Source organism: Azospirillum himalayense (assembly GCF_042657465.1).
In the GTDB taxonomy this organism is placed as follows: Bacteria; Pseudomonadota; Alphaproteobacteria; order Azospirillales; family Azospirillaceae; genus Azospirillum; species Azospirillum himalayense.
This window is the reverse complement of record NZ_JBHSLC010000086.1, coordinates 1-44,762: the sequence shown is the minus strand read 5'-3', so window position 1 is coordinate 44,762 and position 44,762 is coordinate 1. Positions and strand designations below refer to the sequence as shown.

Annotated in this window: 46 protein-coding genes; 6 read left to right on the top strand and 40 right to left on the bottom strand. The window is 67.7% G+C overall.

Annotated features, from left to right (window positions below; all coding sequences use genetic code 11):
- Positions 1–340: 340 nt before the first annotated feature.
- The 22 genes from ACFPMG_RS25085 to ACFPMG_RS24980 all read right to left on the bottom strand — a co-directional run bounded on the left by ACFPMG_RS25085 (position 341) and on the right by ACFPMG_RS24980 (position 23,153).
- Positions 341–664, bottom strand: coding sequence for a hypothetical protein (locus tag ACFPMG_RS25085; RefSeq protein ID WP_376997986.1), 324 nt, complete (start codon positions 662–664; stop codon positions 341–343).
- A gap of 86 nt (positions 665–750) precedes the next feature.
- A complete protein-coding gene (locus tag ACFPMG_RS25080; RefSeq protein WP_376997985.1) occupies positions 751–1,245 on the bottom strand; it encodes a hypothetical protein in 495 nt (164 codons plus the stop codon).
- A 2-nt stretch (positions 1,246–1,247) separates the two neighbouring features.
- On the bottom strand, positions 1,248–1,922 hold the full coding sequence (locus tag ACFPMG_RS25075) for a C1q-like domain-containing protein (RefSeq protein WP_376997984.1): 675 nt from the start codon (positions 1,920–1,922) through the stop codon (positions 1,248–1,250).
- A 164-nt stretch (positions 1,923–2,086) separates the two neighbouring features.
- Positions 2,087–4,096 carry a phage head spike fiber domain-containing protein gene (locus ACFPMG_RS25070; protein ID WP_376997983.1) on the bottom strand — a complete coding sequence of 670 codons (2,010 nt, stop codon included), beginning with the start codon at positions 4,094–4,096 and terminating at the stop codon, positions 2,087–2,089.
- On the bottom strand, positions 4,096–5,835 hold the full coding sequence (locus ACFPMG_RS25065) for a hypothetical protein (protein ID WP_376997982.1): 1,740 nt from the start codon (positions 5,833–5,835) through the stop codon (positions 4,096–4,098). The genes ACFPMG_RS25070 and ACFPMG_RS25065 overlap by 1 nt, the downstream gene beginning before the upstream one ends.
- Before the next feature lie 5 nt (positions 5,836–5,840).
- Positions 5,841–11,450 (bottom strand): phage tail length tape measure family protein, encoded by a 5,610-nt coding sequence (locus tag ACFPMG_RS25060; RefSeq protein WP_376997981.1) that lies wholly within the window; start codon positions 11,448–11,450, stop codon positions 5,841–5,843.
- 40 nt (positions 11,451–11,490) lie between these two features.
- The gene (locus ACFPMG_RS25055) at positions 11,491–11,673 is read right to left on the bottom strand and encodes a hypothetical protein (protein WP_376997980.1); all 183 of its coding nucleotides are present in this window, start codon (positions 11,671–11,673) and stop codon (positions 11,491–11,493) included.
- A 17-nt stretch (positions 11,674–11,690) separates the two neighbouring features.
- Positions 11,691–12,482, bottom strand: coding sequence for a hypothetical protein (locus tag ACFPMG_RS25050; RefSeq protein WP_376997979.1), 792 nt, complete (start codon positions 12,480–12,482; stop codon positions 11,691–11,693).
- 120 nt (positions 12,483–12,602) lie between these two features.
- Positions 12,603–13,754, bottom strand: a complete 1,152-nt coding sequence (locus tag ACFPMG_RS25045) for a hypothetical protein (protein WP_376997978.1) — start codon at positions 13,752–13,754, stop codon at positions 12,603–12,605.
- 3 nt (positions 13,755–13,757) lie between these two features.
- Positions 13,758–14,048, bottom strand: a complete 291-nt coding sequence (locus ACFPMG_RS25040) for a hypothetical protein (protein WP_376997977.1) — start codon at positions 14,046–14,048, stop codon at positions 13,758–13,760.
- Positions 14,049–14,073: 25 nt separating this feature from the next.
- A complete protein-coding gene (locus ACFPMG_RS25035) occupies positions 14,074–14,535 on the bottom strand; it encodes a hypothetical protein (protein WP_376997976.1) in 462 nt (153 codons plus the stop codon).
- Positions 14,535–14,819 (bottom strand): head-tail joining protein, encoded by a 285-nt coding sequence (locus ACFPMG_RS25030; protein WP_376997975.1) that lies wholly within the window; start codon positions 14,817–14,819, stop codon positions 14,535–14,537. Before ACFPMG_RS25030 ends, ACFPMG_RS25035 begins: the two co-directional genes overlap by 1 nt.
- 67 nt (positions 14,820–14,886) lie before the next feature.
- Positions 14,887–15,084, bottom strand: coding sequence for a hypothetical protein (locus ACFPMG_RS25025; RefSeq protein ID WP_376997974.1), 198 nt, complete (start codon positions 15,082–15,084; stop codon positions 14,887–14,889).
- A 12-nt stretch (positions 15,085–15,096) separates the two neighbouring features.
- Complete coding sequence (locus ACFPMG_RS25020) at positions 15,097–16,119, bottom strand: major capsid protein (RefSeq protein ID WP_376997973.1); 1,023 nt, start codon at positions 16,117–16,119, stop codon at positions 15,097–15,099.
- A gap of 58 nt (positions 16,120–16,177) precedes the next feature.
- Entirely contained in the window at positions 16,178–16,540 is a 363-nt protein-coding gene (locus ACFPMG_RS25015) for a head decoration protein (RefSeq protein ID WP_376997972.1), read from the bottom strand.
- Positions 16,541–16,574: 34 nt separating this feature from the next.
- The gene (locus ACFPMG_RS25010; RefSeq protein ID WP_376997971.1) at positions 16,575–17,072 is read right to left on the bottom strand and encodes a hypothetical protein; all 498 of its coding nucleotides are present in this window, start codon (positions 17,070–17,072) and stop codon (positions 16,575–16,577) included.
- A gap of 11 nt (positions 17,073–17,083) precedes the next feature.
- Positions 17,084–17,917, bottom strand: a complete 834-nt coding sequence (locus ACFPMG_RS25005) for a S49 family peptidase (protein WP_376997970.1) — start codon at positions 17,915–17,917, stop codon at positions 17,084–17,086.
- 8 nt (positions 17,918–17,925) lie between these two features.
- A complete protein-coding gene (locus ACFPMG_RS25000) occupies positions 17,926–19,485 on the bottom strand; it encodes a phage portal protein (RefSeq protein ID WP_376997968.1) in 1,560 nt (519 codons plus the stop codon).
- On the bottom strand, positions 19,485–19,700 hold the full coding sequence (gene gpW / locus ACFPMG_RS24995; RefSeq protein ID WP_109068369.1) for a gpW family head-tail joining protein: 216 nt from the start codon (positions 19,698–19,700) through the stop codon (positions 19,485–19,487). The genes ACFPMG_RS25000 and gpW overlap by 1 nt, the downstream gene beginning before the upstream one ends.
- Positions 19,701–19,707: 7 nt before the next feature.
- Entirely contained in the window at positions 19,708–21,657 is a 1,950-nt protein-coding gene (locus tag ACFPMG_RS24990; protein ID WP_376997967.1) for a phage terminase large subunit family protein, read from the bottom strand.
- Complete coding sequence (locus ACFPMG_RS24985; protein ID WP_376997966.1) at positions 21,635–22,126, bottom strand: hypothetical protein; 492 nt, start codon at positions 22,124–22,126, stop codon at positions 21,635–21,637. Before ACFPMG_RS24985 ends, ACFPMG_RS24990 begins: the two co-directional genes overlap by 23 nt.
- Positions 22,127–22,487: 361 nt before the next feature.
- The gene (locus ACFPMG_RS24980) at positions 22,488–23,153 is read right to left on the bottom strand and encodes a DUF6441 family protein (protein ID WP_376997965.1); all 666 of its coding nucleotides are present in this window, start codon (positions 23,151–23,153) and stop codon (positions 22,488–22,490) included.
- Between the two features lie 140 nt (positions 23,154–23,293).
- Here ACFPMG_RS24980 and ACFPMG_RS24975 point away from each other — a divergent pair, with 140 nt between their 5' ends.
- Positions 23,294–23,449: a hypothetical protein gene (locus ACFPMG_RS24975; protein ID WP_376997963.1), complete on the top strand. Its 156-nt coding sequence runs from the start codon at positions 23,294–23,296 to the stop codon at positions 23,447–23,449.
- A gap of 92 nt (positions 23,450–23,541) precedes the next feature.
- Here ACFPMG_RS24975 and ACFPMG_RS24970 read toward each other — a convergent pair whose 3' ends face one another.
- From ACFPMG_RS24970 to ACFPMG_RS24945, 6 genes are read right to left on the bottom strand one after another with little or no spacing between them, the layout of a single operon-like run.
- Complete coding sequence (locus tag ACFPMG_RS24970) at positions 23,542–23,892, bottom strand: hypothetical protein (protein ID WP_376997962.1); 351 nt, start codon at positions 23,890–23,892, stop codon at positions 23,542–23,544.
- 24 nt (positions 23,893–23,916) lie between these two features.
- Positions 23,917–25,077: a hypothetical protein gene (locus tag ACFPMG_RS24965; RefSeq protein ID WP_376997961.1), complete on the bottom strand. Its 1,161-nt coding sequence runs from the start codon at positions 25,075–25,077 to the stop codon at positions 23,917–23,919.
- Complete coding sequence (locus ACFPMG_RS24960; RefSeq protein WP_376997960.1) at positions 25,074–26,093, bottom strand: hypothetical protein; 1,020 nt, start codon at positions 26,091–26,093, stop codon at positions 25,074–25,076. The genes ACFPMG_RS24965 and ACFPMG_RS24960 overlap by 4 nt, the downstream gene beginning before the upstream one ends.
- 12 nt (positions 26,094–26,105) lie before the next feature.
- On the bottom strand, positions 26,106–27,551 hold the full coding sequence (locus ACFPMG_RS24955) for a DnaB-like helicase C-terminal domain-containing protein (protein ID WP_376997959.1): 1,446 nt from the start codon (positions 27,549–27,551) through the stop codon (positions 26,106–26,108).
- Positions 27,544–27,777: a hypothetical protein gene (locus ACFPMG_RS24950; protein WP_376997958.1), complete on the bottom strand. Its 234-nt coding sequence runs from the start codon at positions 27,775–27,777 to the stop codon at positions 27,544–27,546. The genes ACFPMG_RS24955 and ACFPMG_RS24950 overlap by 8 nt, the downstream gene beginning before the upstream one ends.
- Positions 27,778–27,790: 13 nt before the next feature.
- Positions 27,791–27,982, bottom strand: a complete 192-nt coding sequence (locus tag ACFPMG_RS24945) for a helix-turn-helix domain-containing protein (protein ID WP_376997956.1) — start codon at positions 27,980–27,982, stop codon at positions 27,791–27,793.
- A gap of 260 nt (positions 27,983–28,242) precedes the next feature.
- Here ACFPMG_RS24945 and ACFPMG_RS24940 point away from each other — a divergent pair, with 260 nt between their 5' ends.
- Complete coding sequence (locus ACFPMG_RS24940) at positions 28,243–28,407, top strand: hypothetical protein (protein WP_376997955.1); 165 nt, start codon at positions 28,243–28,245, stop codon at positions 28,405–28,407.
- Between the two features lie 633 nt (positions 28,408–29,040).
- Here ACFPMG_RS24940 and ACFPMG_RS24935 read toward each other — a convergent pair.
- From ACFPMG_RS24935 to ACFPMG_RS24900, 8 genes are all read right to left on the bottom strand, one after another.
- Positions 29,041–30,357, bottom strand: a complete 1,317-nt coding sequence (locus ACFPMG_RS24935) for an amidohydrolase family protein (protein WP_376997953.1) — start codon at positions 30,355–30,357, stop codon at positions 29,041–29,043.
- Positions 30,357–31,280, bottom strand: a complete 924-nt coding sequence (locus ACFPMG_RS24930; RefSeq protein WP_376997952.1) for an ABC transporter permease — start codon at positions 31,278–31,280, stop codon at positions 30,357–30,359. The genes ACFPMG_RS24935 and ACFPMG_RS24930 overlap by 1 nt, the downstream gene beginning before the upstream one ends.
- A 5-nt stretch (positions 31,281–31,285) precedes the next feature.
- On the bottom strand, positions 31,286–32,335 hold the full coding sequence (locus tag ACFPMG_RS24925; protein ID WP_376997950.1) for an ABC transporter permease: 1,050 nt from the start codon (positions 32,333–32,335) through the stop codon (positions 31,286–31,288).
- Positions 32,325–33,866, bottom strand: coding sequence for an ABC transporter ATP-binding protein (locus ACFPMG_RS24920; protein ID WP_376997949.1), 1,542 nt, complete (start codon positions 33,864–33,866; stop codon positions 32,325–32,327). Before ACFPMG_RS24920 ends, ACFPMG_RS24925 begins: the two co-directional genes overlap by 11 nt.
- 194 nt (positions 33,867–34,060) lie before the next feature.
- On the bottom strand, positions 34,061–35,080 hold the full coding sequence (locus tag ACFPMG_RS24915; protein WP_376997947.1) for a BMP family protein: 1,020 nt from the start codon (positions 35,078–35,080) through the stop codon (positions 34,061–34,063).
- A gap of 148 nt (positions 35,081–35,228) precedes the next feature.
- The gene (upp, locus tag ACFPMG_RS24910) at positions 35,229–35,864 is read right to left on the bottom strand and encodes a uracil phosphoribosyltransferase (RefSeq protein WP_145629569.1); all 636 of its coding nucleotides are present in this window, start codon (positions 35,862–35,864) and stop codon (positions 35,229–35,231) included.
- A gap of 29 nt (positions 35,865–35,893) precedes the next feature.
- A complete protein-coding gene (locus ACFPMG_RS24905) occupies positions 35,894–37,078 on the bottom strand; it encodes a URC4/urg3 family protein (protein ID WP_376997946.1) in 1,185 nt (394 codons plus the stop codon).
- A 23-nt stretch (positions 37,079–37,101) separates the two neighbouring features.
- Entirely contained in the window at positions 37,102–38,364 is a 1,263-nt protein-coding gene (locus ACFPMG_RS24900) for a GTP cyclohydrolase II (protein WP_237908133.1), read from the bottom strand.
- Between the two features lie 251 nt (positions 38,365–38,615).
- On the opposite strand from ACFPMG_RS24900, the gene ACFPMG_RS24895 reads away from it, so the two are divergent.
- A complete protein-coding gene (locus tag ACFPMG_RS24895) occupies positions 38,616–38,954 on the top strand; it encodes a hypothetical protein (RefSeq protein ID WP_376997945.1) in 339 nt (112 codons plus the stop codon).
- Between the two features lie 70 nt (positions 38,955–39,024).
- Here the strand turns inward: ACFPMG_RS24895 and ACFPMG_RS24890 are convergent, their stop codons facing one another.
- Positions 39,025–39,318 (bottom strand): hypothetical protein, encoded by a 294-nt coding sequence (locus ACFPMG_RS24890; protein ID WP_376997944.1) that lies wholly within the window; start codon positions 39,316–39,318, stop codon positions 39,025–39,027.
- 508 nt (positions 39,319–39,826) lie between these two features.
- Between ACFPMG_RS24890 and ACFPMG_RS24885 the strand changes: the two genes are divergently transcribed.
- On the top strand, positions 39,827–41,920 hold the full coding sequence (locus ACFPMG_RS24885) for a cellulase family glycosylhydrolase (RefSeq protein WP_376997943.1): 2,094 nt from the start codon (positions 39,827–39,829) through the stop codon (positions 41,918–41,920).
- 81 nt (positions 41,921–42,001) lie between these two features.
- Here the strand turns inward: ACFPMG_RS24885 and ACFPMG_RS24880 are convergent, their stop codons facing one another.
- Entirely contained in the window at positions 42,002–42,346 is a 345-nt protein-coding gene (locus ACFPMG_RS24880) for a hypothetical protein (protein ID WP_247875145.1), read from the bottom strand.
- 138 nt (positions 42,347–42,484) lie between these two features.
- Complete coding sequence (locus tag ACFPMG_RS24875) at positions 42,485–42,925, bottom strand: hypothetical protein (RefSeq protein WP_376997941.1); 441 nt, start codon at positions 42,923–42,925, stop codon at positions 42,485–42,487.
- Positions 42,926–43,187: 262 nt separating this feature from the next.
- Here ACFPMG_RS24875 and ACFPMG_RS24870 point away from each other — a divergent pair, with 262 nt between their 5' ends.
- Positions 43,188–43,565 (top strand): hypothetical protein, encoded by a 378-nt coding sequence (locus ACFPMG_RS24870; RefSeq protein WP_376997939.1) that lies wholly within the window; start codon positions 43,188–43,190, stop codon positions 43,563–43,565.
- A gap of 56 nt (positions 43,566–43,621) precedes the next feature.
- On the opposite strand, the gene ACFPMG_RS24865 is transcribed toward ACFPMG_RS24870, so the two are convergent.
- On the bottom strand, positions 43,622–44,536 hold the full coding sequence (locus ACFPMG_RS24865; RefSeq protein WP_376997938.1) for a transglycosylase SLT domain-containing protein: 915 nt from the start codon (positions 44,534–44,536) through the stop codon (positions 43,622–43,624).
- A 39-nt stretch (positions 44,537–44,575) separates the two neighbouring features.
- Between ACFPMG_RS24865 and ACFPMG_RS24860 the strand changes: the two genes are divergently transcribed.
- The coding region (locus ACFPMG_RS24860; protein ID WP_376997936.1) for a hypothetical protein at positions 44,576–44,762 on the top strand (187 nt) is incomplete at its 3' end.

Genomic DNA, 44,762 nt, shown 5'->3' with positions numbered 1-44,762 from the left:
AAGGACTTCCAGCTTGGCGTGGACCACATTGACCTGCGTGAGATGGGCGCGCAACCAGGACAGATATCCGTCACAGCAGCATTGGGCGGCACGCTCCTGATTTACGGCACCAATCAAATGTTCCTCCAAGGAATCAGCCAAAGCGCGATCGGCAACACCAATCTTTGGGTGTGACGATCAAGAGGGCCGCTCCAAAGAAGGCGACAGGTAGCTGGTCCCGGCGATCTGGTCCACCACAGCGACGGCGCCAGCAGGAGGCGGGCGGCCTCGTCGTCGCCGCAATCGGCCAGGGCCTTGTCGGCGACCTGCTGGGCGTCGGGTTTGGCGGGCAGCTCCGGCATCACGCCACCCGACGGTCGTGCTGGTCGATGTGGGCGTCCATGCGCTGCTGCATCCCGTCCAGCCGCTCCGACAGGCTGTTCAGGAGCGCGAACACCTCGTCAATCGAATGGCTGGCCGGCTGCGGGCGGTTCAGCCACATCCGCCAGCCCAGCAGGCCAGCGGCGGACAGGATGGCGGCGGCCTGGACGGAGGGATGGGCGCCGGTCAGGGCCGCGATGGTGGAGCCGATCAGACCGTTGACGGTGGGATCATCGGCCAGGGCGACCGCGGCGGGAAGGCCGGTGCCGATGGCGGCCAAGGCGACGACGTGGGGCAGCTTCATTGATGGTCTCCTGGGGCGCCGTGGCGCGGGCATAGAAAAGGCGCCTTGTCGGCGGGTGGTCGGTCAGGCTGGAGTGTTGTCGCGGGTCAGAGCGCGGCGGTGCGGCGGAAGAAGTCATCCACCTCGCCATCGGTCAACCCGCGGGCCCCGCCGATTGCGATGGTCATGGGGTGGTCGCGTCGGAACTCGGTCGCGCCAGACAGCAGCATCTCGGCCCCGAACCGCTCGTCTTCGTCCATATGGGCGATCAGGTCGGCCAGCACCGCCGGAAGCTCACCGGTCCGCACCGCGGCCAGGGCTTCGGCGGGAGTGATGTAGCCGTCCATGGCCAGGGCCTGAAAGAACTGGCGATCCGAGATGACGGCCGGCACCGGCCCGGCCGGCGCCCGCTCCGGGTCGTAAGCGGCCACCGCGGCGTCAAGCGCCTCCTGGGTCACGCCGGGCACGTGGAGCCGGGCGCCGTCGTACCACACGCGATCATCACCACCGGCCGCATCGGCGATGACGCGCAGGCTCCATTCAGGCGGCAACTCGGCGGAGGCGACCGCCTCAGGCAGCGCCGTTTCGATCAGGTCATCCATGGTCAGGCCACCTTGAAGCCGTGGAAGAAGGTGTAGGCGCCGGCACTGGCACCCTGCACGGCGAGGCTCCCCAACGTGGCCTCACCGTGCCAGACGCGCAGGTCGACGTAATCGGTGGTGCCGTTGAGGGTCAGGATCGCGCTGCCGGCAACGGCAAGGCTTGCCGCCTGCTGGGCATTGCGCCGGTCCAGCCGGTAGGCCATCAGGCCGTTGAGATAGAGGTCAATGGCGGCCAGCGTGCCCGTTGAGCAGTTCGTGAACGTCGCGGCACCGATGAAGGCGTATTGGCCCGGCGACTTGGCGGTGAAACGGCCAATGTTGCCGGTGGTGTCGAAGGCTCCAGCGGTGTCAGCCGCCTCCAGATCAAACTGGATGATGGTGGATATCGACGGGCTGATGACTTGGTTGGCGCTTCGGTATGCGCTGAACGCCGCGTGCTTGCCGTCCACATAGCTCTTCGGCGTCGCGTCGGCTGCGGCGGTCGGTGTGCCGGTGTTGGCGATCCGCGAATTCCCGGCGTCGATATAGGTGCCGTCCGGACCCTTGAAGACGGCCCGCTCCGGAGGGATGTCATTGAAGACTGTCACCGCACCGGTAAAGTTCAGGCGCACCGTCGTCCCGGCACTGTTTCCCAGGACAACAGCGCGGTCCAGCGATGTGCTCCCCCCAACGGTCACCGTTGAGTATCCGTACTCCCACGACACCCCATCAGTAATGATGTAGTATGCCGGGGAGCCGTTGCCGAAACTATTCCACGACTGCTTTCCTGTCGGAGTGGAGTTGATAATCACAGGCCCGGTGCCTGGATTGTTTCCATTTCCGACGACTCTCGCTCTCAGCATCACAACCTCTCGGTCTGGGTGGCCGTCCAGCCGCGCAGGCTGGAGCCTTGGTAGGGATAGGAGATGTCAGCCTCGGTCTTGAGCGGCCCGAAGATGGTCTCGTGCTGCCGGTAAGCCCCCTCGGGGTCCGGCACACACAGGATGTTGGCCCCGGTCTCCGCCGCCCGCATCAGCGGGGCCAGCCGGGTCCAGACCTCATCCGTCGTGATCGCCCGCAGCTCCAGCGATTGGCGCCGGGCCACGCTGTCCAGGCGCGGGTAGGTCTGTCCGCCGCGCGTCACCACGTCGGCACGCCGCGCCTCCCGGCCCTGCGTCGAGCCGTAGCCGAAGTTGTACTGCGGCTGCCAAACCGGGCCGGTGTAGGCGAGCGGCACGTTGATCATGCGGTCGGGGTTGGTGGGATCGTCGACGTCGATTCGCAGGCACTGGCCGGTGGCGTCACTCGGCAGGACGTGCAGGGCCTGCCCGACGCCGGGCACCACGCCGGGGGTGACGGTACCGCTGTCGTAGGTCGGCGCGGTCAGGGTTGAGCCCGCCGCACCGGTCAGGCCTTGGATCTGCGCGTTGGCCAGCCGGCGCGGGAAGTAGGACAGGCGGCGGATGCGTACCGGGGCGTACTGGCCGGCTGATGAGCCGATGTGCAGGACGGTCAGGCCGGTCGGCACGGAGCCGATGGTGTCGGTGTAGACGGCGCCGCCGCTGAGGCAAAAAGCGAAATCGTCCTGCCGCCACGTCATGGCGGCCCGAAACGGCACACCGACCGTAGGATTTCCCGTTCCGGGCGGCGGGAAGTCAGCCTGCGACGCACCACCAGCCGCCACCGTCATGTATGGGTTGAACTGAGAGATGCCGCCGTTGAGCAGTATGGCGATGCGGTTGCTCGTTGTGCCATCAGAGAAGGCCGCCAAAGCCGGGAAGTTGGTGGCCTTGGCGTACAGCTCCGCCTCGACAACGATTGTGCCGGCGGTTGAGGAAAACCATTCCTGCAGCGCCGCGGTCAGAAGATCGGCGGCGCGCGTCACGGGCAGGGTCGTTGTCGGGATATAGGACGTCATGTAGGCGCCGACCTCCATCTGCACGCCCCAAATCCAGAAGGGGACGCCTATGGACGGGCCACCCTCGATGTCGAACATGTCGAGACTGCCTGCCGGCGCCGCCGAGGTGGTGAAGGTTACGGGGATGCGCTGCCAAAACGGCGACGGAGAAATTGAGCCGGTGCTCCACGTCCAGCCATCGTTGTTGAAGTTCAGCGCAAACGCTGATCCAGATGGGTAGTAGATGTATGCCGAAATTGTGTAGGTCGTGCTGGGCTGCACAGTGTACCCACTGGGAAAGAACTGGCGGAGAAGTAGTTTGTTCGTGTCGAGCGGCGTCACTTTGCAGGACGTGAACGAACCGTCTGGCGCCGCCACTTCGGTACTGGCCGGAGTGTAGCTGGCCCAGTCCGCGCTATGCCCGTAGGCGGTGTTATATTTTAACCAGCCACCAGCGCTGTTGAGGCCCGTGAAATCCTGGCTTTTCTTCAGCAGATTGGTGCGCGCCGGCTCGTTCAGGAGCCCGCGGAGCGCCCGCGTCACCGGGTCGTAATCCCAGCGCGGCGTGTTGGCTGGGACGGCCTCGATCAGGCCCGTGCTGTTGACGCGCGTCGCCGTGCCGCTCCGGGTGCACACCACCTTTCCAACATCCAGCGACGCCGGGTCGGCGAGGTCGAAGGACGGCACCTCCTCCACCACGCTCGAGCGCGACCCGACCCGGACCCGGATCTGCGCAGCCGACGTCAGGTTGGTGCGGGCCAGCAGAGCCGCCCGCCACGTCACGTCGGCGCCGGCATCGACAACCAGCCACGCGCCCGCTGCCGACGTGACGACACCCTGCGCCGTCTGCCACGCCGACGCGGTATCGCCCTGGTCATTCTGGAGGTTGGACGCAGGGAGCCCCTGCACCTCCGAACCGGCCTGGACGGTGCCGGTCAGGAGGTGGCTTTGATAGCCCCACAGATGCTTTGCCATTATTGAGGCTCCACGAGCACACGTAGTTTTGCGGTCGGCTCACCGAGCCGGATGGAGTCGCCGGTAACCCGGACGAGAGGGCCGCGGGCGAGCGCGCCTTGCGGGTACTGGACGGCCAGCACGTCGCCGATCTCGTGCCGCAGCACGAACTCGGTCGGCATCTCCAGATCGAAGGCCGACAAGCCGTCGCCGAACATCGCCACCAGATCGGCGACAATCGCAGCGGCCTGTGTCCCGTCCAGCAGGTCGGTCTGCACCGGATCAGGATCGGATGGGCGCGCGTAGGCTTGGGCGACAGCGGTGTTGGGCGCAGTCGCCACCTGCCACTCCTGCGCGAGCGCCTGTTTTCGGGCATCGGAGAGGCCGGCAGCATAGTCCGTGGTCTGGACGGTATGGTTCCGCCCCCACGCCACTCTCCACCGGCTGGCCGGCGGGGTGAGCGGGGTGCCGAAATCAACGGGGGTGGCGCTGACGATATGCGCGGTGGTGTAGATCGCAGCCGGCCGGACGCCGACCGACAGACGCCGCATCGACACCGCCGCCAGCCTGCCGGAGCGTGTCGGGACGAGGCGGCAGCCGATGGACCCGAGCAGGCCGGCGGCGGTGTCCAAGCCCTGCTGCGCCTCTGCCGCGTAATAGCCGGCGGTGTAGGGCCAAGCCGCAGCGCAGCCGACAAAGCTGCCGACGTCAATAAGGCCTGGGTCCAGAGCCATGTCCTCGGTCAGCGTGCGCAGGGCCAGCAACCCGGCCGAGCTGACGTAGCCGGCCATCGGGAAGGCCGCCACCACGTCGGCGGTGATCTCGCCCTCGGCGGTGGCGCCGAGCTTGACCAGGGACAAGGCGTCACAGGTCGCATAGGCCCCCGACGCGACCGTTGCCGCGGCCAGAGCGGCGTACGACGGGTAGTCCGACCCCGGCGTAAAGACCGCACCACCCCGCTCGTAGAGCGTGACGACGGCGCCCAAGCCGTCGCTGTACTGGTAGATGCGGTTGGCAGGGTCGATCAGGACCAGCGAGACGCCGCGGATCGGCGCCGACGCCGTACCGCCGCGCGCCTTTGGCCTGGGCAGGCCGGCCAGCTCCGCCGTGCCCTCGTACCCACCGGTCCCGGCATAGAGCGAGGATTGCAGCGGCCTCTCAGCCCAATAGGTCGCGTCCCTCAGCGGGATGATGAGGTGCGTGTCATCGACGCGCCAGGGCAGCGCAAATCCCCTCCAGGCATCGGCCAGGGAAGCGTCGGGAGGGTCCATGTCGTAGCCGCGCGACACGTCCCTCACCTTTCGACCGACGCGGAGACGGGCCGGGCGGCCGTCAACATTGCGCGTACCGATCAGGACGTCATACCGCCGGTCCGTGTTGGCCAGCCGGATTTCGCCCCAGCTGGCGCCAGCGGCAGACGAGCCTGGAGCGAGATTGACCGCCCGGTCGATGCTACCGGCCTCCGCCAGCCGTGCCGGGTAGGCGACAACGCCGAGCGGATCGGTGGCGCGGGTCCGGTAGCCTCGATCCGACGCCCGCAGGGTCTCCACCGACTCCAGCTGATAGCTGGCGGTGCTGGTGTCCAGCCATGGGGCGCCCATCCATTCCGGGTCCTCCGGGACGGATGCTGTGCCGGGCAGCAGCATCTCCACCTCAGCGGTGATCAGCAGCGGCCCGGTCGGCGTGGTCAGGGCGTAGGCAGGCGGGAGCCCGGACGGCGCGTCGAGGTCAAGCCACGCGCCGTCAGCCCATGCGGTCATCAGCATTACGCAACCCTCGCTGGTTTCTGGCCGTTTGCCGCAAGCAGCTGCTCGACGCGCTTCATGACGGCGATCAGATCACCCAGACTGGCGTTGATGGTCGCCGTCTGCGTCCGGGTTTCCATTGCCATCGCTGACGCCGTGAGCCGGTCGGGATCGACCGTGGCGACGCGGGACAGCACGTCGGTCACCCTGGCAAAAGCGTCGGCGTACCCCTGCCCGCTGCCGAACTGCTGACGAGCGGTCCGCAGATAGGCATCAGAGTAGCTTTGCAGCTGCGACAGGCTGTTGTAGTCGCCGGCCACGGCCGCCCCAGACACCGCGTTGAACTGCGATGTCGCAAGGCTGTACTGCTGCTCCGGCGCCAAGGCGGACAGGTCGGAAAAGGCCAGACCGGACGCATAGCTGGTCAGGCTTTGGATCGTGCCTGCCACCTTCTGCGCTGCCTGCACCTGGGCCTGCTGGGCAGCCGTTGCCGCTGCCGTTGCCGCCGCGGTGTCCCTCAGCGAGCGCACCAGCCCTCCCAGCCCGAAAACCGCATCGCCGAAGGTCGCCGCCACGTCGTCCATCTGCGCGGCTGACAGCTGCGACATGGACGACTGCAGGCTGTTCCAGAACACGGCATAGGCTTTGGCGTCATCCTGCCCGCCCGTGGACAGGGTTTCCCGGTCGGCGGACAAGCTGTCCAAGAGACCTTGCACGTCGTTGAGATACCCACGGCCAGTCGCCGAGAAATAGCGGCTGTCCAGCCCCTTGTTGGCCGCCAGCAGGGCCGCGGCCTGCTCCGACGCCGTGGTCTGCGCCTCGGTCGCCCGCACGACCTCCAGCTGGGACTTCGCCAGACCTGACATAACCGGGTCCAGTTCGGCAAAGTACCCGACCACCGTTTCAAGCTGCGCCGCCGCCAGCCCGGCGAAGATCTGCTTGGCCTGCGCCTCGTACAGCTTCGTCGGGTCGCGCCCGGCGGACAGGTCGTCTGCCCAGGACGCGTTCCATCGATCCCTGACCGCCGTCAGCTGATTGAGATAGCCGCGGTCGGTGGCCTCGTTCATCGACGCATCCCAGCTTTTGCGATATTCGCCGTAGATGCGCTCCAGCCCGGCCCGCTGGATCGTGTCGACGGTCGCCGCAAGCTCCGGGTTGACCTGCTCAAGCACCGATTTCCAGGCCGCAAGCTGCCCGGTGAGGGTCGCCACCGCGGTCTGGGTCTCGGTCCACTTCTGCGGGTTGGCGATGTCGTCCAGCAGGTTGGCGACCTGACCGGACACCAACGCCTTGTACTCCGCCGACGCGCCGATCTCGCCGGCCGCCCTCAGTTCCGCGAGCATGGGCTGCAAGCCGTCCGCCGCCGCCTTGAAGGCCGCCTTCTGGACGCCGGCCAACGACTTGTCCAGGTCGGACAAGGCCGTCGTCGCCGTCTCGATGGACCGCGCCAGGGACAGGTAGCGGTCGATCTGCTCCAGATCGGCGGAGCCCTTGATGACGTCAGAGCCGAGCGCCCGACCGACCAAACCATCCGCCGAGAGGGAGCCGACCAGCTGCCGGATCAGCTCTTCGGGCGTACGGACACCGTTGCCCTTCACCTTCGGCCCGCCCTCGAACAGGCCATAGATGCCGTCCGGCGCCCGCAGACCGTAGGCGTCCGCCATGGCATTGAAGGCCGCCGCGATCTGCGCCGTAGCCTGCCGGACCCCGGTGGCGTCGCCGCCGTTGTCCGCGGCGCTGGGCCCCTCCGCAAAGCGACCGCCGGAGACGACGACGTTGCCTTGGGAGTTGGGACCGACCGTGGCCTTTTGGGTGCCGATCAGCCCGCCCAGCCCGCCGGCGCCGCCGCCGATCAGTGCGCCGACCAGCGTCCCGACGCCGGGAAACAGGAACGTCCCGGCCAAGGCGCCGGCACCAGCGCCGGCAGCCGCGCCGGTAAGGCCTCCCACGGCCTTGGAATTGGCCTGACTGCCCGCCCAGCCTCCGAGCAAGCTGCCAGCCGCAGCTCCGATGCCGGCCGCACCGAGGTAGGCCGAGAGCCCGGCTGTGGCCCCCGCTGCCCCCGGCACGGCCTCGGCCATACCGACCGCTCCCGCGCCCGGCTCCAGGATCATGCCGCCCTGCACGACGGTCCCGGCCGTGGCGCCGGGGACCGCATAGGCCCCGGCGCCACCCAACCCGAAAGCCGAGTAGCCGAAGCTGTCGATGGCTCCGGTGATGCCACCGCTGCCGGTGATCCCCAGCTTATCGCCCGCCCAGGACAGCGCCTTTCCGCCGGCCCAGTTGGTTGCCATGGACGACGCCTGACCGGTCAGACCGGCAGCGTTCTGGTTGGCTGGGGTGTTGATCCCGAACAGGCCCGGCGCGCTCCCCACGATGGCCGTGGTGATCGGCAGGACGATGTTCGTCTCTAGAAGGGCCAAGGCGATCCGCTTCCCGAGTGCCCGGAAGGCGTCGATGATGCTGGCGTTCTTGTCCTTCAGGATGATCGCGTCGTACATCGTTTCCGTCCAGTCACGGGCGATGTCCTTGGCGACGTTCTGCACCTCCAACTGATAGCTCTTGATGGCCTGGGCGTCGGCGATCTGCTCCTGGAGCGCGATCCAATCGTCACGCTGCTGACGAAGCGCATCCGTGGAGGTGTCCTTGAACAGCTCCATGGCCTGCTGTTGGATCTGGAGCGACTTCAGTGCGCGTTCCCGGACAGGCTCCATCTGCCCCATCAGGGACAGTTCGGCCTTGGCATAGTCGAGGCTGGACTTGGACGAGCGGACAGCCTCAGCCCCAATCGACATCTGCCGGGCCTGCGCCGCCGCCTTCGACGTCCGGTCATACTCGCCGGCCAGATCCCGCAGCCGCTTCGCCAGATCCGCGCTGCCCTGCGCTTCAGCGGCCTGGGCGTAGGCAAGGAGCTGGCTCGTCGCCTTGGCGACATCGGCCTTCCGCTGCATCTCGTCGCGGGCGCCGATGCCGTCCTTCGTCGCTTCGGCGACCTTCAGCGTCCATTCGGTCTCCAGCTTAAGGCCCGCGGCAGCCTGCGCCGTCTGGGCGGCCTGTTGGGATGCGGCGTTGAGCAGGTTTTGCCGGGTCAGTTCGGCGACATTGACGGCGGCATTGGTGGCCGCCGCCGCGACGGCGTCGTTCGCCGCCTTCTGCTGGAGGGCCGCCACCTCGCCCGTGCCGTAGGCGTCCGCCAAAGCGAGGTATCCCTGCGCCGCCAGGGAGAGGCTGGCGAGCTGGTCCATGATGGCAGAGGTCTGGCCGCGCGTCGCCTCCTGCACCCGCAGTTTGATCAGGCGTGTACGCTCATCGCCTTCGATGCCGTTGGCCGTGGCCTCCTTTTCGGCCTGCTTGCGGGCTTCAACCGCCGTGCGGGTGGCAGCGTTCGCCGTAGCAACCTCGGTCTGCACCTTGACCGTCGCAGCGACCGCGTCGACGTACTTGCGTTGCGCCTCCACCGACTTACCGACGGCTTCCGTCGCCTGCCCGGTTCCCGTGGTGGCGGTCGTGGTGGCGGTCTTCACCGCCTCCTCGGCCTGCTGCCACTGCTGGGTCAGCGCCGCGATGGTCTGCCGGTACTGTTCGGCCCGCTGGTTGACTGATCCCGAACCGGTGAACCCCGATACGACGACATCGGGGTTGTCCTTGTCGCGGTACCCGGCGGTTTCGGCCTGGAAGCGGGCATATTCGGCCTGCGCCTGGCCGAGCGCCGCCTTGATGCTGTCGCGGCCACGTTCGGCCATCTGCTGGGCGGTCGGCCCCCTGAAGTAGTCGGCGATGGCCTGGAGCTTGTTGGCAATCTCCGTGATGACGGCCACCACCGGGCCGCTGTTCACGATGCCGTCGGCGAAGGAGCGCCACGCGGCGCCCATGGCGGTCAAGGCGCGCTGACCCGGCGTCAACGCCTGCTCAGCCAGACCCTTGTACCGGCCGGTCAGCGCCTCCACGAAGACGGCGAGCGCTTTGGCCTGGTTGCCCTGGTCGGCGAAGGCATGGATCGACTCCAGTTGCGTGGCGGTCAGGGCGCCGGTGGCGGCGTCGAACTTCTTGATGGCGTCGTAGCCGCCGGAGAAGGCCTCGCCGAGCGCCTTGGCCGTTTCCGCCACGCCCTGGTTGGTCCCGGCGGCAACATCCGGCACCAACGCCGTGATCGTGCCGATGCTACCGCTGGACAGGTTGGGATTGCGCACGAGGCCGGACACCGCTTGCCGGGATTCGTCGCCGCCCGCGCCGGCCGCCTGCATCTGGGCGACCATCGCCCGCAACTGCCCCGTGGTGAGTTCGGCGTCCCGGCCCATGGCGCGGATTGCCACGCCGAACTCGCGCGTCTGCGACGAGACCTCGAAGGCCCGCGCACCCACCGCCACGGTGCCCACGGCGAGCGACGCCAACGTGGCGACGGCCAAGCCGACTGGCGACAGCACCGCCCCGACCGCCGTCCCCAGCAGCGCCATGGCGCGCGAGGCGCCGCCCACGGCCATGACCGCCTGCGGCCCCTGCTGGGCGAGCGCGATGAACGGCGACTGACCGCTCACCAGCTGAACACCGAGATCCTGGACCTGATAGGAGAGATTGACCATCTCGTGCGCGGCCAGCTTGGTCGAGCGCGCGCTGTTGTCGTTCGCCCCCACGCAGTCCTTAAGCTTTTGGGTCAGCGCCGCGTGCTGATCGGCCGACAGCTTCACGCCCTGCACCTGTCCGGACAGAGCCTTGTCGAGAAGCACCTGACTGGCGGCGAGGTCACGCGTGGCCTTGTCCGCCGGACTCAGCCGCGCGATCAGCGCGTTGACCGCGGCGGCCTCCTTTTGCGCCGCGATGGCAGTGGGGTTCAGCGTCGCCTCGATGTGCGCCTGGGCCGCGTCGAAGTCGGCACCGACCACGGCGCCCAGGCGCTGGGCGTCAGCCAGATCGTCGAGCGCCGCACGATAGCGCTGCACCGCGGCCTCGCCGGGCACCAACCGGGCGCGCACAGCGTCGATTTCGCGCGACCACGCATTAAGGTCGGCCTGCCGGGACGCGATGCCGTCGGCAGAGGTCGGCGCGGTGATGCCGACCATCGTGGCGATGCGCTGCTGCATCGGCGCGGCAGCCGCCACCTTGGCGTCGACCAGCGCGCGGGTGGCGGCGATCAGAGTGTCAAGATCCGCCTTTCCGGTCGCGATCACGGCATGCATGTCCACCCACGCCCGCTGCACGCCGGTGATGCTGGCGGTCAGGTTCTCGTTGGCGGCGGCGTAACCGCGCGCCGCCAAGGCGCTCTTGCTATAGGCCTCGATCAGGCCGGCTTGCAGGCGTGCGGCATCCTGCGCCGTGCGGTGCCCGTGCTGAACCTGCACGTCGAGCGCGGACAGGGCGCCGCCCAGCGTGGCATAGGAGCGCTGCAAACGGCCAATTTGCTGGACATCGTCCTCGCGCTGCTCGTAGGCGCGGCGCTGCGCCTCCGTCAACGGCTGGTAGGCGGAAGCCGTCTTGCCCACGGAAGTGCCCAACTGCTCGAACTGCGTGCGGGCGGTGTCCAGGCGGGCGTTCCCGAGCTTGGTGACGCCATCGTTGATGGACTCCAGCTCGCGGCGGGCCTGATCGGCATCCATCTGCACGCCGATGCGGGCGAAAACGTTGCGTCCGGCCATGATGCCTCCAATAAGAAAGGCCGCCCCGCCGGGGACGGCCTCAATCGTCGCTCGTCAGTTCGGCTTCCGCCGCGCTCATGATCTCGAAGGCGTCCAGCATGATCGCGGCCTGATCGCCGTATCCGCCCGCCTCGGGCAGATGTCCCGCCACAGGCACGACGCCCGCCGCCATGCCCACGATGCGCCCCGGCGCCGGCCTGTAGGCCCGCCAGAAACGCACCATGTCCCATTCGGCGTCGGTCAGCAGGTAGCGGGGGTTTCGCCGGTAGCGCTCACCGAAGAGGTCCCATTCGCTTCCGTCAGGAGCTTCGTCTCCGTCAGGGAAGGCTTCCGGCCGTCGTGCGACTGCGACGGCGAGACGGAGTTTTTTTCCTGCGCCTTGGTCGGGCGCATCAGGGTCATGATCTTGTAGCCCACGGCCTTGAGGTCGTTTTCCTCAAGGTGCTGCAAGGTCTCGTCCGTGGTCAGGCCGCCGCGGCGGTCGAACGGCGCGTCCGTTCCGTCCTCCGTCTTGACGCCTTCCCATCCGAGCAGGAAATGCCGGCAGGCGATGATGGGCGCGACGTCCAGCCAGTAGATGCGATCCCCCTCCAGGGCCGGGAACCGCCCACCCATGGCCCGGGCGATGCGCACGATGGTTTCCAGATCGTTCAGCGCGTCGGGATCGACGATGTCGCCGGGGTTGGCCGCATCGAACTCATCGATCAGCGCCAGCAGCTCGTCGCGGTTGACCGGGTTGGCGGCGTCGATGGCTTCGCGCATGGCCTTGGAAAGCGCCGCTTCACCGGGATACGTCGCCCCGGAAGCGGTCAGGTCGCGGCGGAACGCGGCGCGCTGGAAATGGCTGGCCACGCCGAGCCGGAACACCGGCTGCGGCTCGCTGTCCGCCTTCTCCCGAAGATCGGCGATTGCCTTGACCAGGCCGTCACGGGCCTTGTCGTCGGCGGCGTCGGCCAGCAGCTTTTCGAGGGTTTCGATCTGCCCGTCGATGGGGCGGAAGGTAACGATGTCCTTGGTGCTGATCGGCAGCATGGGAATGGTCCTCTGTCGGTGAGGGGTGGGGTGCGGGTGGCGCCGACATCGCCACCCGCTGCGCTTTCGCGCCCCATCGGCCGGAGCCGATCGGTTGCCCGGTGTCGGTCCGGGGTTCGGTCAGTACAGGGTGAGGAAGGCGCCGGCGTCCTGACCGGTGCAGGCGAACTGAAGACCCTGTGTCGCGAGGCCGTTGCGGTCGCCGGGCTGGACGTTGGTGTAGGTGGCCGCCGGGACGGTCAGACCGACGCGGTTCCCCGCGACGGCGCCGTAGCTGAGGCCGATGGGCTGGGCGGCGCCGGCCCGGAAGTCGGCGATGGCGTCGCGGGTCGCCACCAGCTCCTCCAGCGGATCGCTGGAGCCGGTCATGTTGCGCGCCGTGATGATGGCCGGATCGTAGCCCTCCGCCGCGTTCGGGTTGTCCGGGTTGGTCATCTGGTTGCCGAAGTCGATGGACAGCGAGGCCATCGCCGCCTTGGCGCGGTTGACCAGCGCCCGGCCGCCCTTCCAAATCGGCGGGCGGGTGGCGTCGAAGACCAAGCCGGTCGGCACCGCTGCGTCGGTCTGCGAACCGAACATGCCGGTGAAGGTGCAGCGCATCCGCCCGACGCCGCCGCTGGTGAACTCCAGCGTGGCGGTGCCGCGGGCGCCGGTCACCTTGAGGAGCTTGCCGTCCCGATAGAGATGGAGCGTCACGGACGGGATGTTGATCGAGGCCGGGGCGTACCGGACGTTCACCGGGATCTGGTAGGAGGTCGTGGCGACGATGGGGGCGGACATCGTGTCGGCCAGGGTCGCGGTCTTGCCGGCGGTGTAGTCGACCACGAAGGACGTTCCGGCCACCGTGTTCGTGAACACGATGGGCATGCCGCGGTACTGCTGCGCCGTGGTGCCGGCGGAGGTGCCGAGAACCGCCGTGGTGGTGGAGCCGCCCGCCGCGCAGGCCTCGGCGGCGACCGGGACAGCAGTGGAGGTGATCGTCTCCGCCCAGCCGCAGGCGCGCAGGAGCTTGCCCCACTCCGGGGCGGTGCCGGCCGCGCCCGAGCCTTTCAGCAGCACGTCGAAGGTGACTTGGACCGTCATGCCGCCCGCGATGGGGCCGCGTCCGTCCAGGCTGCCGGTGTGCTCGTTGGTCTGGATGATGTTCGGGTTGTAGCTGTGCTGGAGGTTCTCAACCAGGACCGCGTCGGTGCCGGCAACCGGGACGGCGTCGACGCCCTCGGTGGTCTCGATCTTGGCCAGCAGGGCTTGATTGCGGGAGCGAAGCGCCATGACTTAGGCCTCCTTCGTCTGGGTGGTGGCCTTCGGCGGCATGGCGGCCTTGGCCGGCTTGGGCGACAGCTCGGCGGGAGGCGTGGCGGTCGGCGCGGGCTCCGCTTCGGCGGCATCCTGCTTCTCGCGCTCCGCCTGCTCGGCGGCCTCGCGCGCGGCGCGCTCCTGCTCGGCGGCGGCACGGGCCGCGCGCACCTGTTCGGTCAGGTTGACGATGGTTTTGCCGTCCTTCATCTCGAAGGTGTCGGCAGGCGTCGGCTCCACCGCCGCCGCCCGATGGGCCGGGATGTTCATGGTGTCCTCGGTGTGTTGGGTTGGGTCAGGGCGCCGCGGTGTAGGGATCGCCGGGGCGGGTCCAGTATTCGACGAGGTAGGTCATGGTCACCTCGCCGAGGCCACCGAACCCTTCCTCTATCGGTCGGCTCTGGTCGACATCGGTGAGGTTGCTGTCCACGGCGACGCCCCCGAAGGTCGTGTCCGTCTCCATGGCCCGCTGGATCGCCGCGCCGAAATCAACGAGCGCCTGGTCAAGCGCTTCGTCCGTGGCTGCCAGCACCTTGCCGGTGATGACGACGCGGTCGAGGTTGCGGGTCATGGCGGCGTTCGCCTGATCCGATCCCGCCAGCGAGGCGTCCAGCAGCACCGCCGGCAGATCGTCATCGGGCACCTCCTTGTGGCGGCCCCGGAAGACAGTCACCGTGCCCGGCACGTTGGGGATGGTCATGGTGCCAAGCGCCGTCATGATGGCGCTCAACACCTGCTCACGGATCGCGACGGCCATCAGCGCAGTTCCAGGCGCCACAGCAGCCGGTCGGGGTCGGGCTGCCGGGCTGCCTGGATGGTGTAGGTCTTGCCCCCGATGGTCAGGGTGCCTTCCTCCTTCATGGTCGGCACCTCGGAGGCGCGGACCTCGGAGATCCGGGCGGACGAGTTGAACCCATCGGCCAGCACGTCGCCTTGGGCGAAGATGACGTGGCAGGGCACCGGGGCGCCGCCGCGGGGCGGGGCATAGACGGCGTCCACGCCGTACCGCCGAAAGGCGCTGTCGAGCATGCGCTGGGACATTGACGGCCTCCAAATGACGAAAGGCGGCCATCGGGCCGCCTTCGTTCACCCTTCCTTTGCGGGCGCTCTACGCCTTGGTGGACTTCGCCGGCGTGGGCTTGGTGGTCGCTGCGTCGGTGTCGGTCGCCGGCGGCTCAACCAGAACCTTTTCGGCGCAGCCCGTCCCGATCAGGTCCTTGCCGAGATCGTCTTCCACGTCGAGTTCCACTCCGGGCGCGTGAAGCTTCTTGTCGTGCTTCACGGAGATGAGCGTGCGGATCTTCATGACCGGCCCTCCTTACAGCACAGTGGCGGCGAAGGAGCCGTTCGGGCGGCGCGGGTACACCAGCGGCGCCGACTGGCTCATGACGAAGCGGGCGCTCGGGTCCTCCTGCACCCAGCTCTTGACGAAGATCGGCAGCGCCTGCAGACCTGCCGCTTCGTCGCGGATGGCGCCGAAGGCCTGCACACCCTCGACGTTCGGGCCGACGCCCAGCACCGTGCCGCTGGGCAGCAGCGGCGTGGCGGTCCCGGTGGCCGGGTCCTCGTAGTACTCGCTGTAGACCCAGATATCGAAGGAGCCGATGCTTCCCTTGAACTGAGCGCCGCCGACATAGGTGGAGGGGCCAAGCTCGACCGGGGTCCCCGCCGCGCGACGGATGTCGAGCAGCTTCTGGACCTGGGCGTGCTTGCGGAAGGCCGACCAGGCGTCCGGGTCCATGACGATGGTGTTGATGACCGCGCCCTCGGTCTTGTGCACCAGCTCGGCCCACGCCTCCAGATCGTCCAGCGGCGTGCTGGCGGCGTCGCTCCACTTGTCGGTGCCGGTGAGGGCGATGGTCAGGGCGGCGCTGCGACCGAAGCTGACGACCTGGGTCTCGAAACCCTCGCCGGTGACGGTGACCTGACTGAGCCGCAGGGCCTCGGCGGCCATCAGCTCCAGGCGGCGGGTGATCTGGTCGGCGTGGTCCTCGATGACGCCGCGCACGGTGGCCATCAGCCGCTGCTGCGGGTTCAGCGTACCGCCGATCTGTTCGCCGGCCTGACGCTTGAAGGCGCGGTTCGGATCGACCACCGACTTCGGCTTGATGTAGGCCGGCTTGTACAGCTTGGTGGTGAAGCCGTCCTGGGTCAGCACCTTGCCGGCCACCAGCGGCGAGACGAAGGGCGCGACGCGGCGGTTGCCGATCAGGATGTCCATGGCGATCTGCTCCGCCGTCTCGGTCTGGATGGTGCCGAAGACGGTGTTGAGCAGGAAGGCCTTCGGGCGCTTCAGGCTCTGCACCACGCCGTTGAGGACGGCGGTATCGTAGATGTTCATGATGCTCGTTCCCTGTGACGTGGCGCTGAAGCGCACGGGGTCTGGGGCCGACCGGCGGTCAGCGGATGTAGATGCTCAGATCGCGCAGGCCGTCGCGGATGGAGGCCAGCGTGTGGCCGGCGCCGAGCGTGAGCGCGGTGCCGAGGAATTCTCCGCTCTCGTAGATGCCCACCGTCTTGTCGCCGCCGCCGGCGTCGCAGTCGTCCACCAGGACGGCCACCGGGGTCTGCGAACCATCGGACGCAGCCGAGGCGCTGAGGGCATACTTGCCCGACGCTGTGATCTTGCCGAGGACGGCGCCGCGGACGAGGTTCTGGCCGGACGCCAGGGTCACGCTGCGGGTCGCGCGGGGGAAATCGCCGGCCAGAAGGAGGTCCGGCGAATAGGTCTCCGAGCTGACGCCCGGCTTGAAAATGCCCATCGTGAAGGTTCTCCAGAAAAGGCGAAAGCCGGCGTCAGACGCCGGCTTTCAGGATCTGCGCGACCAGGGCCTGGGGGTCTCCCCCGTCCCCGCCCGACGTGTCAGTGCCGACGTCGGGGTTGCCCAACGCACCCATCGCCGCGGCGAACGGGTTCCCTGCCGGGGCGGCAGGGGCGGAGGCGGCGGGGGCCGTCTTCAGAACGGCGACGGCCTGCTCGGCGGTGAGATCGGTGGTGAAGGCGAGCGTGGCGGCCATGGCGACGCGGCCGGCGGCGGCGGGGTCGGCGAAGATGGCCGCGCAACGGGCGCGCTCGTCCTGCCGGGCACGGGCCGCCGCATCGTCGGCGGACGTCTGCGGCGCGGCGGGCTTGTCTCCGGGGGGCTGGGCGGCCTCCCGCGCCGGAGCCCCGCCAGTCGGCGCCGCGGCGGCGGGCTTCTCCGGGGTCGATGCCTCCAGCGACGCGGGGGTCGCGGGCGGCGTGGCCGCAGCCGGCTTGGCGTCGCCCATGAGGTGGGCGAACAGGTTCTTCATGGAAAGCTCCATCAGGTGGTGAGGGTGTCGAGAAGCGCGCGGAAGGCTTGATCGGGCGCGAGCACGGCGTCGGCGAAGCCAGACGTCACCGCCTCCATCGTCCCCGCCGGACCCTCCCAGGTCCTGGCCTGCGAGGCGAGGACGGTATCGGTGTCGAGTGAAGCGCCTGCGGCGGAGCGATATCGGGCCACGGAGGAGGCGAACAGCCGACGGATGTCCTCGCATTCCGCCAGCCAGCGGTCGCGGACCTCATCAGGCAACGGCTCGTAGGAGTTGCCATCGGCCTTTCGGTCGCCGGCTGCGATGATCGTCGCCTTGATGCCGACCTCCTTCAGCGCCGCGCTGAGGTCCCAATGCACCATGATGACGCCAATCGAGCCGACGCCGCCGGTGCGGGGCACGCTGATGGTGTCGGCGGCACTGGCCAGCCAGTAGGCCGCCGAATAGGCGAACTCGGCCAGGATGGACACCACCGGCTTGCCCGCCGCGGCCTTGGCCTCCGCGATCCAGTCGGCCAGATCGGCGACGCCGCTGACGAGGCCGCCGCCGCTGTTCACCACCAGGGCAATGGCCTGGACCGACGGATCGTCAAAGGCCATGGAGAGTTGCAGGCGCAGGCCGTTGCAGCCGGTGACGTAGGGCGATCCGATGTACCAGTAGGTCGGCACGATGACACCGGAGATCCCGATCACCGCCACGCCGTTGACGACCTCGTATGGTCGGCTTCCCGCACCGATGTCCCCGATGTAGACGGCCCCCTTGGGCGGGTCGCCGGATGCGCCGACCACGGCGGCGGCGCGCGGCACCCAGGCCGGCGCCAACAGGGCCGGGCCGGGTTCGGGCATCAGAAGCATCATTCGTCTCCGGTCTGGTCGTCGGGCGCCGGCTGATCGCCTGCGGCACTGTTCGGCTTGGTCGCCTGGGCAGGCAGAAGCAGGCCGAGCCGTCGGCGCTCGGCCTGTTCGCTCGCTTGCTGCTCCATCACTTCGCGCCAATCCTTGCCCTGTTCGGCGCACTCATCTTCCAGGGTGGAGACGCCGATCTCCATCCGCAGCTTGGCGGCCTGCGCCTCCTTGACCGGATCGACCCAGCCCTTGCCGGCGCCGATCCAGCGGCAGCGCGAGTAGGCGTAGCGGTTCTGATAGAAATCCGGCGCCTCGACTTCGCCGAGGTTCACGGCTTCTTCCAGCCACAGATCGAAGACCGGCGACGCCCAATAGGTGCCCAGCCACTGACGGCGTCCATTGAAGAACCGCCACGCCTCCAGCAGAGCGGCGCGGGCGCTGCTGTAGTTGGTCTGGGTGAAATCCTTCATCAGGATTTCGTAGGGGATGTTCAGGCCGGCGCTGATGTGGCGCAGCACCGACTTGGTGAAGGCGTCGAAGGCCGCCGCCGGACGGGCCGGGGTGAAGGGCTGCACCTCGTCGCCGGGGAACAGCGGCAGCACCGCGCCTGCCTTCAGTCGGACCGCATGCTCGGCACGGGCCGCAAGGTATTCATCCGGTCCCCCGAACAACTCCTTCAGGTCATCGATCGACTCCGTGCTCTTGATGAACGCGGCGATCATCGCATTGACCACCGCCGCCTGGAGTTCGGCCTTGCTGTAGTGGTCCAGCGTCTTGAACTGCGCCAGAACCGAACTCAGCAGCGGCTTGCCGCGGCTCTGGCCGGTCCGCTCACGGTCATGGACATGAATCACCTGCCGCCGGCCCCAATGGGTGAAGGCCGGAACCTTCGTCCACTGATACAGGCCGGGGTCCCATGTCAGCAGGTCGCCGGGATGGCTGTTGCGGACCCAATAGGCCCGCGGCGCGCCGTACCGGTCAATTTCGATGCCACCGCGCAGCGTGGCGCTGTCCTGCTGACCGAGCGGGTTGGACAGGCGGTCCGCCTCCACCAGTTGGATGCTGGTGGCGTATTTCCTGTCACGGCTCGGCAGCCAGTGCGGCAACGCCAGCCCTTCGCCATTGAGCAGGCCGGCGCGAGCGACCTGCATCGTCAAGCCGGCGAAGTTCAGGGTTCGGGCGGCGTCGCAATCCGTTGTTTCCGCCCAGGCGCGCCACTTCGCTTCAACGCTGGCACTCCAGGCATCCGCCCATGCCTTGTCCTTGCCCAAAGCCCGGTAGTCGGGCGTCGAGTTCAAGCGAAGCCCGATGCCAACCACATTGTCCAGGATGGCCTGGATGCCGCTGGAGGCGATCCCGTTGTTGCGGGACAGGTCGCGCGACCGGGCGACCAGCGTGGACAGCTCAGGCAGCAACTCGGCGTCCGCCGAGGTCGCCAGCACCTGCCAGGACGCCAGCTCGCGCGAGGTCATCGACGCGCCGTCATACGACGTGTCGGACGCGGCGCGGCGGCGCGGCACCGGCATGGGGTTGCCGTGCCGGTCGAGGATCTGGACAGCGTTGCGCATCAGAAGCTCATGTACAGCGGGCGGCGGGGCTTTCCGGACAGGCGGTCAATCCGCGCCCGGAGTTCGGCGATGTAGCGCTCCAGCTTCGGCGCGTCGGCATACTCGGTCGTCTTGCCGTCGTAGGTGATCCGGGTTTCCCGGTCGCCGATGTTCAGTCGGTGCAAGGCGTCCTCGGCCTCGGCAAGTCGGGCCTGTAGGGTGGCGAGATCGGCCATGGGGTCCTCACAGAGACGGATCGTCGGCGTAGGTCGCCTTGGGCATGGGGATGCGGCGTCGCTTGACGGTTGGCCCTGGAACCGAAAGAGGCTGGGCGGTCGGCGTCGGCACAACGCCGCCGGTGTCGACGGGCTTGACGATTGGCCGCGGGAACTCTTCGGCGAGTGCGGCCCACCGCGCCGCGGTCCAGCGCTCCATGCCCATGGCGATGGTGCAGGCACGGGCGTATTTCCAGCCGTCCAGGGCCTCGGTGGCGTGGACCTGCTTCCATTCCCCACGGTCCTCCATCCACTGGTCGCCGACGAGCTGCTTGCACACCTCCTCGGTGGCCAGCTTGGGCAGATGGATGAAGCCGGCGGGATGCCCGGCGCCGGCGGCCCGCTCCTCGTCGGTCGGCGGCTGCAGGCTCAACTTGCCGTACAGCTCCAGCGTCAGGGCGTGGCCGCCGACCATGCCGAGGCGGAGGCCACGTTTCCGGCGCTTGCCGTTGGGTGTGGACTCGCGAACGCTCGACCATGCGAAGGCCGGCGCCCCGAGGCTGGTGGCGCCCTTCACCGGGATGACCAGGCCGGGGTGCTTGCGGCTCCAGGCCTCGACCTGGGTCGTGGCGAAACCGGTATCGGCGCCGACCTTGGACAGCGCCAGTTCCACGCCCGAGGCGTGGCGCCAGCGGCCCATGATCGCCTGCGAGGCCTCGCCCCAGACCTTGGCCTCATAGGGGTTGCCGGGGATCACGATGTGATCGACCAGCCAGCACTGCCAGTCCGCGCCCCAGGCCCAGACGAACAGCTCGACGCGGTCCTTCTGGACGTCGATGCCGCCGGTCAGGACCAGCCCGCCGGCGGGAACGCCCTGGTAGTCCTCGCGGCGGTCGTAGAGCTGGCGCCACGCCGGGGCCTCGCCGCGCACCTCGTAGGTCTCGGCGAGCACCTGATTGACGAAGACGCGCAGGCGGTTCGGGTCCTTGCGGACGGCGACGAACTCCTTGGCGATCTCCAGCCAGGACGCCCCCTCGAACTGCGAGTAGGCCGCCCAGATGTGGAAGGAGCGGTGCGGCCAGTTCTGCGGGGCGTGCGCCCGCCACTCGCCGCGCTCGTCCATCCCGGCCTTGGCGTCCTCCTCGATGACGCAGCCATTGACGCAGACGTACCAAGCCCGCGTCGGCGCCTCCTTCGGTTCGTAGCGGATGCCCGGCCCGGTGCCGTTGCCGAACACCAGGACCTGCATCTCCTCGCAGCAGGGGCACGGCACGTAACGGTGTTCCTGGGTTCCCTGAAGGAACAGCGCCTCGATCTTGCTCGCCCCCTTCACGGTCGGGGTGGAGCCGGCCGCCTTCAGCGGCTCATCGCTGGTGGTGCAACGCTTGAAGGCCAAGCCGACCTGATCGCCTTCTTCACCGGCAGTTTTCGGGTAGCCGTCCACCTCCTCCAAGATCACCTTGTCGGCGGTGATGCGGCGGAACTCCTTCGGGCTGTTCGCCCCCTTGATCTTGATCCAGCCGCCGGGAAAGCGCTTGGAGCGGATCGTGTTGTTGCTGTCCCGCGTCTTGGTCGAGAAGAGGCGGCGCACCGCCGGCCACGTGATCAGCTTGGCGACGTCGTCCTTGCCGAAGTCCTCGGCGTCATCGATCGTCGGCTGGTAGACCAGCACCCGGCTGGGTGCCTGATCGGCGCAGTAGGCGATGAAGTTCTTGACGATCTGGCTGTAACCGATGCGGCTGGCCTTCAGCGCCGTGATTTGCTTGACCTCCGGATCGGTGAAGGCGTCCTGGATGCCGATCTGGAAGGGAAACGCCACATAGCGGCTGCTGTCCTCCAATCGGGCATTCTTCGCCGACCATTCCGACAGGGATTGCCGCTGTTTCGGCTTCAGCGCGGCCAGCCAGCGGGTGACATGCCCAGCAAGCACCGAGCCGCCACGCACGGCGATCACGTCAGAGGTCGTCCGGCTCGTCATCGTCGCTTCCTCCGACCTCTTCGGCGATCCGGGTCTGGCTGAGTTCGGTCAGGGCTTCGATCAGGGCGTCGGCGATCCGTGCCTTGAGCTTGCCGTCGCTCTTCGCGACCTTGGCCGGTACCCGCAGGACTTTCGCCTTGACCATCTCCAGGACGGAGACGACGGCGGCCGTGTAATCGCCGATGCGCACCAGCTCCTTGCGGGTCTCGGCGTTCTCCAGGGCGATGCGCTCGCGCTGCTCCCGCGCCAGCAGCGCGCGTTCGAGCGCCAAGTCGGCGCCTTCCTCGTCCGCCGCCTCGGAGGCCCGCCCCGCCGCCCGCTCCCGCAGATGCCGGATGTAGGCGACCCGGCAGGCGTCCAGGTCCATGTTCCCGCGGGCGTCGACGTGGAAGACGCCGCGCTTCTTCAGGTCGCGCACCGAGCGGTCGGACAGGTCCAGGTGCGCGGCGATTTCGGCCTGTGTTGCCATCGGCGCACCCTTCGTTCGGAGCGAACCGGAACCCCCTCACTGCCGTGAACGATTTTCGCCCCGTCCCCTGTGGCCGAGGGGGAGGGGGTTCCGGTTCCGAGCGGCCCCAAAGCCGCATGAATGCTGGGTTCAGGGGACGAACCGGAAGCGGAACCCCCCTATGGAATTTTCATACCTGGACGATGATCGGGCTTGTCCCACCCGTGATGACCGACCGCCCGGAAGGACCCGCTGCACCCACCCCATCCCCTACCATCCCCGAAGGGATGGCTCGCCGTGCCGCTCCGGCCACGCCTGGACGGCCTCTGCCGCGTTCCAGCTTGGACAGAGCCCTCGAAGACGGAGCGCATCAGCGGGCGCCCTATGCGCCCTCACCCAGCTTGTCGATGGCGGCAGCGACGCGGGCGGTGAACTGCCCCTCCCACCGGGAGACGAAGGACGCGGCGTCGATGCGCTTGCGGAGGTTGGCCTCTCGGACCAGGACGAACACCAGCACCGGCTTGGCCGTCCTGCCCTGTGCGGTGCGGCCTGCCGTTCCCTTCCGCCAGCCGCCGGAGCGGCCCGCGACCAGATCGGCGAACAGCAGGATGGACTTGCCCTTGGCGACGGAGTGAAGGGGGCCGAAGCGCTCCTCCACCTCCGCAGGGGTCATGTAGCGTCCTCTGCTCGCCTTCGGGCACTGCTTGGTGGGGATGGCCAGCCAGCCCTTGCCCGAACGGATCGTGGCGCCGTCCATGAAGGCGTTGAGCACCCCTTCCCACTTCGCCGCCGACCGGGCCTTGCCGCGGACGTAGATCTCCGCCGCCGGGTGGAGGCTGGCGCGGGCGCCGGGGTAGTAGGCGGAGTCCAACGCCTTGCCGAGGTTGCCGAGGCCAGCCCCACGGATCGTGGAGCGGACATCGGCCTTCATGTCCTCCGATGCCTTGGCCACGGTGTCCGTCAGGGCGCGGGCGGCCTTGCTGGTGTAGTCGTCAAAGAGCTTGTCCAGGTCGCCGAGATTGCCCGACACGTTGACGCTGAGGCGCATGGGCGTGTCCTCCAGAACGGCGAAAGCCCGCCGGGCGGGGGCCGGGCGGGCAATTGATGCAACGCAACATTCATGAAAAGGTGTTATGATCGGTGCGGGTGCAACCGAATAGCTCGGTGTAGCGCGCCCTTAGGAGGACCATGAACACCCAGAACAATCAACCGATTACAAGCGATGCCGTTGACGACATTGAACTCTTGAATGTGGTCGACAATCCCCGCGGCCACGAAGTCCAGCAATCTCCAGATGACATCTACCATGTCGCCGCAGGCCTTGCGCATCGCCCGTCGGCATAGCCCAAGCCGCTGCTGCACTGGCCGGCATCCACTGCGCGGTGTCGGCCATGGCGGGGTTCCCTCTCTTCGCCCACCTCGGGCTTCAGTAGGCTTCAGGACCCGCCGTCAGCAATCTGCTGCACCACAGCGGCGACATGCGAGGCAGCACCGAAAAGCGATTCCGCATGCTCGGGGAAGAGAAGCGCCATGCGGCCAGCAGAACGGCAGATCGAGGCGGCCTCGCCGTCCATGGCTGCAATGACGGCGGCGTTGATGTCAGCTGGTGCCAGTCCCCCGATTTGGGGACTGGGGACGGCAGTCGATTGAATGTTCGTCATGATCCGGCCCCTTGAAATGCGAAGCCCGCCGCGGCGCTGCCGGGCGGGCTGTTGATCGAAGAAAAACCCCTCAAAACGAATACCGGTTCGCGGGGTAACTTCCTGTGCACGCGCTTCGCGCAGCATGGAAATAGGGTCACGTTTCGTTCTTCATTCCAAGGGGGTTTCCGCCACCTTTCTTCGCAGAATTCTATTTTTCTCCTGTTCCAAATTTTTCAAATCACTTTCGATTTTGTCCGCGGCGGCTTTCCGCTCCGCTTGAGCCTGAGCGAGCCCGCGGAGGCGGTCGTCCCTTAGCGCTTTCTCGACCTGGGCAAGCGATTTGCGGCCTGACGTGAAGCCGGTTTCGCGCGCCACCACATCGAGGAGCGAGTCACGCGCCTTCGCGAACATGGCCTTACGATCGCGTGCCACTGCCACCCAAGGCCTCCGGTTGAGCGCACGGGCTCGCCATGTCCCGTCCAGTTCCTCGGTGATCTGAACCTCTGCGGTGGCGCCGCAGACCAGGACGGATTCCGCGATGAAGTCGTTTCTGATGGGCAGACCGTAAGATGCGCCGACCTCTTCAAGCCCGATCCGCAGCGCCGTGCGATAGCGGTTTAGAACTGACTTCGCCTTGCTTCCTGCTACGTCGGTCAGATACCGCCCCTGCACCACCACCGCATCGACAAGGGGCCACAGCTCGATCTCCTCGAAAGCCGGCAGCGCCATGCAGGCGGCGCGGGCCTTGCGGAAGCGAGTGCCGGCCTCGATCAGAAAATCCTCCCATGCCCTCCCGCCGCCGGTGCTTCGGTCAACGGCAGGGTCGGAATAGCCGGGGGCCGGCTTGCCGCCCGATATCGCCTCGGCATCGGTCGCCAGTTTGTTGCCGGCCTCCAGGTGCAGCGGCGTGAGATGGCGCCCTTCGAACAGGCTTACCAGCGGCGAGACGACACGATGGCGTTTCTCGCCTGCGCGGTCTGCATGCTCCTGCCGCAGCTCGTCATGCTGGCCGCGGTGGACCGTCGGGCCGGTGGCACCGACACGAGCAACCTGCTCGACCTGCGCCGCCTTCTCCGCCTTCAGCTTCGCCGTCGCAGCGGCCTGGAGCTTGGTGGCGATTTCCTCCGACACGTCCACCAGCCGCAGACCGCCGGGAACAGGTTCTGCTCGGAAATAGACATTGAATTCGCCGTCACCGCCGGCGGTTCGGCCGGATAGGATCTCCGGCATGTCCCGGCGGCGGGCCAGCCACCGCGGAATATCGGCCGGCGGCCGCTCGCTCATGGCGGTCTCGGGTGCGGCGGTAGGCTTGGGGGTGATCGCGGTCATGCGTCTTCCTTTTCAATCACGATTCCAAACTCGGCAGCACGCTCGGCACCCAGTTCCTCAACGATGATCCGATGCGGGATGCGGTTCATCTGGTGCCCCAATTTCGGCCCCCACTCGGGCTCCCACCGGCCATTTTTGACGAATCGCCGCAGCCAACCTCGCTCCTGTGCATGCGGATCAACGGAGCGCGGGCCGGAACTCGAGCTTCCGGACGACTTCGACGCGCCGCCACCCTCCTGGGCTCGTTTGTGCTGGGCAATCCGATTGCGAACTGACTGGCGCAGGGCTCCGACGCCTCCGGGGGGCTCCGGGCCGTTCCAGCCTGCTACGCCATGCCGGACAAGGTCGCAGACCAGATCGACCGTTGCCCCAGGCTCAGCCAGCAGCACCTTGACGTGCTCGGCCTGCGTGGAGGTGATCGTCGCCGGCATGGCTTCCGGCCATCGTTCGTTGCGAGCGGCCATGAAGGCCTTCACCACCACCATGGCAGGTTCGGCGGGCAGATTACCGCGGTCGGAGGGGGAAAGGGGTGGTGGTTTCCTTTCCTCTCCACTCCTCTCCACTCCACTCCCTTCCGGGGGTGAGGAGTCGGCGACCGTTCGGCGACCAGTCGCCGACTGATCCTGAACATTCGCCGAATGGTCGACTTCCTCTCGCGCACCAGAGGTCGAATTTGCGCTATTGCTGGTTGGCGGAGCCGGCCACTTGTAGTTCGGCTTATCAATCTTCTGGTGTTTTTCCCAGCCCGTGACGTGCAAGAACCGTTGCCCATCAACCTCAAATCGGCGCAGAAGGCCCTGCGCGACCAGTTCATTCAAAAGGCCTTCTATGGCCGCCGCGGTAAAGTCATCGGCCGGGAAGCACTGCATCTTTAGCCGTTTCGCCGAGTCCGGGTGGACCCCCCGGTCGTCGCAGAAGGGCCACATGAGGATGAACAGTAGGCGAGCGGTCGGCGAGCATTCGGCGACCTGTTCGGAGGTGCAGAACTCGGGCTTGATCGTGCGGATGCGGGCCATGATATCGGCGCCCTAGTTGCTGTGATCAAGGTCGGAAAAGGCGCTATAGGCACCGTCGTAGTGGAGGCTAACGGTGCCGATCGGTCCCATCCGCTGCTTAGCGACGATCACCTCGGCCACGTTGAGCGCAGCGTCGAGTTGTTGCTGCCATACTTCGCAGCGCGCGTTGAAGGAGTCGTCGGATTCGCCCTGCCGCCGCACCGGTTCGGCCCGGCGGAGGTAATATTCATCCCGGTAGAGGAACATGACCGTGTCGGCGTCCTGCTCGATGGAACCGGATTGCCGAAGGTCGGAGAGCGTCGGCCGCTTGTCCTCACGCATCTCCACCTGTCGGGAGAGCTGGGACAGCAGCAGCACCGGCACATCGAGAGAGGTCGCCACACCCTTCAGTTCGCGCGTGATCTCCGTCACCACCGCCGTGTCGCCCTGGTGCCGAAAGCCATCCGGAGCGCCCATGATCGCAAGGTGGTCGATCACGATCAGGTCGAGCCTGTGTCGGCGCTGAAGCCGACGGGCCCGGCGCATCACATAGGCCGGCGTGACGCGGGAGGTCCCGTCAAGCCAAAGCGGTAGATCGGGGATGGCCTGGGCGAAGCGGACGAATTCGGCGTCGGTCACTTCACCGCGTCGCTGACGATCGGTCGGCACACCAGCTTCCCGGGCAAGTAGGCGCGCGCCAAGCTGTCGGGGTGGCATCTCCTGGGAAAACACCAGCACCCTCGCCCCGCCATAGCCGCCGGCCGCAGCCACCCGCGCGGCGTTGACCGCGATGTTCCACGCCAAGTCGGATTTTCCCATCGAAGGACGGGCGCCGATGATGATCAGTTCGCCCCGCTGGAGGCCACCGGTACGCCAGTCGAGGTCCTTCAGGCCCGTGGTGATGCCGCTGATCGCTGTGCCAGCTCGGGCCGCGCCGTCCGCGGCGGCGATAGCCTCCTCCACCGCGGCGCGGACGGTCACCAGCGGCTTCACCTGCGGTGCGGAATCCTCCAGCGCCATCAGGTCCGCTTCCATGGTGCCGATGATGTCGGCGGCGGAGACATCCATTCGGAACCGGCGCGCCTCTTCCAGCGCGCGGCCAGCCACCTCGATCAACCGGGCGCGCTGGTAGTGGTCGAGGATCGTCCGGCCGTAGTATTCGACGTTCGCCACTATGGGCTCGCCGCCGACCAGCTGCGCCAGATAGCCGGCGCCGCCGTTGGCCTGCAGATCAGGATCGTCGGCGAAGAACGGGGCCAGCGTCGGCGGGGTCGCAGGGTCGCCACGCTCGATCAACGTGGCGATGGCCGCGTAAATGCACTGGTGCACCGGGTCGTAGAAGTGTTCTGGCCGCAGGAATCCGGCGACCTTTGGGAAAAGCCTGTTATTTATCAGCAGCGCGCCGAGCAACCCCTGCTCAGCTTCCTCATTGTGCGGAAGTTCACCAATAATCGACCATAATGTACTGCCATCAGGCATCCTGCACCTCACCGTAGTCCGATTCTGCGGCAGAACCTTCTCGGTCATCACCTCGTGGCTGCTGATGGGGGCGTGACGTAGCTGGCTTCTGCACGAGATCTGCCGACATCAATCCGAGATCGGTCGAAATCCAATTGGCATGGCGCACAGCGGCCAGCGCCTCCCCGTCGTGTACAGACTTGGTCAGCTCCAGGGACTTCACGAGCCGCTCGAACGGGATGCTCATGCGGCTCTCCTCGTCAGTTTTTGATCGGCCGGCGAGGGAGGTTCGCCACATACTTTTCCAATGATTCAGTCAAAACCAGAGTCTTCCGCCCAACTTTCACAGCTTCAATCTTACCCTCGTTCAGAAGCTCATAGAATTTAGTTGTCCCTACGCCAATCTTTGACTTGGCTTCAGCAACAGAAAGAGCGATCTGGTTCGTCTGCATAGCAAACTCCTTTTAAATTCCATACGCATGAGTGTTTCGTGGGGGATTGTGTGCTAGCGCGACAAAGCGCTGGCGTTCACACACCTTCGACTATGCGATTCGCATTTTCTGGGTCAAGCCTCTATCTGGCTCAAATTCCATTTTGTTTTTCGAGAATTTTGAAAACATCAGAAAATCAAGACGTTGAGATTTTCCAATTGAGGAAACACTCGCTTCAGCAACTTAATAATCAATCTGCTATTTTCATGGTTTGCGTGCTTTTGCTCGTTCTCGACATAATGCGCGAGTTGGAGGACGAGCCGGAGGTCGGATTGGAGGACCAGTTGGAGCGCGAGTTGGAGGACCGGTTGGAGGACCAGCTGGAGCGCGAGCTGGAGGAGCAGCTGAAGCGCGAGCTGTCGTACGTGTTCGATGTCTGCTCTTAAAGTATCGCTGAGGTTCGCAGCGAATCGCTCTTCTTCAGCGACGGATGATGGTTTTTATGATGGGTAGATTAGAAATCTCATCATTAACTCATTGATTTTATTATAGTGTAGGCGGACACCCCATCCGCCAAATTTCTCCCAGCAAAACGCGCGCTCTGAGATTGGTGCTGCCGGGAAATTTCGAAATATCAAAGGCGTTTGCGTCGGTACAACCCACAGGGGAGTGCGGCGGTTCCGCGCCTGTTGGCCGCTTTTCCTCCTTCTTCCCTTCTTTTTCTCCAAACGAATCGACGCGGAAAGCAATGCGGCTTCACCTGCCTTTGTTATCAAAGGCTTCACCGGTTAGCAGGCCATCACGATTCTGCTCGAGCACCGGGAGGCGGTGGCTGGCTGCCAGATCGGAGAGGCGCCGAGTCAGCCATATGGGGAATGAGGCAATCACGCCATATACGGCCGGGGACGCCTCGCCTCCCAACGGATGAACGTCGCTTCGCCGACCCGGTGCTTGCGGCCGATCGCCGCGGTTGACCGGTCGGCTTGCTGCACACGCAGGAAGCCGATGGTCCTCGTTAAACCAGCTCTTTATTATGTCCGTTTCGTTGCTCGACGGACCCGAGCTCAGAGCGCCCGAACTCAGAGCGGAGGAGTGGGAGAAGGACGTTGCGTCGCCCGCACCGTGGGCAGGGTGAAGGACACCGACTCCGGGCGGCCGGGCAGGGAGAGCTGCGCCTCCACCGGGGCGCAGCGGCTGACCACGGCGCCGCGGCGCAGGACGCAGAGGCGGGTGGCGCGGGTGCGGATCGCCTCCACCGGGTCGGCGGCCTGGAGCACCACCAGATCGGCGTGGCACCCCACCTCCAGACCGTAGCCGTCGAGGTGCAGCAGCTTGGCCGGCGCCTCGGTCACCGCGTGGAAGCAGGCGAGCATCCCGTCATAGCCGGTCATCTGCCCGACATGGAGGCCCATGTGCGCGACCTCCAGCATGTCGCCGGAGCCGAGCGGGTACCAGGGATCCATCACGCAGTCGTGGCCCAGCGCCACCGTCAGGCCGGCGCCCATCAGCTCCGGCACGCGGGTCATGCCGCGGCGCTTGGGGTAGGTGTCATGGCGGCCCTGGAGCGTGATGTTGATCAGCGGGTTGGCGATGACGCCGAGGTTCGCCTCGATCATCAGCGGGATCAGCTTGGAGACGTAGTAGTTGTCCATGGAATGCATGGAGGTGAGGTGCGAGCCGGTCACCCGGCCCTGCATCCCCAGCCGCTGCGTCTCGTAGGCCAGCGTCTCGACATGGCGGGACAGCGGGTCGTCCGACTCGTCGCAATGCATGTCGACCAGCAGCCCGCGCTCCGCCGCGATCTCGCACAGCAGTTTCACGGAGGCGGCGCCGTCGGCCATCGTCCGCTCGAAATGCGGGATGCCGCCGACCACGTCCACGCCCATGTCGAGCGCGCGTTTCAGCAGCTCCACCGCGCCGGGGGCACGCAGGACGCCGTCCTGCGGGAAGGCGACCAGCTGCAGGTCGAGGTAGGGGGCGACCCGCCGCTTGACCTCCAGCAGCGATTCCACGGCCAGCAGGCGCGGGTCGCAGATGTCCACATGGCTGCGGATCGCCAGCAGGCCGCGCGCCACCGCCCAGTCGCAATAGGCCAGTGCCCGCTCGACGATGGCGTCCTGGACGAGCTGCGGCTTCAGCTCGCCCCACAGCGCGATGCCCTCCAGCAGCGTGCCGGAGCGGTTGACCCGCGGCAGGCCGTAGCTGAGCGTGGAGTCCATGTGAAAGTGCGAATCGACGAAGGGCGGCGTGACCAGCCGACCCGTCGCGTCGATCTCCTCCCCGGCGGGACCGGGCAGGTCCTTCTCCACCGCGGCGATGCGGCCCTCGCGGACGCCGATGTCCATGCCGGTGCGGCCGTCGGGCAGCGTGGCGCGGCGAAGGATCAGATCGAACATCAGCGTTCTCCTTTGCGGTACGGGATCATCAGCGCCCGCGGGTAGGAGGCGCGGCGCGCCACCAGCACCAGCGCCAGGATGCTCAACAGGTAGGGCATCATCAGGAACAGCTGGTAGGGCAGGATGCCCCCCGCCACCTGCTGAAGCCGCAATTGCAGCGCGTCGAAGGCGGCGAACAGCACCGCCCCCAGCAATGCCTTGCCGGGCCGCCATGAGGCGAAGACGACCAGCGCGATGCAGATCCAGCCGCGCCCGTTGACCATGTTGAAGAAGAAGGCGTTGAAGGCCGACAGGGTGAGGAAGGCCCCGGCCAGCGCCATCAGCGCGCTTCCCGCCACCACCGCGCCGACGCGGACCGCGGTGACGCTGAGGCCCTGGGCCTCCGCCGCCGCCGGATTCTCGCCGACCATGCGCACCGCCAGCCCGACCGGCGTGCGGTAGAGGACGTAGGCGACGACACCCACCAGGATCAGCGCCATGTAGGTCATCGGCGTCTGGGCCAGCGCGCCGGGCAGGTCCAGCGGCTGGAACGGCTCGATGGTCGGCGGGGTGCTCGCCTGCGGCAGGACGAGGCGGTAGACGAAGTAGGACAGGCTGGTGCCGAGCAGCGTCACGCCGATGCCCGCCACATGCTGCGACAGGCCCAGCGGCACCGTCAGGGTGGCGTGCAGCAGACCCATCAGCCCGCCGCAGAGTGCGGCCACCAGCACGCCGGTCCACAGGTCGGCGCCCTGGTAGACGGCCATCCAGCCGGCCATGGCGCCCATCGTCATGATGCCCTCGATGCCGAGGTTCAGCACGCCCGCCCGCTCGCACAGAAGCTCGCCCAGCGTGCCCAGGATGTAGGGGGTGGCGATGCGCAGCACCGCCGTCCAGAAGGCGGCGGAGACCAGGATGTCGAGGATCGTTTGGAACAGCTCCATGGTGCTCACCCCCGCCGCAGCCGGTAGCGCGTCAGCAGCCCGGCGACCAGCATGCACAGCAGGCTGGCGGCGACGAGCACGTCGGCGATGTAGTTGGGCACCGGCATGGCGCGGCTCATGGCGTCGGCGCCGACGAAGATGCCGGCGATGAAGACCGCCGCCCCGACCACGCCCACCGGGTGCAGTTGCGCCAGCATGGCGACGACGATGCCGCTGTAGCCGAAGCCCGGCGACAGGTCGAGCGTCAGGTAGCCCTTCAGCCCGCAGACCTCGATCACCCCGGCCAGACCGGCCAGCCCGCCGGACAACAGGGCGGTGCGCAGCATGACGCGGGTCACCGGCATGCCGGCGAAGGCCGCGGCGCGCGGGTTGGCGCCGATCGCCCGGTTCTCGTAGCCCCAGATGGTCCGGGTGTCGATCAGCCAGAGCAGGGCCGACAGGCCGAGCGCGACGAGCAGGCCGGTGTGCAGCCGCGTGCGCTCGACCAGCTTGGGCAACTCGGCCGCCTCGACGACCGGGGCGGACTGCGGCCAGCCCATGCCCATGGGGTCCTTCAGCGCGCCTTCCAGAAGCATGGAGACGAGCAGCAGGACGATGAAGTTCAGCAGCAGCGTCGTCACCACCTCGTCCACGCCGAAGCGCACCTTCAGCACGGCGGGGCCGAGCAGTGCGGCGCCACCGGCGGCGGCCCCGGCGATCATCACCGTGGGAAGCAGCAGCCAGGCCGGCAGATCAAGCATCCCGCCGCCCAGCACGACGGCGGCGAGCGCCCCCATGTAGAGCTGCCCCTCCGCCCCGATGTTCCACAGCTTGGCGCGGAAGGCGACGGCGGCGGCGAGGCCGGTGAGGATCAGCGGGGTGGCGCGGGTCAGCGTCTCGGTCAGGGCGAAGCGGGAGCCGGCGGCTCCCTCCAGCAGCAGGCCGTAGGCGCGCAGCACCGGCGCGCCGGTCCAGGCGACCAGCAGCGCGCAGAGCGCCAGCGCCGCCGCCACCGCCGCCACGGGCGCCAGCAGGCGGGCGGCCAGCGGCGTATGCTCTCGCGGTTCAAGCCGCATCGACGATCTCCGGCAAAATCTCCCAATGCCCGGCCATCAGCAGGCCGAGCTGGCGGACCGACACGCGGTCGTGCGGCAGAACGGGGGTGAGGCGCCCGTGATAGGCGACGGTGATGCCGTCGGCCAGCGCCAGGATCTCGTCCAGATCCTCGGAGATCACCAGCACCCCGGCCCCGGCGGCGCGGGCCTCCAACAGCCGTCCGTGGACGTAGGACACCGCGCCGACGTCCAGGCCGCGGGTCGGCTGGCTCGCCAGGATCAGGTCGGGACCGTGGGCCAGCGTGCGGCCCAGGATCAGCTTCTGCATGTTGCCGCCGGACAGCAGCTGCGTGCGGGCGTCCGGGCCCGGACAGCGCACGTCGAAGGCTTCGATCACCTCCTCGGCGTAGGCGCGGGCGGCCCCCCGGCGGATCAGGCCGAAACGCTGGAAGGCCGGGTCGTGGTAGCGCTCGGCGATCAGGTTCTCCCACACCGCCATCGCCCCGACGAGGCCGGCGGCGTGCCGGTCCTCCGGGATGCGGGCGACGCCGCGCCGGACCATCTCCGCCGGGCTGGCGCTGCCGGCGGCTTCTCCCTTCAGCGTCATGGTGCCGGAGTCGGGGTGGATCAGGCCGCTGATCAGCTCGGCCAGCGCGGTCTGCCCGTTGCCCGACACGCCGGCGATGCCGACGATCTGGCGGCGGCGCACGGTCAGGTCCACGCCGTCGAGCAGCGGGCGCCCGTGGCCGGAGGCGACGGTGACGCCGGACAGCGTCAGCACCGGCTCGCCCGGCTCCAGCGGGGTGGGGGTAGGCGGCTTCAGGGCGCGGCCGACCATCAGCTCGGCCAGCTCCTCGCGGTCGGTCTCGGCGGTCCTGCGGGTGGCGACGAGGCGCCCGCCGCGCAGCACGGCGACGGTGTCGCTGGCCGCGAAGACCTCGTTCATCTTGTGGCTGATGAAGACGACGGCCAGACCGTCGGCGGTCAGGCGGCGCAGCGTGTCGAACAGGCTGGCCGATTCCTGCGGGGTCAGCACCGCGGTCGGCTCGTCCAGGATCAGGACGCGGGCGTCGCGGTAGAGCGCCTTCAGGATCTCGGCCCGCTGCCGCTCGCCCACCGACAAATCGCCGACCAGCGCGTCGGGCCGCACCTCCAGCCCGAAGCGGCGGGCGAGGTCGAGCAGCTTCGCCTTGGCGGCGGCGCGGTCGGAGCGCGGGCGCCACAGCGACTCCGTGCCCACGGCGATGTTGTCGAGCACCGACAGGTTGTCGGCGAGCGTGAAGTGCTGGTGGACCATGCCGATCCCGGCGGCCAGCGCCGCGCGGGGGGAGCCGGGGGGAAGCGGCTGGCCGAACGCCTCGATGCTGCCCTCATCGGCCACGTAATGGCCGAACAGGATGTTCATCAGGGTCGTCTTGCCGGCGCCATTCTCGCCCAGCAGGGCCAGCACCTCGCCCTTGTGGAGCGTCAGCGAGATCGAATCGTTGGCGACGAGCGGCCCGAACCGCTTCGTGATGCCGGAGAGGCGGAGGACGATGGGGGGTGATGTCATGGATGTCCGCGGGGTGCCGGGGAGGCAAGAAACATATTCCCTCTCCCCTCTGGGGAGAGGGTTAGGGTGAGGGGGTTGCGCTTGGCGGTGCGTCCGGCAAAAGCGCATCCCCCTCACCGGCCCTGCGGGCCACCCTCTCCCCAGAGGGGAGAGGGTTCAATGGGCTTCTCCCTTCGGGAAGAAGGAAATGTGGATCACATCGTCGACTTGGGCTCGTTGTCGTTCACCTTCACGGTGAACGTGCCGCCGAGGATCTCCTGCTCGCGGGCCTTCACCTTGGCCATCACGTCGGCGGGAACCTTGCCCTCGAAGGTGCCGAGCGGGGCGAGGCTGGAGCCCTTGTGGGTCATCTGGCTGTAGGGGCCGTAATCCTCGGCCTTGTAGCTGCCGGCCTTCACCGCGGCGATGGCGCGGTCGACCGACGGCTCCATGTGCCACAGCGCGCTGGCGACCACGGTCTCCGGATACTGCGGCTGGGTGTTGATGACGTTGCCGATGGCCAGGACCTTGCGCTCCTTGGCGGCGTCGGACACGCCGAAGCGCTCGGCGTACATCACGTCGGCGCCGCGGTCGATCATGGCGAAGGCGGCTTCCTTGGCCTTCGGCGGGTCGAACCAGGAGCCGATGAAGCTGACCATGAACTTCACGTTCGGGTTCACCTCCTTGGCGCCCTCCATGAAGGCGTTCATCAGGCGGTTCACCTCTGGGATCGGGTAGCCGCCGACCATGCCGATGACGTTCGACTTGGACACCGCGCCCGCGATCATGCCGGTCAGATAGGCCGGCTCCTGGATGTAGTTGTCGAAGACCGAGAAGTTCGGCTCCTGCGGCTTGAAGCTGGAACCCATGACGAAGGCGGTCTTGGGATAGTCCTTGGCGACGGCGCGGGCCGCGCGCTCGACGCCGAAGACCTCGCCGAAGACCAGCTGCTGGCCGCCTTCGGCGTACTGACGCATCACGCGCTCATAGTCGGTGTTGGCGACCGACTCGGCCCAGACATACTCGATCTCGCCGCGGGCCTCGGCGGCCTTCAGGGCGGTGTGGATGCGGCTGACCCACTGCTGCTCGATCGGCACGGTGTAGATGCCGGCGACCTTGACCTTCGACTGGGCCCAGGCGGGCAGAGCCATCGCCGCGACGGCGACCGCCGCAGCGCCGCACAGGACGGCGCGCCGCGCCACGCCGAATACGCTCCCCCCAATCACGTTCCCCATGGAAAAACCCCCTCCGTCTGCTTTGCTGTTTCAGCTCAGAAATGCAGCAGAGGCGTTGCAACGGCAATGCCATTCCGTGCGCGTCAGCCCTGCTGCGGCTCTCACGGGGCGGCAGGGTGGCATGTGACCAAAAGAGCGGCAACGATTCTCAGCGGGTGCCGTAAAGCCGGTCGCCCGCGTCGCCCAGGCCGGGGAGGATGTAGCCGTTCTCGTCCAGCCGCTCGTCCACCGCGGCGGTGAAGACCGGCACGTCGGGATGCGCGTCGTGGAAGGTGCGCAAGCCCTCCGGGGCGGCCACCAGCACGGCCAGCTTGATCGAGGCCGCACCCGCGTCCTTCAGCCGGTGCACCGCCGCGACCGCCGTGTGGCCGGTGGCGAGCATGGGATCGACCAGGATGACCAGTCGCTCCTCGATGTCCTCCGGCACCTTGAAGAAATATTCGACGGGGGTCAGCGTCTCCTGGTCGCGGTAGAGGCCGATGTGCCCGATGCGGGCCGACGGCAGCAGCGTGCGCATGCCGTCCAGCAGCCCTTGCCCGGCCCGCAGGATGGAGACGAGGCACAGCTTCTTGCCGGTCAGCAGCGGCGCGTCGAAGCTGGCCAGCGGCGTTTCGACCGGGCGGTCCTCCAGGGGAAGGTCGCGCGTCAGTTCGTAGCCCATCAACTGCGACACCTCCCGCATCACCTCGTGGAACCGGGCGGTGGGGGTCTCCCGCCGCCGCAGAAGGGTCAGCTTGTGCTGGACCAGAGGGTGGTCGATGACGGTGAGTGTCGGAATGGGCATGGGCAACCCTTCGGGTGGTTGGCGTCACATCAGAAGACGGTTCCGTCGCTGCGGATGCGGATCGGCGGGCCGCCGCCGGGGCGGCGCTCGCGGGCGATCCGGCGGCCGGCGGTCCAGGTCCCGCCCTGGAGAACCTTAGCAAGCGGGAAGGACTTCGCGGACACGCCCAGCCGGGCGCGCACCTCGTCGGCGAGGCGGTCGAGCAGGGCGACGGTCAGGGCGCGCCACTCCACCACCGCCTCGTCCCCCACCTCCAACTCGTCGGCGAGGAGGCGCGGGTCCTTCGGCACCAGCACACCCGTGTCCACCAGAAGCCCGCCGTTGCGGTATTCCGGCAGGCCGGTCAGCCGGTCCAGCCCGGTGACGGCGATGCCCGCCCCCTCCAGCGGCTCGACCAGCGAGTAGCTGAGCCATTGCGACAGCTTGTGGAAGGGGACGAGGCCGACCGCCGAATGGGTCCAACTGTCGCCGAGATTGACGCCGCCGCGCTCGATCCGGCCCGGCCAGATCGGCCCCAGCCCGCGCAGCACCGCGTCGAGGATGGTGGAGGCGGGAAGCGTCCTGTCCACGGCCTGCGCCTTCAGCGCGTCATAGAGGGCGCCGACCCGCCCCGGCGTGCCGAACAGGCCGGGCGCGGCGGTCAGCGCGCTCCCCAGCCGGCGCAGCAGCGCCGCACGCCCCTCCAGCCCGACCAGCGGGTTGTCCGGGCCGGCCTGGAAGCCGCGGGCGAGCACCGTCTCGGTGATGGCGGACAGGGCTACCGCGTCGGCACGCAGCGGGGCGTGGACTGGATCGTCGGCAAAGCCGCCGGAGCGGAACAGGTCGAAGCTGGCGATGGCCAACCCTTCGGAGCGGGCCAGCTCCACCCCCGCCGCGTCGCGGTAGCGCCAGCGGTCGCCCGCCCCGGCGTCCAGCAGGACGCTGGTCACCGCGAGGTCGAAGCGGATGCGCGCGATCTCGTCGGCGTCCGCCCTCAGCCCGGCGGCAAGCGTCGCCCAGCGGTCGTCGCCTTCCACCACGAAGTGCCGCCAGCGGCTGTGATAGGGAACGTCAAGGTCCGGATAGGACTCCCGCGTCACCGCGGCAACCAGGGCGGCGGCCTCGCCCATCCGCTCCGGGCGAAACGCGAAATGGGCGAGGTCGCCGCGCTCGGCCTTCGCCAGGATCGCGTGGGCGCGCTGGCGCACCGCGTCGGCGGAGAGCAGCCACCCCACATCATCATCATCGCCGCCGCCGCTCAATCGGTCAGCCCCCGGCCCTTGGCGACGGTCAGCTCCTCCGCGGTCGGCACGGCAGGGGTGAAGTAGCCGGCGGCTTTCTTGGCGTCCATCTCCACCTTGGCGTCGTCGGGGATCAGCTCGTCCGGGATCGGGATCTGCTCGACGATCTCGATGCCGGCGCGGCGGATGGCGTCGGACTTCATGTTGCTCATCGACACCATGCGGTCGATGCGGGTAACGCCCAGCCAGTGGAAGACGTCGGGCATCAGCTCCTGGAAGCGCATGTCCTGAACGCCGGCCACGCATTCCGTCCGCTCGAAATAGGCCTCCGCGCGGTCGCCGCCGGGCTGGCGCTTGCGCGCGTTGTAGACCAGGAACTTGGTCACCTCGCCGAGCGCGCGCCCTTCCTTGCGGTTGTAGATGACCAAGCCGGCGCCGTTCTCCTGGGCGGTGCGGATGCACTCCTCGACGCCGTGGGTCAGGTAGGGGCGGCAGGTGCAGATGTCGGAGCCGAAGACGTCCGACCCGTTGCACTCGTCATGGACCCGGCAGGCCACCTTGCGCGCCGGGTCGGTCAGCGCCGCCACATCGCCCAGGATGTAGACGGTCAGCCCGTTGATCGGCGGCAGGAAGACCTTCAGGTCGGGGCGGGTCACCAGCTCCGGGAACATGCTGCCGGTGTGCTCGAACAGGCCGCGGCGCAGCGCGCTTTCGGTGATGCCGAAGCGCTTGGCGATGCCGGGCAGGAACCACACCGGCTCGATGGCGACCTTGGTCACGCGGGCGTCGCCGCTGGGCAGCAGGATCTGGCCGTCCGCCGCCAGCCGCCCGGCGCGCATGGCGTCCACCAGCTCCGGCATCTTGATGCGCGCCTTGGTCACCGCGATGGTCGGGCGGACGTCGACGCCGCGCGCCAGATGATCGCCGAAGGCCTCGCTGACCATGTGGCCAAAGGGATCGATGGAGACGATCTTCTCCGGATCGCCCCATTGCGGGTGCGGGCCGATGGGCTCCGCCGGAGCGGTGTTGGTCAGGTCCGGCACATGATAGGCGCTGAGTTGTCCCGCCGCGACGGCGAGCGCCCGGTAGACGGCGTAGCTGCCGGCGTGGGCACCGATGGAGTTGCGCTGCGCCGGATCGGAGAGGGAGGCGACGACCGGACCGCGTTCCGCGGCGGTGGGGGCGCCCCAGTGGACCGGGGTGTAGCGCGGCTTGGCACCACCGGTCGGGTGGGAGGCGAGAACGATGTGACGTTGCGGCTGGTTGCGGCGGCTTTCCATACGGACGCTCCCGATGCCATTCACCATGCGACAGTGTGACACAGATTTGGCGCCTGCGAACACCAAATCGAATGGCCGCAACCTCTGACGTTCGTTCGGTTTTCGACCCGCCATTTCCGCCGGGGGGCACCCCCTTCGGGGAATAAGGGGTGTCCGAAATTTGTCCCAGCGCGGATGGTTGGAGCCAGAGCTTGGGCACACGATCTGCTGTTAGGATCGGGGCAACCGATCGCAGAAAAAGGATGCAGGGAATGTCCGTCCACTCAGGCGCGGGCCATTCAGGCAAAGGTGGTTTCGGCAAGCGTGGCTGGGGTGCGGCGCTGGGAAGCCTGGTGCTGACCGTGGCGCTGGCCGCTCCGGCCATGGCCGACGACCATGGGCGCTGGAAGAAGCACAAGCACAAGCATCACCACCGCGACCATGGCCCCGTGGTGATTTACGAACCGCCTCCGCCCGTCGTGGTGATGCGCCGTCCGCCGCCCGTCTATTACGCCCCGGCCCCGCGCGTGGTCTACGCACCGCCGCCGCCGCCGGTCTATTACGCGCCCGCCCCGGGCCTCAGCGTGCAGATGAACATCCCGCTGCGCTGAGTCCGCCGTCCTGCGGAAGGCGGCCCGCGACCGGGCGCGCCTTTACCGCAGGGCTTTCACCGGAGGACCTTCATCGCAGGACTCGGCAGGGGTCCACGATCAGCATGTCCACCGGCTCGTCCTCGCCCTTGGCGGGCATGTCCTCGTGCTTGGGGATCAGCAGGCAGCGTCCGTCCTGAAGCAGGACGGCCTTGACCCTGAACCACATTGTCTTCGGGTTGCTGCCGAAGGTGATTTCAAACGAATCGCCTGCCGCGATGCGCGCGGGGACCGGCACGTTGCCGTATTCGCGGCAGGTGTGGGTGAACACCCAGTTGCGGCACAGCTTGAAGGTGGCCGCCCCGCTGGTGGTCACCAGCGACACGCTTTCCCCTGGGGCAGGAGCCGGGGACGCCTGCGCCGGCGCGCTGGCCGGTGCGGTTGCCAGGGCCACCGCTAAAGCCGCCATCCAAAGGGCCGCCACAATCCTCATGCCCGTCATCGCCCACCATCCGTCATTGCGCGCAGTGTAGCACGTGCAGCTTCGCCCGCGGGTTGACACTTCGGAAGGGCGGGAATCCGCGCCGGCTCGCACCACGCTGTCCACACCGGGACGATGGGCGCATCCCGGATGTGAACCGGCTGGCCTCCCGGCTGTGACCAGGCTGGGGCAAGGGGCTCCGAACGGTCCCGCGGAAGGGCGACGGCGACGGCCGAGGCGCACCCCCGCAAAGCCAGAGCGGGCCTGCTGTTGCGCCGCTGCATCAGGCAATGCCCACCGCCGGCCACTCCTATTTGCCACAAATGGTTAATTTATTTTAAAGGAATTGTTAGTATCTCGTTAACCATCTGGAGCCACGGTCTAGCCATCGAAACCGCAATGGAATAGACAAATGGCGACGACCTCCACTGGTTTGACCAAGTCCAAAATCGTCGTGAACGCCTATGGCACCTCTTCGGACGCTGTGAATCCTCACTTTCGTCTGATGATCGACGGCAAGGATGTTGGTCAGGCGTCGGTGGGCTCGGCCGAGCCGAAAGCCTATACATTCGACGTTGACGTTTCCTCTGGTCAGGCACACAAAGTCCAGGTTGTTTATGACAACGACGATGTGAACGCAGGGTCGAACCGCGACCTGGGCATCAAGTCCATCGTCATCAACGGCCACACGCTGAGCCCGACCGACGCGAGCTACGAGCGGCACGACGATGCCGGTGGGACCATGGCCGGCCAGGAAGGCCTGTGGTGGAACGGGGCGCTGAGCTTCTCCACCCCGGCATCGCTCTACGGTGCCACGCCCGACACGGCCACCAATACGGCTACCAATACGGCTACGTCCGGCAGCACCCCCGCCGCGCCGGAGGCCGACAGCGCCGCCACGGGCGGCAGCGACGCCTCCGCCGCCACCGGCTCCTCGACCATCACCATCAACGCCCGCGGCACCGCCGCGGCGGGCCAGAACGCGCACTTCACGGTGCTGGCGGATGGCAAGACGATCGGCGAGGGCACGGCCGGCACCGAGTCCAAGGACTTCTCCTTCAAGACCGATCTGGCCGCCGATCAGGCGCACAAGATCCAGGTCCAGTACGACAACGACGCCACGGTGAACGGCCAGGACCGCAACCTGCACGTAGGCAGCGTGACCATCAACGGCCACGAATACGCCCCGACCGACTCCGCGGTCAGCTACGACAAGGGCGCGCTCGACGGCAAGGACGTCATCAAGGGGCAGGCAGACCTGTGGTGGAACGGCACGCTGGCGGTGGAGGCCGACAAGGGCCTGTTCACCTCCGGCTCCGCCTCCGCGCCCTCCACGTCGCCGAGCACGACGCCGGCGGCGCCGACCGCCCCGGTGACCACCCCTTCCACTGACAGCGGTGCCGGGTCCGCCAGCGGCTACCTGCACACTGAGGGCAGCCAGATCGTCGACAGCGCCGGCAACAACGTCAAGCTGACCGGCGTCAACTGGTTCGGCGCGGAGGGCTATGCCTTCGCCCCGCAGGGCTTGTGGCAGGACAGCTACAAGAACATCATGAACCAGATGCAGGACCAGGGGTTCAACACCATCCGCCTGCCCTGGTCGGACGCCATGCTGGACAACGGCCGCATGCCGACCGGCATCGACTATTCGAAGAACCCGGAGCTTCAGGGCAAGACCAGCCTCGAGGTGTTCGACAAGATCATCGAATACGCCGATCAGACCGGCATGAAGATCATCCTCGACCACCACCGCTCCGGCGACGGCGCCTCGGCCAACGAGAACGGGCTCTGGTACACCGACCAGTACCCGGAATCGAAGATGACCGAGAACTGGAAGATGCTGGCCCAGCGCTACGCCGATAACCCGTCGGTCGTCGCCGCCGACCTGCACAACGAGCCGCACGGCCAGGCCACCTGGGGCGACGGCAACCAGGCCACCGACTGGAAGGCCGCGGCGGAGCGCATCGGCAACGCCGTGCAGTCGGTCAACCCGAACTGGCTGCTGATCGTCGAGGGCGTCGAGAACTCGTCCGAGGGCACCTACTGGTGGGGCGGCAACCTGGACGGCGTGAAGACCGACCCGGTCGACTTCAACGTCGACAACAAGCTGGTCTATTCCGTCCACGACTACCCGCCGTCGATGGCCGGCTTCGGCTGGTTCAACGACCCCAGCTATCCGAACAACATGAAGGACATCTGGACGGACGCCTGGGGCTGGATCGTCCAGAAGGACATCGCGCCGGTCCTGGTCGGCGAGTTTGGCACCAAGCTGGAGACCAGCCAGGACAAGCAGTGGCTCGACGCCATGGTCAAGTACATGGACGGCGACTACAACGGCGACGGCAAGTCCGACCTTGCGGCGGGCGACCAGGGCGTCAGCTTCACCTACTGGGCCTGGAGCCCCGGCTCGGGCGACACTGGCGGCATCATGACCGACGACTGGGCGGTGAACACGGCGAAGATGCACGCCATCGAGCCGGCCCTGTTCGACGGCACCATCGCCTGATCGCACGCGTGGTTCGTTGAGGAATCGCCCGGCATCGGAGAATCTCCGGCGCCGGGCTTCTCCCGTTTTCCAGCGCCGCTGTTACGCCGAGGCCGCTCCGCGCGGGCGGAACAGCGCTTCCGCCTCGGCCCGCGGGTCGCGGAAGAGGCTGGCCGGCTGCCCCGGACGCCCGCCGCCGGCCAGGATGGCCACCGTCTCGGCCAGCCACAGATAGGGCCCGCTGCGCCCGGCTTCGGGAAGGCGGGACAGGTCGCGCAGGTAATTGCCGACCGCCTGGGTCAGCGCCTGCTCGCCCGTGGCGCCCTGCACCCGTCCGGCGGCGGCGGCAAAGCGGCGGCGTTCCTCCGCATCCGTCTTCACCCGTTCCTCCACGGCCTTCAGAAGCGCCGCCCGGGTGCGGGAACCGTTCAGCAGGTTCAGAGCCATCGCGACCGGATCGACCGGCCTCGCGGGGCGCGAAGCGGAGTCCCCCACCGTACGCCGCGGCTCGGCCCCGCGGCGCGTCGAATGTCCGTTCTGCATGGAATGTCTGGCTTTCTTTCCCCGGAAGGGCCGAGCAGCCCTTCAGATGGTGTAGGTTCCCTCGAACAGGTCGCCGAGCGCGAGGCGCATCAGGGACCGGGTCCGGGTGACGCGCCGATGCTCGTCGCGCGCGGTGACCATATGACAACGCCGGCACAGCCACCGCCGTTCCATCGCCTTCTCGGCCATCGCCTTCTCGGCCATCGCCTTCTCGGCAGACCGTTCGATCGCCGCGGCGCGGCGGTATTGTCCGACGATGCTGCGCGAGGTCCGGACCCCGGCATACTCGACCACGTCCGGCCAGGGAGCCGGGTCGCCTGCGTCGCTGAACCAGATCCCGTCGGGCGACAGCCAGCGGCCGTCCGGCAGGCAGCGCAACGTATGGCCGTGCGGACGCCCGCAATGCTCGCACCGCGGAGCGGCAGGGCTGGGGACGATGGAACGGTCCTGATGTTCGGCGGGACGGACGATGAGGCGGGCCATTCTGACCAGGGATGGTGGCTGCGAACAAAACCAAAACCGAATCTAGCGCATCGCACGGTCCGTGGGAATCCCCAACGATGGCTCGCCCGCGGTAATTCTTCGATCGCAGGTTATGACGAAAGCCGTGTGCATCGCCGCCTCGGCACCTTCCGCGGGACCCGGCCGCTGCTTTTGCAAGCCGACGGGGCCGGTGAGAGCATTTTGCCTCTGGTTCCTGTGCGCCACTGCCTATACGCTGTCAGACAAATCGGAGCTATAGGTCATGGAAAAGGTAACAGTGCCGCAGAATTCGGCCGCGTCCGTCCCCGACAATTCCACCGGCGGCGGTGTGAAACAGCGCGTGGACTTCGAACTGAATGGCGTCCGCATCGTCGCTTTCCTGGACAGCGACCAGCCCACCCAGCCCGGCGGCATCATATGGCCGCAGGTTGCCGAATCCTACGCCGTGGAGCAAGGGATCGGCATGAGCGACGCCCGCTGGTACAGCGTGCAGCCCTACCGCTTCGCGAACGGGCGCCCCAACGTCAACGAATACCGCCCCAACGGCCAGACCTGGAAGTTCGAGACCAACCTGAACACGGCGGCGGAGATCGTCCGCCGCCTCGGCCTGGACCTCGACTCCCTGCCGCTCGACATCTGATCCCGCGTCCAGCGTGGTGATGCCCGTCACTAAGCGCCCATCAGAGTGACGGGCGCTTACGCGCCCGGGGGCACCACGAAGCAGGCCATGCCCATGCCCGTCAGGCCGGCGCAGCTCTGTGCCGCGTCCTGTTGCGTCAGGCCGGTCAGCCGGGCGCGGTAGAGCGGCCCGTTCTGCGTGTCCACCGTCTGCACCACCCGCTCCGTGCGGCTCAGCGTTCCTGGCATGGAGCGGCGTGCCCGGTCGATGATGCGGGCGCTGTCGTCGGGCGACCGGAAGGCGCCGAGCTGGACGGTCCAGCCGCCCGCGGCGGCGACCTTCACCGGCAGCGGCGTAGCCGCGATGACCGGTGGGGGCAGGGGAGCGACCGGCGGGGCCGGCACCGGCGTCACCGGCACAACCGGCGCCGGAGCTGCGGAAATGGGCGGAGGCTGCGTGGCGGGCAGGCTGGCGACCTCCACCGTTCCGCCGGTGGCGCCACCCTCCAGGCGTGGCGACACCGACGCGATGTAGCGCCGTGTCTCGCCGGGCAGGCGGCGGTTGCCGGCCAGATAATCGGCGTAGCAGCCCGGCCCGCAATTGTAGGCGCCGAGGAAGCCCGGCGACCCGAACAGGTCGTACATTTCCCTGAGATAGGCGGTGCCCGCCAGGATGTTGTCCCGCGGGTGATAGGGGTCGGAACCCAGCCCGTGCTTGCGGCGCATTTCCGAATAGGTCACCGGCATCACCTGCATCAGGCCCATGGCGCCGGCATGGCTGGTGATGGGACGCCCGTTCATCATGGTGCGTCCGCCGCTCTCCTGGCGGATGACCTCGCGAATCCACTGCTCCGGCATGCCGAAGCGGCGCGAGGCCTCTGCGATGTGGGCGTCGATGTTGGCGTCGCGGGAGGAGGATGACGGATCGCTGGCGCACGCCGCGAGAAGGCCGGACAGAAGGGCCGCCGTCAGGAGCGATTTTCTGAAACGCACAGTGCCGTCCACCTGTTGTGACGATCGATCGGATGACCGGTGGGTGACCGGGACGGCAAGATTGCACATTTCCCTCAAATCCTGAATGCCCCTGTCTGTGACCAATGGTTCATTGTGACGCTGGCGTTTCAGAAAAAATGCGGGTCGATGAAAAAAGCTCTTGCCGGGTTTGGCCGAGGCGCCTATAACCCGGCTCCCACGACGCCGGGGCCGCTGAGAAGCGCGA

Bases quoted from the DNA above. Each gene is read 5' to 3' on its own strand.
- ACFPMG_RS25085 (WP_376997986.1), bottom strand. From the start codon at position 664: ATGAAGCTGCCCCACGTCGTCGCCTTGGCCGCCATCGGCACCGGCCTT.
- ACFPMG_RS25080 (WP_376997985.1), bottom strand. From the start codon at position 1,245: ATGGATGACCTGATCGAAACGGCGCTGCCTGAGGCGGTCGCCTCCGCC.
- ACFPMG_RS25070 (WP_376997983.1), bottom strand. From the start codon at position 4,096: ATGGCAAAGCATCTGTGGGGCTATCAAAGCCACCTCCTGACCGGCACC.
- ACFPMG_RS25065 (WP_376997982.1), bottom strand. From the start codon at position 5,835: ATGACCGCATGGGCTGACGGCGCGTGGCTTGACCTCGACGCGCCGTCC.
- ACFPMG_RS25060 (WP_376997981.1), bottom strand. From the start codon at position 11,450: ATGGCCGGACGCAACGTTTTCGCCCGCATCGGCGTGCAGATGGATGCC.
- ACFPMG_RS25055 (WP_376997980.1), bottom strand. From the start codon at position 11,673: ATGGTGCGTTTCTGGCGGGCCTACAGGCCGGCGCCGGGGCGCATCGTG.
- ACFPMG_RS25050 (WP_376997979.1), bottom strand. From the start codon at position 12,482: ATGCTGCCGATCAGCACCAAGGACATCGTTACCTTCCGCCCCATCGAC.
- ACFPMG_RS25045 (WP_376997978.1), bottom strand. From the start codon at position 13,754: ATGGCGCTTCGCTCCCGCAATCAAGCCCTGCTGGCCAAGATCGAGACC.
- ACFPMG_RS25040 (WP_376997977.1), bottom strand. From the start codon at position 14,048: ATGAACATCCCGGCCCATCGGGCGGCGGCGGTGGAGCCGACGCCTGCC.
- ACFPMG_RS25035 (WP_376997976.1), bottom strand. From the start codon at position 14,535: ATGGCCGTCGCGATCCGTGAGCAGGTGTTGAGCGCCATCATGACGGCG.
- ACFPMG_RS25030 (WP_376997975.1), bottom strand. From the start codon at position 14,819: ATGTCCCAGCGCATGCTCGACAGCGCCTTTCGGCGGTACGGCGTGGAC.
- ACFPMG_RS25025 (WP_376997974.1), bottom strand. From the start codon at position 15,084: ATGAAGATCCGCACGCTCATCTCCGTGAAGCACGACAAGAAGCTTCAC.
- ACFPMG_RS25020 (WP_376997973.1), bottom strand. From the start codon at position 16,119: ATGAACATCTACGATACCGCCGTCCTCAACGGCGTGGTGCAGAGCCTG.
- ACFPMG_RS25015 (WP_376997972.1), bottom strand. From the start codon at position 16,540: ATGGGCATTTTCAAGCCGGGCGTCAGCTCGGAGACCTATTCGCCGGAC.
- ACFPMG_RS25010 (WP_376997971.1), bottom strand. From the start codon at position 17,072: ATGAAGAACCTGTTCGCCCACCTCATGGGCGACGCCAAGCCGGCTGCG.
- ACFPMG_RS25005 (WP_376997970.1), bottom strand. From the start codon at position 17,917: ATGCCCGAACCCGGCCCGGCCCTGTTGGCGCCGGCCTGGGTGCCGCGC.
- ACFPMG_RS25000 (WP_376997968.1), bottom strand. From the start codon at position 19,485: ATGCGCAACGCTGTCCAGATCCTCGACCGGCACGGCAACCCCATGCCG.
- gpW (WP_109068369.1), bottom strand. From the start codon at position 19,700: ATGGCCGATCTCGCCACCCTACAGGCCCGACTTGCCGAGGCCGAGGAC.
- ACFPMG_RS24990 (WP_376997967.1), bottom strand. From the start codon at position 21,657: ATGACGAGCCGGACGACCTCTGACGTGATCGCCGTGCGTGGCGGCTCG.
- ACFPMG_RS24985 (WP_376997966.1), bottom strand. From the start codon at position 22,126: ATGGCAACACAGGCCGAAATCGCCGCGCACCTGGACCTGTCCGACCGC.
- ACFPMG_RS24980 (WP_376997965.1), bottom strand. From the start codon at position 23,153: ATGCGCCTCAGCGTCAACGTGTCGGGCAATCTCGGCGACCTGGACAAG.
- ACFPMG_RS24975 (WP_376997963.1), top strand. From the start codon at position 23,294: ATGAACACCCAGAACAATCAACCGATTACAAGCGATGCCGTTGACGAC.
- ACFPMG_RS24970 (WP_376997962.1), bottom strand. From the start codon at position 23,892: ATGCTGCGCGAAGCGCGTGCACAGGAAGTTACCCCGCGAACCGGTATT.
- ACFPMG_RS24965 (WP_376997961.1), bottom strand. From the start codon at position 25,077: ATGACCGCGATCACCCCCAAGCCTACCGCCGCACCCGAGACCGCCATG.
- ACFPMG_RS24960 (WP_376997960.1), bottom strand. From the start codon at position 26,093: ATGGCCCGCATCCGCACGATCAAGCCCGAGTTCTGCACCTCCGAACAG.
- ACFPMG_RS24955 (WP_376997959.1), bottom strand. From the start codon at position 27,551: ATGCCTGATGGCAGTACATTATGGTCGATTATTGGTGAACTTCCGCAC.
- ACFPMG_RS24950 (WP_376997958.1), bottom strand. From the start codon at position 27,777: ATGAGCATCCCGTTCGAGCGGCTCGTGAAGTCCCTGGAGCTGACCAAG.
- ACFPMG_RS24945 (WP_376997956.1), bottom strand. From the start codon at position 27,982: ATGCAGACGAACCAGATCGCTCTTTCTGTTGCTGAAGCCAAGTCAAAG.
- ACFPMG_RS24935 (WP_376997953.1), bottom strand. From the start codon at position 30,357: ATGTTCGATCTGATCCTTCGCCGCGCCACGCTGCCCGACGGCCGCACC.
- ACFPMG_RS24930 (WP_376997952.1), bottom strand. From the start codon at position 31,280: ATGGAGCTGTTCCAAACGATCCTCGACATCCTGGTCTCCGCCGCCTTC.
- ACFPMG_RS24925 (WP_376997950.1), bottom strand. From the start codon at position 32,335: ATGCGGCTTGAACCGCGAGAGCATACGCCGCTGGCCGCCCGCCTGCTG.
- ACFPMG_RS24920 (WP_376997949.1), bottom strand. From the start codon at position 33,866: ATGACATCACCCCCCATCGTCCTCCGCCTCTCCGGCATCACGAAGCGG.
- ACFPMG_RS24915 (WP_376997947.1), bottom strand. From the start codon at position 35,080: ATGGGGAACGTGATTGGGGGGAGCGTATTCGGCGTGGCGCGGCGCGCC.
- upp (WP_145629569.1), bottom strand. From the start codon at position 35,864: ATGCCCATTCCGACACTCACCGTCATCGACCACCCTCTGGTCCAGCAC.
- ACFPMG_RS24900 (WP_237908133.1), bottom strand. From the start codon at position 38,364: ATGGAAAGCCGCCGCAACCAGCCGCAACGTCACATCGTTCTCGCCTCC.
- ACFPMG_RS24895 (WP_376997945.1), top strand. From the start codon at position 38,616: ATGTCCGTCCACTCAGGCGCGGGCCATTCAGGCAAAGGTGGTTTCGGC.
- ACFPMG_RS24885 (WP_376997943.1), top strand. From the start codon at position 39,827: ATGGCGACGACCTCCACTGGTTTGACCAAGTCCAAAATCGTCGTGAAC.
- ACFPMG_RS24880 (WP_247875145.1), bottom strand. From the start codon at position 42,346: ATGGCTCTGAACCTGCTGAACGGTTCCCGCACCCGGGCGGCGCTTCTG.
- ACFPMG_RS24875 (WP_376997941.1), bottom strand. From the start codon at position 42,925: ATGGCCCGCCTCATCGTCCGTCCCGCCGAACATCAGGACCGTTCCATC.
- ACFPMG_RS24870 (WP_376997939.1), top strand. From the start codon at position 43,188: ATGGAAAAGGTAACAGTGCCGCAGAATTCGGCCGCGTCCGTCCCCGAC.